Raw genomic sequence first — 57,671 nt, 5'->3', positions numbered from 1 at the left:
CATGGTGCGCCTGCCCATCGAGGCATTGTCCAAAGAGACGGCTAAAGCAGTGACCGTACCTTACCTGTTGGATATCAGCGCCACAAATACCCATTGGATCATCACCTGGAGCCTGGAAGAATCTGAAAACTACGACCACTTTGGCATGGAGGACGGCCGTAACTGGATGGCACGTTTGGCCCCTGTGCGGGATGAACTGCTGCGTGGGGATTTGCGCAGCCTGTATATCGGTTGGCTTGCGGTCATAGGCGGTGAGATGGTGGATGATGAAGAGACGGAGCCGCTGCTCGTGAGTGGATTGGGAGACCTGACAGCAGCTCAGCTGGCACTGGCCGAGTTTTTGGAGGTGGACCCGGATCTTCTGGCCGGTGCAGGTATGGGCAGCCCGGCTACGCAAGAGACGGAAGTTTTACGACGGGAAACGGAAAAGTGGATCGATGCCCTGCCAAGAGAAGAAGTCAATTCGCTCCTGAAACAATTGCTGGAGGGCAAGGGGCAGCAGGCCGAACGCTCTGTCAGGAACCGGTTTGCATCATGGCGACGCGGCTTCCAGGATAGCGATAGCAGCGCACCCCGACGTACAGTGGGTGAATTGCGGCAGAAGGCCGAAAAGGCATGTTTAATCCGGCTGGAAAAACAAAAACGGGACCGAAAGCAACGGGAGATTGAGCGGCGTGAGCAACGTAAGGCGCATCTGGAGAATCTTTCAAATGATTTTCCTAAGGCCTGGGTGTCGGTTAAAGAGCCCGTCGAGCGCGGATCGGGACGGGGGTATGATGAGGCTTGCCGCAAACTCGTCGACCTTGCCGAAGCCTATGACCTGTTTGCGACCAAAAAGCAATTCCAAAACGAATTGGAACAATTCATGGCTGGGCACACGCGACGCAAAGCATTGATTCAACGCCTGGTAAAGGCCGGTATTTGGGAGGATATATAAAAGATGAGTGCGCGAAGCCCGAAAGAGGGGAAGGAAATTGATGGTTTGGGCAGACTCATTGAGGAAATCACCGTCGATGCATACGGCGATGATGAACAGCTCTGGGCCTTTGGGCAGGCCTTTGAGGATAACGTTGCCCTGCCGACCGACGGCTTCGTCATCGGGGAACCGGTTTCGGTGGTTGCAATAGACTATGACGGTAACAAGCGGCGCGGTTTGACGGCAAAGTGCAGCCGAGAGGACGGGGCCGAATATGTGGTGGCGCTCCCTGAGGTCGTTTTACCGCAGAAAGCGGAGGGGGCCCGCTACATCGCAGCATATCGCAGGTTGCTCGGGCTCGATCCGTACCCCGCTGATGCCAAGAATTCCTCCCGACGTTTGCAGCAGCACAAAGCAGCAGACGATGACATCGACCTGAGCAACCCAGTTGAATTGGTCGCTCTATCGGTCAAGGAGCGTGCCGCCCGCTGCCGTTTGCTGGGAAGCGACCGGATCATTACCCTTCGAGCGAACCCTCTTTGGGAGGTGGTGCCTGGAGTAATCGTCTTGGTAACACCCCGAAAGCAGTGGCGTTACGGGGGGCATCCTTATCTCTCCGGGGAAATTCAATCGATCCGGATTGACGTGGAGGCTCTCGATTTTGTACCACTGGGGCTTGAAGAGATGGGCATGTGGGACCCCAAGGAAGAGTATTGGGGGGAAGAAGGTGAACCCATCGAGGATTGGGCCAAGCCGATCATTGCTCACGGCCCCCGGCCCATGTTCGAAATGGAGCAGGTGCTGCCCGGCGAGGACCCTGATGACCCTTTCAGTGATCCCATCACCCGCTCCAACGATCTTAATGATGCCGGCGAGCAGGCAGAGGCGATTAAGATTCTGATGGAGCTGTGCCTGGCGGACCTGCGTTGCCTCGATGCCCATTCGCATCTGGGCAATTTTCTCTTTGATCGCCGGCCGCAAGATGCTATCCGGCATTACGAGGTCGGCCTGCGCATCGGCGAGTTGTCTTTGGGTGGCGACTTTACCGGCGTGCTGTCATGGGGACTTATCGACAACCGCCCGTTTCTGCGTTGTATGCACGGCTATGGATTGTGTCTCTGGCGACTTGAGCGCTTTGACGAGGCGGAGCAACTATTTCAACAGATGTTCTGGCTGAACCCGTCCGACAACCAAGGCATACGGTTTCTTATAGGTGAGGTGCAGGCAAAAACAGCCTGGAAAGATCGAGAATTCGAGTGACAAGTAAAGGAATACCATGAGCCCCACCAAGCGAAAACAGATCGATCCGATGGAAACGGCAATCGAAGCAGCGCTGTCTCCCGGCCGTTTCATTTCCTATAATGCAGCCTGGTCGTTTGTGGAGGATGTAGAGGGTGTTGCCGATGATATCAGTAAAATCATCAGGGAAGAGCCGGAACGGGCAGCACGGCTATACGAGCTCTTTATTGCCGCTTGCCATGAAAAAGCCGATGAGATCGACGACTCGAGCGGTAATTTCGGCATGCTGGTTGAGGAGCTGTTTCAAGGTTGGACCAAAGCACGTCAGGGTGCAAATTTTGATGCGGACGAGACTGCAATATCTTTGCTTTCCTGGATGGAGGACGACCCCTACGGATTTTGTCATGACCTTGATCGTGAGGTTGGCAAAGTGCTCGACAAAAAGGGGCTGGAGGCCTTCATCCGGCAGATTCGGGCCAAGCTCGAACCGGCTCCAATCCAGGATGACGAGGAAAAGCGTTTTTCCGATTACAAAAGCCGACGGTGGGGCGGCGTACTGAAGACGCTGCTGGCAGCCCAGCGTAATGTTGACGCTTATATCGCGCTCTGTGATGAGATCGGGCTTGAAGCCAAGGACTGTTTGACTCTCGCAAAAATTTACAAAAGCCGGAGGCGTCCTGAAGATGCGCTTGTCTGGGTCGAAAGGGGGGTAAAGATCGCACGGGCGGACAGCCGAACATCTTATCAAGAACACGAATTGAGTGAGCTGAAACGGGTGCTGCTGGCTAAGATCGGGCAGGTGGAAGACGCTCTTCAATCCGCCTGGTCCGAGTTTGAGGCGCATCCCTCCACGTTCACTTATAAGGAATTGATGCGCTATGTGTCGCCCAAAGAGAAAACGGATTGGCATCAAAAGGCCATGGCTGCATCGGAAAAAGGCGATTTGTCCTCTCAGATTGAACTCTGGCTTAAGCATAAAGAGTACGAGCGCCTTGTATCGCTTCTGAACCGGACCACAGGTGACGAATTGGAAGATCTCAGCCACTACAGTACTGAGCCGCTGGCGCGGAAACTGGAACGCGCTCATCCTGAAATATCAGCCAGAATATACCGTGCACTCTGCATGCGGATCGTCAATGCCGGAAAGAGCAAATATTATGACGCCGCGCTCGGCCATATCGAGTATGCCAAGAAATGTTATTTAAAAGCCGGTCTTGATGCCGACTGGCAAACGGTGGTTGCCGATGTGCGCAAAAAGCACTTTCGCAAAAAGGGTTTTATGGCCGGATTCGAGAATATCGTCGCCGACGCACCTAGGCACGTTGAACCTCCTTTTCTGGAACGTGCAAAGGCACGGTGGCCAAGAAAGTCGAAGAGGAGCTGAACCTGTTTTGAAAGAACAGGTTTGGGAAACAAGCCGGAACAATAGAGAACTTAGGGTCAGGTCTTTGCTTGGCTCTTCTCGGCCTGTGGCTGAGTGGAAAAGGGGACAGCAACCTTTTTCGTAAAACCTGAGAACATTGATGGACAGGTGAAAAAAGGCCAACTTATTATGTTGCATGGAAAAGGAGAACCACTCTCGAAAATGGCGGAACTGCTTGAAATTAAAGAGAATAAGATGGCAACAGGTGCTTGTGCAGAAATTGCTATTATTTCAACACATTAGGTCAACTCACAACATAACTTTGGTAGTCAATATAATTATTGATAATAGTTATTTGCAAGTAGTGTTTATACTGTTCGTACTAATTACTTTACACTACACCTTCCTCTTTGTAGCTCAACAAGCTCATTAAGTGCTTCAGTAACAGATTCTTCTAACTTTGTGATTATAAGCTGTACATCTTGGTGTAGTGCATAAAATTCACCATAATTAGGCTGAGTAATCTCTTCTAACTGTACAGCTAGTGAAGCTAGATAGGCTAAGTTTTCAGGAAACTGGTCAATTTCCCTTATTGCCTTATTTGTAATCTCTTTATGCGCTTCAATCTGCTCTTCTAAGGATTTGCTATAATCGTTAACCTGCTTTAGCTGTTGCTCAAGTGCTTCTATCTGGCTTTTTAATTCAGTTATTTCCTGATCTGTTGTCATAGCTCTATGTAATTTTATGAGTAATCAGCTAGTGAATAATACCTTCTATTATATTTGGTGAATTGAGGAAAGAACTGGGGTCAGGTATTTGCTTGACTCTTCTCGTCAAATTTATTGGAAAAAAACAAGTTAAGTGTAAAGCTCGATTGTCAGTATTAAATACCGATACTCCCTTATAGGTCGTTTGCCACATGTTTGCCACCTTTCTCTCAAACGCTGGAATACTGGATGGGGCAAGGGTTCGACTCCCTCCCCCCCCCTCCATTAGCATAACAGGAAACGGCAAGTGAGCATTTTTATCTTGTCGTCTTTGTTTGCTCTCCTGCCGGGCGGGGAATCATCAATACTCTTTTGGGTAGAAATTGCCAAGGGTTGGATTTAACTCACAGATCACGTAAGCAGCTGATAGATACCATAAGCAACGACCATCATAAGGATGAGTGTGGCCGCCCATATCGGTTTATCGTGACCAAGGTCGTCGACCCCGGCTTGTTTTGCCTGTGCTAAATCTTGCGGGTGATACATGCCTTTTCTGCAAAATAGAATTGTGGCAAAGAACATCCCTGATACAGCCAAAAAGATATGCAGTATATAGGTAAATGCGGTAAGTGCATTTACATTATCAATCTGGGTAGAGCTTACTCCTAAGATTGCAGCACAAGTCATCATTGCCAGTGAAAATACATTGATAGGGGTTCGGGACTTTGTCACTGCAGTCCAGGCAGCATTTCCCTGGTCTTGTTGATTGGTGCTGTGATTCATCGGGTGGCCGCATTTTACGCACATGATTGCCAGGTTTGAAATTTCCTGCTCACATTCTGGACATTTGGTTAAGCTCATCTTTAATCTCCTGCCAAAAAGGGTATAACGCTCGTTAGTGAGCTATTCGTTAGGTTCTAGTTGATGTAAGGTTTTTTTCTCCGTTTGAAAAAGATTCTCATACGTCGTGCCGCCCTACCCAACGTTATCGCCTAGCCAATAAAGGCAAGATGTGGCTGCAATTGCGGGAAGATGGGTAACAGTTCAAAACTTTAGAACAATATGGGACAAGGTTAAGCTGCTTTGGCTATTTATTAATTTATCCGGCATAAAGAACTTTTCCAAATCAAGCGTCCTTCACGTGGACAAATATACCGGACCACCCATTCATATGCGTTGTCCGACAGGTTGCGTCCAAACCGGCTTCAGCCAGAAATGCTTCCGTTCCGCCTGGCTTCATATACTCCTTAAAATAGGCATAATGCTGTTTACCTGCAATACGCTCCACACATTGAACCGCCAAACCTGTAAAAAATGAGCTGTGGTCAACTGGAAGATGATAATCAGCAACAATAACAAGCCCACCTTTTCGGACCAGCCTGAGAGCTTCTCGAATAATAGCAAAAGCCACATTACGAGGTTTTTCGTGCAAGGCAAAACTGACAGTAACTGCATCAAATGAGCCCTCCTCCATAGGCAGATCAGATGCATCATTTTCTAAAAAATTAATTTCAGGATGGTTGCTTCGGGCAATATCCAGCATAGCGGGTGACAAGTCTGTACCAATCGGCTTTAGGCCCGCTGCCACAGCTTTGCCGACAAGAAGTCCTGTTCCGCAGCAGATATCAAGAAGTGATGAGCAACCGTGTACTTTTACAATGTCTACTATATCCCTGTGCGTCGAATGCAAAAAAGGCCCTACCAACAGGTCATATAAACTGGCGTGATTTCGATATTCATCCATTGGTATATTATTTGTTTGGTTGTGATTTGGTCACGGCCTATTGGTAACTTCAGCAATACAACAGGCGGGGGCTGGGAGCCTGCCGGAGAAAGCTCTTTTGCCCCATTTCTGTGTTATTGGCGAAAAAATAATGCTCGCAATATTAACTATATGGCTCTGCTTATTTTCCCGCCAATGCCTTGAACTGAACCAAAATAGCAATTCTCCGACACACTCCTAGCCTCTCTTTGAAAAGTAACTTGCTTAAACGTATTTTAAAAACCTTAACTAACCACATAAGGCCATTCGGGGCAGGCCACGATACAAGTAAACAAAATGAAGTTGCCATAATTTTTTTTAATTGTTTGCCACTCTAGTCGCAATCCCTGGTATAAATTATTTGGAGAAGAATTCGCCCTCAGCCATCTCCAGCCAAGGACAATGCGTGGGTTACAGATCGACCTGCCGATCAATAGCTGGTTGGTCGAATAACGGAGAATACTCGTTTCTTCTTCTCCGACCGATAAAAATGGGAAAATCAATCATATTCAGTTAAGAATCCCAACAGCCTGAAGGCAATTGGATCAATAATGTTACAGCCGGAAAGAGCAACAAACAAATCAGAGTTGCTTGGATTCAAGGAAGCCAAGCAGCTATGTAAAACCAGTATTATACCATTGCCAGCAGAAAAACTTCCTCTGCTCGGAGCAGCCGGCCGAATCCTTGCCCATGATATTTTCGCATTGGTAGACTCCCCTTCAGTTGATGGGTCATTAAAAGACGGGTACGCAGTTCTTTCCAAGGATATCGAAACAGCCTCCGAAAATAACCCAGTCACCCTGCAACTCGCGGGCACCCTTTATGCCGGTGGCACGGAATCGTTGTCCATAACTCCTGGTACCGCTATTAGAATATTAACCGGGGCAGAAATTCCGGAGGGAGCTGACAGCGTTGTCGCTGAAGAGTTCACCCACCAGGCAGGGGAGAAGCTTACGGTCATGAATACCGCTGAACCCGGCAGAAATATTCTTTTTCGTGGAACGGATGTCAAACAGGGGGAAGTCATTGGTGCAAAGGGCAGTTATATTACTCCCGGCATCCTTGGGCTTGCTGCGGCTGCCGGTCACAGCCGTTTATCGGTGGTCAGGCGTCCAAAGGTCGCTCTCATCGCCACCGGTGATGAAGTTGTTGCCCCCGGTCAACCACTTGACAGGGGGAAACTGTATGCCAGCAATATTACCACACTTGCAGGATGGTGCCGTAAGTACGGTTTGGATGTGCATTTAGAAATTGTACAAGACACCCCTGAGGCAATTGAAAAGTGCTTTACTCAAATGCACACCACCTGTGACGCAATGATAACCAGCGGTGGTGCCTGGACCGGAGATCATGACCTTGTCGCAAAGGTTCTCTCCCACATGGGTGGAGATATCGTTTTTCATCGTTTGCGGATTGGACCCGGCAAAGCCACCGGGTTAGCGATGCTCTCCGGCAAGCCTGTGTTCATACTTCCCGGCGGTCCACCTTCAAATCTTATGGGGTTTCTTCAAGTCGCACTTCCCGGTATTATGCAGCTTGGCGGATGCTCCGAGCCGCCGTTATCATGCTGTCGTGTCTGTTGTAGTGAAGAACTGCGGACAAATTATCCGGATTGGGTGCAATTTATCTTTGGTCGGTTACAGGCAAAAGCCGACGGCGAGCCCCCGCTTTTTATCCCACTCCTGAAAAAAAGCAGGCTTCGTTCCATGGCAGAAGCTGATGCTGTTATCTCAATTAATGAAGGCAAAACAGCTATTGCTGAACATGCGATAATCACAGCTCAACTGTTACGGTAAGGACTCTTCGTTTCAAGGTAACTCCCAGGCACTCCAGGGGGTATTGCGCTGGTCGCTTACCTCTTCGGACAAACACGTTTTGAACCTGGCACCGCCTGAATTGATGAGAAATTACGGTTAGAGGGCAACCCTCTGATTATGCCGGCTGAAAGTTGTCCCTTCCATATGAGAGTGGATCTGAATTTCATGTTTAGGAGTGCATTATTCTCAATTGATATTTTGGACTTCAAAAGGATTGTCACGTATCAAGCAGGAGCAATTCATGTGCTTAATATTCACGAGCTGGTAGCAGACTCGCCCCTCTTCATTCGTATCAAGTCGGCGATGGCACCATTTAGTCTTGCCTGGAGTTATTCCATGTCATTTTGTGTGAGATTGTTTGAAATACATATCGATGGTCAAAAAGCTGACATGAAAGAGCGCCGGAAGGGGGGCAATAGGTCGTAAGAATTATTAGCTGGAATTTTAATATGAAAGTAATTGCAGAAGAACTCTGTGAATATGGGTGAAGCTGGGTGTCTCTGAGGTGGATGAAAGAAAAGCGAGAGTCACTGGTGGTGTTCCGTGGCTCTCGCTGTTGGCTTATATTGTGAAACTGTGGCTAACCGGCAACAGCTGATTGGGAAGAGAAGGCTTGCGTCTGCCACCTTTCTGGCGTAGCACTAAGTGTCTGATGGTTGATCGTAACCATAAGAGATGCTATTTTTTCAGCTAACAAATAATTGATATTATAAAGAATTTTTCCATTCATGAACATCCGTAAGCATTCAAAAAATACCCTCGGATCATAAGCGCTGCAGGCATTATTATTCTTATGTAAACCACAATACAGGTACAAGTGACGTTATAAAAAATATTCTGATTACCCATGAAACTCAGCTTTTTTTTTTGAGGACTCGGGAGACAGATCGAAGTCTTCGATCTGTCTCCCGGGTTTAAAAGAGAAATAAAATCATTCCCCTGTCTGTTTCGGTAGATAATTGGCTGAGTTTTGTACGTAATCAGAAAAAATATAATTAGTGGTGCCTCACCCTTTGCCATACGCTTATTTTTTGGCTCGCCTTACGCCATCCTCGCCTGAGTAACAGGTACGGCCAGAGAAGACTGATCAGGCAAATACCAGGCAGGATAAATTTATCTGAGCTATTTTCTTTCTCAACCATTATCTTTCCGGCTTTTTGTTTCAGGTCAGTTTGCGATAAGTATAATGCGTAAGTAGCCGTTATTAATACATATAGTATGATTGTTTTCATTCTCTAACTCTATTTGGGGTAAGTGTGTTTAACATATCGAAGCAAAAGGCATGTCATCCGTCATAGCAATTAGCCCCTGACTGTCTCCATACGGTGCATTTATTATTTAATGGGTAACTGTTTCAGTAGCGTAACGCCAGTTACCGCTTTGGTATTTCCGCTTACTCATTTGTAATTGAATAGATGCAGGCATAACAATCTATAAAGAGGTATTCTCCGAAGATTTCAGTGAGGCTTCCCACCTTACGGCCATTTACCTTTCAGTCGCTGCCTTCATCGGCTATCTTGTCCCAATTAGTGTTCTGTTTTTATAGCTTTTGTTATGCAGATATCTTGCCGCTTTAAAGGCAGAAATGATTTTTGGTTCTGCACAGTTAGTATGGGACAACTTTTGCCTCTTCATGTCGCTAACCTCGGGAGTGTTTACAGCCGCTTTCAATTCTAACTGCTACACCTTCTCGTACTGTTCGGATTAGGCTCTGGCGGCTTTGGCGGAAGAATGAAGTCTGGGAACTGTCGAGACCGGCTCTTGTTGCCATTGGCCTTGTCTCTCTGGAAAGAGACGATTTTCAGATAGCCTGCTTGGTTCGCAAAATACCGAGGGGAAAATTTATCAGGGACGCGAATGGCAACAAGTATTGTTGGAAATTTACAACCTTCAGTGTGATAATGAAATACTGACCGACATGCTGTATCAGGGGGGAACCCTTTTCCTCCACCCCGTTGCCCTAGATGAGCTTTTTGATGTTATCGGAAGCCAAGCTGGCTAAGGCCTATATTATGAGTGAATTGGATAAAGACCGAATCGTTGGGGAATCGCTTACGTGACAATGGCTTTGGAAGGGTTCTCAACCATTTTGAATAATATGTGAAAGGGAAGAGGTTCTGGACAATAAAGGCCTTGTAACATCAGAACGAGCAACGTTGCAGTTCATCTACGCACTTCGAAGTTGAACTCGCGATAAACTCAGTGCGTATCTATCTGGATCTCTCTCTGTTTCATGTTTGTTTGTGGGAACCTGGCCAGCATCAAAAGCGTGCTGCCAGGTTTTGAAATACTATTACTATTTTAGAAAACTTGACGTTTAAAGACGTGACAGCATCGTTGTTTTTTACCCATAATTACTCAATCTTCGTCCTCTATATCCAGCATTCCTTTGGGCTTTTTGGTTCGGTAGCCAGGTTTGACCAGAATTTCTAAATAAAAAGAATCGAGCTGTTTTGCTTCAGCCTCTGAGATATGCCTATTAATGGTGGATAGATGAATAACTTCACTTGTTGCCTCATCAACCCCGAACCGGCAGTCAAAATCCCAAAAATCGACACCTGCGGGCAGCTTTTTTCTCCGTTCTCTTCGTATATATTTTTTTATTTCATACTTGATCGCTTCAACAAGCCTTGGGAGTTTGAGCTTTGGGTGGCTTAATTTAAACGTTTTTTTCATAGTGATTCCATAATGTGTTTGGTCGTATTTATTCTTTGCGAGAGCTGTACGCTCCCATCCATTCCATGTGCATCTGCAAAGCTTGTTTCAAGGTCTGTTCCATACCCTCCCTGTGGGATCCTGGCCAGTAAATTTTTTTGCAGGTACTGCAGTGGGAAAAATCCTCATAGTATTTTTTGGTTAATGGTTCCAGATCGTTCATGATTTCTTGTTTGGCAACCGGCTGCAGCAGGTTGTTGCAATGAATACAGCGGCTGAAAGGGTTGATTTTGTTCTGTAGACCGTAATAGCTGAGCACTTCCGCCAGTTGCTCGGTCGGATTCTGGGAGCGGATCAGGTGACCGTGCTCTATAATCTTACGCCGCAGCAGGCCGCGATCTCTGCTGAGCACTATACACTGCTTCTGCGCAGCTAGCCGGGCAAGTTCGCTGTCTGTGAGGTCTGCTTCGTACAGCGTGTCCATGCCGATCATGCGAAGATAGGTTCGTAGTTTTGCCACATTAACATCAACCAGAAAACGCAGATGCGGAAGTGGAGTAGGCCTGAGAAGCGACTCGCCGCACGGGTCCACGGGAATAGCAAGTGGCGAGACCTGTATACGGTCACCAGGGCAGAGTAAGTAAGAAAAGTCCACTGCATTCCTGTTGACCAGGATGGAGCCGATTTCTGTATGGGGAATATCAAAGGACTCTATTGCATCCTTGATGGACGTTCGCCTGCCGAGAGTGTGGATAATGGTATTTTGGTGTCGAAAAGATGTGGCGAGTAGAGGACGCAGCATTTCGTGAAAAGAGATAGTTATCTCCATGGTGCTTTTCACTGTGCTTGATCTCTTCCCAGTTGTCATCGTTCGTTTTTTTCGCTAACTCGCTGTATAGCAAACCATTTGTTTATTAATGTATTTTGTAATGGATTAGGTGAAAAAACATGTATCCAGGATGGTCTATAGCTATTGAGCTATTATACTATAGTTATTGATGGATTTTTTACGAGTTTATCATGGTTGTACTTTTACAGCATTGGATCATCGCCATTCGAACGGGTAAGATACTCAAGGCGAGGAAGAGGTAACGCCATAGCAGAGGAGCGTGACGAAAATGATTGAAAAAGTCATCATCATGGGAGCGGCTGGTCGCGATTTTCATAATTTCAATGTCTATTTTAAGGACAATCCCCGCTACAAGGTCATTGCCTTAACCGCAACCCAGATCCCGGATATTGCAGGACGTGTGTACCCTTCCTTGTTGGCTGGTGATCTCTATCCCCAGGGAATTCCCATTTATCATGAAAAGGAACTGTGCCGACTGATCCGTAAGCACGCTGTAGATCTGGTGGCATTTTCATACAGCGATATAGCCCATACCGATATCATGCATATCGCTTCCTCTGTGATGGCTGCGGGTGCGGACTTTACCTTAATCGGTGCGACCTATACCATGCTCCGTTCGCGCAAATCCGTGGTTGCAATCTGTGCTGTTCGAACCGGTTGCGGCAAGTCGCAAACTACACGCCATGTCTGCTCCATTTTGCAGGATATGGGGAAAAAAGTGGTCGCTGTCCGTCACCCTATGCCGTACGGGGATTTGACCAGACAGGTTGTACAGCGGTTTGCGTCCTATGAAGATTTTGAGACCCATAAATGCACCATTGAAGAGCGGGAAGAGTATGAGCCGCTGGTGGATCAGGGGCTTATTGTGTATGCAGGGGTGGACTATAAAAAAATTCTTGCCGCTGCCGAAACAGAGGCGGACGTGGTGGTGTGGGATGGTGGAAATAATGATACGCCCTTTTTCTATCCTGACGTGCATATCACTCTTTTTGATCCTCATCGACCAGGTCATGAGCGTCTGTATTATCCCGGCGAAACAAATATGCTCATGGCGGATATCGCCGTTATAAACAAGGTGGACAGTGCTCCTGGTGATCAAGTCGGTAAGGTGAGGGCTACTATAGAAAAATTCGCTCCCCTGGCAGATATTGTACTGGCCGAGTCAGCCCTGAAGATTGAAACGCCGGAACTTATCCAGGGGAAGCGGGTACTGGTTGTGGAAGACGGCCCCACCTTGACCCATGGCGGAATGGAGTTTGGGGCGGGGGTGTTGGCTGCAGAACGTTTTCAGGCTCGAGAATTGGTCAACCCCAGACAGTATGCAGTTGGCAGTATCTGCACAACCTATGAACAGTATCCACACCTGCAAAGGGTGCTTCCAGCCATGGGATATGGCGGCAAGCAAATGAAAGAGCTGGCGGCAACCATTAACCAGACACCGTGTGACCTTGTTCTTTTTGCCACTCCCATTGATTTGCCGCATCTGTTTACCATCAACAAGCCAACCTTGCGCGTCAAATATGCATACAAAGACCATGGAGAGCCAACCTTGAAAACCGTTCTCGAGCAACGGATGCGGCAACTGGCAGGGTAATTGGCCTATGGTATGGTGCTTTGTGCATATATGGTGTGTTTCTTTTGGTGATTTATCAATGTTGATGGTAGGTTATGCTGTACTTTGTTTCGTGGGACAGGGCTGAAATGTGGAAGGGGAAGGGGTATGAGGCGTGCCGGTGACTGATGGATGATGCGAGCAGGGAGTTTCTGCAAAGGGGACTTCTTTTTGACATTGAGATAAATGAAAAGAACGTTATTTATTCCATTGGTGCTGTTTTGGGAGAGGCCACCTTCCAGTCTCAGCCAGGCAAAGCAGTGGACGCAAAGACGTTGGCAGCCTTCAATGCCTTTGGTGAAAATGCGGAATATATCCTCGGCCATAATATCATTGAACATGATATCCTCCAGCTTAGACAGGTGTGTCCAACACTTACAGTTTTAGACAAGCCTGCAGTCGATACTCTCTATCTGTCCCCCCTTGCTTATCCGGCAAATCCATATCATCGATTGGTAAAAGACTATAAAATTGTACGGGATAGTATCAACGATCCGGTACAGGATGCAAAACTGGCAGGTTTGGTTTTTACCGAACAGTGGGAAGCTTTCCAGCACCAGCTGGCAAGAGGGGCGGAAACACCATTGTTTTATCGGAGTTTTCTGCATGATGATGAAAAACTTGCCGGAACTGCAAATGCCCTGTCTGCGATGGGTATCCCTCTGCTTACCGGCGATGACTTGTATGAGTCGTTTGCTTGGTTTGCAGGCAAGCTAGCTTGTGCTACTGCCGTTGCGCAGCTGCTGGATCAGCTTTATGAAAAAGCAATTTCCCTGCCGGTACTCGCCTATGTCACGGCCTGGTTGTCTGTTGCGGGAGGGAATTCTGTGTTGCCACCCTGGGTACGGCACCATTTTTCGCAAATTTCGCCAATACTGCACAGGTTGAGGGAAAATAATTGTGGGCAACCCTCTTGCACGTACTGTGCAACCCATCACAATCCTCATCATTTCCTTAAAAATTATTTCGGATTTGCATCCTTTCGTCCCTTGCCGGCAACCAATGAAGGCAAAAGTCTCCAGGAAGAGGTGGTAAAAGCAGGGGCTGCAAACAGTTCTCTTTTTGCCGTTTTACCCACTGGTGGTGGTAAATCGTTATGCTATTTATTACCGGGCATTATGCGCTATCAACGGCGCAACATGCTGACCATTGTTATTTCTCCATTGCAGGCCTTGATGAAGGATCAGGTCGATAATTTCAGCAAGCAGACAGGAACCAAGATAGCAGTGGCACTCTACGGCATGCTGACCATGGTTGAACGTGGTGAAGTGCTGGATTTGATCCGTCTTGGTGATGCCGGCATCCTTTACGTTTCTCCTGAACAGCTGCGCAACCGTTCGCTTATCGAGACTATTAAGCAGCGGGAGATCGGAGCGTGGGTTTTTGATGAGGCCCATTGTCTTTCAAAGTGGGGGCACGATTTCAGACCGGACTATTTTTATGCGATTCGTTTTATCAGGGAGTTTGCCGTCAAGGGAAAAACCCGGATTCCTCCAGTGCAATGCTTTACGGCAACTGCCAAACAAGATGTAAAATCGGAAATCATCGACACTGTCCAGCGTGAGCTGGGTCTGCGGATGAATCAGTTTGCAGGCGGGCATGAACGAACAAACCTGCAGTATGAAGTGTATCCGGTTGATACGTATGGCAAGCAGCAGGTTGTTTTGGAGCTGTTGCAGACCCGTTACACCGGCAGCGGGAGTGTGGTCATTTATTGTGCCACCAGGAAAAATACGGAAAAACTGGCGGAATTTCTGCAAAACAATGGCTTTACAGTTGAGGCATTTCACGCTGGATTGGATAATTCACTGAAAAAGCGACTCCAGGAGAGCTTTATTGAAGGAGAACTTCCGATAATCTGCGCGACCAATGCCTTTGGCATGGGGATAGACAAGGACGATGTTCGTCTGGTTATTCACGCCGATATTCCAGGCTCGTTGGAGAATTATTTGCAAGAGGCAGGCCGGGCGGGCCGCGACCGCCTGGAGGCCGAATGTATACTGGTTTTTGATGAACAGGATATTGAAAAGCAGTTTCAATTGGGGAGCATGTCGAGGCTGACCCGGCGCGAAATATGCCAGATGTTGCGTGGGATTCGTGCTGCTGCTAAGGGTGGGGTGGAGGTTGTTCTTACTGCTGGAGAGCTGTTGCGGCAGGAGGTTGTGGATATAGACCCGGACGAAGTTCCAGATCCCGACACCCGGGTGCGTACAGGGGTCGCATGGCTGGAGCGTGCTGGATTTCTTGAGCGCAATGAAAATAATACCAAGGTATTCCAGGGGAAACCCCGTGTTCGTAACCTGCATGAGGCTAGAGAGAAAATTGCTCAGCTGGATTTATCTGCCAGGCAGCAGGAACGGTGGCTGGCTATTGTAGGTGCGCTGATGGAGGACCAGCGAACAGATGGGTTTAGTGCCGACGAGCTGGCAAGATTGTCTCCTTTTGCAGCCGACCAACGCGACAGCAAAGATGAGACCGAGACGCAGCGTGTTATCAAAACCCTTCAGGCAATGGAAGAACACGAACTGCTCTCAAAAGAAACGATGCTCAGCGCGTATGTGCGGTACAAGGTTTCCAACAGCGCCAATGTTCATTTGCACCGGGTGTGCAAGCTTGAGCAGGATTTTTTGAATGTCCTGGAAGAACAGGCGCCCGATGTGGAACCGGGTGTTGCCCTGGTGTTAGATCTGCGTCAAGTAAATCAACAGCTGTTGGACAAGGGGTATGAGTACAGTAATCCAGAGGTGCTGCAGCGAATTCTTCATGGTCTATGCCGGGATGGAAAAGGGCTGGCTTGCGATAAAGGGAGCGTTAAAGTCAACCCTACCGGCGGGCTACGTTTTAATGTGCTTTTAAACAGGGACTGGCAATCGCTCAAGGCAACGGTGAAACTTCGGCAGCAGGCTGCACATGCTTCACTGGAACAGATTCTTGCAACAATAAACCCCTCGGAAAAAGCAAATGCCAGCCTATTGGTCGAGTTTAGTTTAGAGCAGATTATAGATAGATTGAAAAATGATCTGTTACTGCGGCCTTCGCTTAAAAATCCACTGGCAGCAGCAGAACGAGCGGTGTTGTTTATGAATGAACTGGGCGTTCTGGACCTGCAAAAGGGCCTTGCCGTCTTCAGCCAGGCAATGACTTTGCGGTTATATGCCGAGGCAAAAGGCAAGCGGTATTCAGTTGCTGATTTTGCCCCCCTGGAGACACATTACACGGAGCGTAATTTTCAGGTGCATGTGATGAATGAATATGCACGGCAGGCAATAGATAAAATCAGTACCGCCATGCGATTGGTTGCTTCTTATTTTAACGATGAAAAAGAAGAGTTTGTTAATCGGTATTTTCCTGGCAGGAAGAAGTTGCTTGAGCGGGCAACCAGTGAGCAGTCGTATCAGCGCATAGTAGATGATTTACAGAATAAGCAACAGGCAGCCATTGTGTCCGCGCCTACTGAAAGGAATATGCTGGTTTTGGCCGGGCCGGGAGCAGGGAAAACCAGAGTGGTTGTGCACCGGGTTGCCTTTTTGTTGCGGGTGAAACGAGTACAACCTCAGGCCGTTTTGGTGCTCTGTTTTAACCGCAGTGCAGTCATGAGTTTGCGTAGGAGATTGCGTGATTTGGTTGGTAATGAAATGGCCAGGGTTACAACCCTTACCTTCCATGGTCTGGCGCTTCGTTTAACCGGCAGGTCTCCTGCTGTGGCAGCAAAAGAAAACGGTGATGATGGTGCTGGTTTTTCTGAGATGATTCGGGAGGCGATCCAGCTGCTTCGAGACGAAACCGATGTGCTGGGCTTTGTAGACGGATCGCCGTGGGATACTCTTGTCGGCAAGTTCAGTCACATTCTGGTGGATGAATACCAGGATATTGATGAGGAGCAATATGAGCTTGTGTCGCTACTGACCGGGAAGATGGCCAAGGAGCATGACCGGCAAATGACCATTATGGCTGTCGGCGACGATGACCAGAATATTTATCGTTTTCGAGGCGCGAATGTGGGATTTATCCGGAGATTCCGCAAGGATTATACGGCGGAGATCCATTATCTTGTTGAAAATTACCGATCCACTGCCAATATCATTGCTGCTTCCAATTGTCTGATTGAGCGGAATGATGACCGGATGAAAACCGAGCACCCAATCAAGGTTAATCAGGCAAGAGCAAGTCTGCCTCCAGGCGGTAATGTAGGCGTAAATGACCCTGTTGGTATGGGAAAAGTGCAAGTTTTGGAGGTCGCCGATCAAAGAGCGCAGGGGTATGGTTTGCTGGAGGAGATCAAACGTCTGCAAAGTGTTGAAAGTGATTTTGATTTGGCCGGCTGTGCAATTCTGGCGCGTGAGTGGAAAGAGCTGGATGGTGTTCGTTCCATTTTTGAAGCAGAAAACCTGGATATTAATCTGTATTGGGGACGAACTGAAGGCTTTCCAACACTGACCAGGATTCGCGAGCATGCAGAGATGCTGGATTTTTTACGATGTCGTCGTCTCCAATCGTTAAAGGGGAGTGCCCTGCTTTGCTTGCTGCCGGAGACAACTGCGGACGATAATCTCTGGCATCAAAACCTAAGGGAGCTGATCAATGAGTGGATTAATGAAACTAGTGATAATGAACAGCCCGTTGCAGACATAGAAGAGTATCTGTATGAGTGCTTTGCTGATCAGAGACGTTCCAGAAACCTTGGCAACGGCATATTCTTATCGACAGTTCACTCGGTAAAAGGGTTGGAGTTCGATCATGTGTTTATGCTTGGCGAAAACTGGCAGCAAAAGCAGGGAGAGGAAATGGAGGAAGAGCGCAGGCTATATTATGTCGGCATGTCCAGGGCACGTTTTACGCTCCATCTCTTTGCAGTGCAAGGTGTTTTCAATCCCCATGTTGCGGTGCTGGAGGGACATTTTTTATTGCGGAGAAAATTGTTTCCGACTTTGCGGGACAAGTCTACTGAGAAACGATATGTGGTGCTGGGGATGAAAGATGTCTTTATCGATTTTGCCGGAGTGAAACAGGAAAATCACCCGTCCAGAAGGGCTGTGGAGAAGTTGGAAGTGGGGGCACGGTTGCAACCGGTTTTACAGGATATGCAGATAGAGCTGCTGGATAAAGACAATATACCTGTTGCTCGTCTCGCTCAATCTGCGCGAGATAAGTGGTGTGAGCGTTTGCACCAGGTTCAGGAGGTGAGAGTGGTTGCTGTTGTTAAGCGTTATAGAGAGGAGATCGCTGATCCTGCATTTAAGGCGAGGTGCAAGGGCGAAACCTGGGAAGTTCCGGTGGTTGAATTCTGCTATGTAGGAAACCGACAAATGTGTTGGTGAACTTGCAGGGAAGCTACATCCAGGCATGAAAAGAGAGGCGTGTACAATTTTTAACCCTGATTTTTCATCAGAAATTCAGGTTGGGCAGCTTGTTTGTTATTGTCTTAGGGCCGCTTTTTTTCAGCTGCTCTTTGTTGAAGCTCAAGAATAAAGAGGCGGCCGTAGTCACAAGCTGCCACAAAACTGAGCAGGGTGGCAGCCCAAAGTATTGGTGCCATACCCTCGGTTGTAAGTGACAGGGTGAGCAGTACTGTAAACTGAGCGGCTGTTGCCGTTTTTCCAGACCATCGTGCTTCCATTTTTTGAAAAGATTTCCACGATCTGATACAGGCGGCATACAGCGCTGTAAACGCGACTAGGATATCGCGCATCACAAGCAGAGGCACCCACCAGAAGGAAAACCTGCCACTACCGGCGAGGGTGAGCAGGGCAATGAGGACGAACAGCTTGTCGGCAACGGCGTCCATAATTCCACCCAGCCAGCTCTGCACTTGCCAGCGTCTGGCAAGCCACCCATCAAGGATATCGCTACCTCCGCCTATGAGGATCAGCCAAAACCAATATGCTGCCGGAAAAAAAAGGAAAAAAGCAGCAAGGGCAAGCCGGAGCGATGAAAGCAAGTTAGGGATAAAACGTATGTATCTGTTTGTCATAGAACCACTCCATGGCATGTCTGCAATTAACACTGCGATAATGAAGGAATCGCCTGTGGTGCTGGGGCGGAACATACAGGTATCGTTTTTTTACTTGCAGGGCACCACAGCTGGCTGTTGACCTATAATGGCAATTTTGTCATCTTGTTAATTGATATTCTTAGCTTTTTTTCGTCATTTGTGCAAGTGACACTATTTGCGCGATTATTTTACAGCAGATCCCGTCGGATGAAGAACAAGGGGAAACGCAAAGGAGGATGTGAGTGAGGCGCAGGGGGGGCACGTTACCAGAGTTGCCAGCTGCCGGTAAGAGCAATATATGCTGCAAGGGAAAGGTTGGTAGTTCCATGGGCAACAATGCAGGCAATCAAGTCTTTTTGTTTGATCAGTAAAAAAGACATTAACAAGCCATAAGCGATCGCTGCCGGCCACTCAGGTATCCCGTGTCCGATCATGAAGACCAGGGTGGAGATGATAACCGCCATCCATGACCACTCTCCAGGTTTAAGGTCGTTGATGGAACGTTCGTGGAGAGCTGTGTAGAGGGGATCATCAATTTTCTCCCTGCGGCATTGGTCCCACTGAAGGGCCAGACGAAACGCAAAACCACGAATCATAAGCTCTTCAAACACAGGAACAAGCAAGCCCGCAGAGACTACACGTAAGGCAAAACCGCCGGCTGACCAGGGGGTTGCTTCTGCAGCTTCAGTAAAAGGAAGAAGGAGGAGAATCCACGCGGCGCAACCTACTATGCCGAAAACTCCTCCTTGCAGCATTGATGATAAAAAGGACTTGCTTCCGCCAAGCGGGATGTACCAGCGCCAGCCCCAGATAAGCAGGCCTGTTGCAGCTATAATACGAAGAATATAATTTATCTCATCGGAAACAACATCGCCGAGCAGTGAAGCAATGATCACATACGCAAAATAGGGTGCTGCGTACGGAAGCAGTAGACTGCGGTTTTCAATCATTGTTGATCAGGTGTGTCTTCGGGAGCATCATCAGCGCTGTTACGTACCTTTTTTTTTTCTTTTTCAGCATAAAGTTTTTCCCGTTTACGGGTACGGATAAAATCAATCACAGCCCAAGGGAGCAGGATCCCACCTGCAATTCTGTTGAACAAGAGATGTTCCTGCATGTTTGGGTCAGTCGACAACCAGCCGTCATAGAGGCACCATAGTCCAAAAAATGCTAGAATAGCGGGGAATACAAATGGGCCAATCTCAGGTGGTTTTACTTTAGGAGCCATATTTTGCCCTTGGTGAATTTAAACGGGATTATTGTATGGGGAAATTATGCAATAATTGTACTGGTTTTATAGCATGTGTCTGTTTTGTGCCACAATCCACTCTGTGGGAGAGAGACAGGGTGTTCTTGGGAGGTCTTAAAGACGTTTTCGTCATTTTTTCACATAAAATCGGAAAATATTTTCCGGTTTTTCGCTTTAAAATAAAGAGGATAGTTAGCATTAGTCTTATTTCATACATTGTTGCTATTCAGCAGCACTTCAACTCTCCACTCTCTGCCCGACCAGCATATCGATGGGTCGAAGTCGGAGTTTATCAGCTATTGGGTCAACCTGTGGCCATTTGGAGCACTGCTGAAAAATTACAGCTCGGGGGAGATTGACAGTTTTTCGATATTCGCTGAATGGTTACTGTACATTTATGCTACTGTAAGACAAGAAAGTCTGCAACCACCCCTGGTATGATATTTTATGAGTTTATCCATTTTCAGGTGAACAACTCCATGAAATCAAAAAAAACGCACATCCATTTACCACTGCATATTGTTATTGCTGCATTTTTCACCACGCTGATCATCATCTTTGGCTCCATCCTGGGGTGGTACAACTATAAAGAAACAGCAGAGCTGTTACTCGACGCTTCTCAAGAGGTATTCAATCAGGTGAATAAGGAGTTAAGCCTGGATTACATTGGAACATATAAGCCTGTTGCAACTGCAGTTCTCATCATCAGCAACACCGATTTAGTTGAGGCTGAAACCCTTGATGAACGCTTACTTTATCTGCCTATGTTACAAGCAACGCTGCAGGAAGCACCACATCTATCAGGGCTTGAGGTTGGATACCCCAATGGAGACTATTTTATTGTTCGTCCTTTGAACTTTGAATATATGCGTACCCGTTTTCATGCACCTGACATGGCCGCACTGGTGGTAGATAATGTACATACAGCAACTGACGGTGTCAGATATCAACAACGGTTCTGGTACAATCAATCATTGCAGGAACTGCAGCGAACCGGTTTGGAGAAAACCGCCTATGATCCACGCGTTCGTCCCTGGTATACCATTGCTCGTGATGATAAAAAGGTGCACAGTACAGATCCTTATTTGTTTCATTTTATAGATCAGGTCGGATTTACAATCTCTTATAAATCCCTACCCTCAGGCGCTGTCGTAGCCGGGGATGTGACCCTGATTCAGCTTTCTGAAACCTTGGCCGGCCACAAAATGACAGAACATTCGGAGATCGTGATTTTATCAGAAGACGGTTTTGTGGTTGCCTACCAAGATTCTCAAATGCTGCAAAAAAAATCCAATGACAAAGAGCATGCGTTGCCCAGGGTAGAAGAACTACAGAGCGATGTGTTGTCCTATGCCAAGCAGACAGTTAATTTTGACGACCAGGTTGTGGACTTTGCTTTTCAGGGTGAACGTTGGTTGGGAGGAATCCGCGAGCTGGATAACCTACTCGAGAGTTCCGGGTATTATCTGGCTATGCTCTCCCCTGAAAAAGAGTTAATGGCCGAGGCGATACGTATTCAAATGAGAGGAGCCTTGATCATTCTGGTTCTTATTATTATCACCGGTCCGATTTCGCTGGTAATGGCAAGATTGATTGCAACTCCACTACGTAGGCTTGCCGTCCGAGCGAAAAGAATCAGTAATTTTGATTTTTCTCTGCAGGATGCCGAAGGTTCCACTGTGATAGAGGTTGATGAGCTTTCCAAAGTAATGAGTTTGATGCAGACAACTATCAGCCAGTTTACTCTGCTGATCAACTCTTTGGCCAGCGAACAAGATTTTGACGCTCTGTTGGCAATTATTACCAGTGAAAGCCTTCATATATGTAAGGCGGATGCTGCTGTCACTTATCTTGTCAATGAAGCCGGTAATCAATTGGTGCCAGGAACGATTTATGATCGACAAGGGAGTTGTCAGGAGTGTGAAGGGGTAAAAGGTATTTCTCTCTCCAAGCAATCAGCCATGGCAAAAGTGCTGCGCACAGGCAATTTGGAAATCCGAACTGTGGATGCTGATGAAAGCGGAGAATTTGCGCCGGTTTTTTCGAATATTTCAGCTCCGTCAATGGATGTATTCATGCTTCCTCTTCGCAACAGGCAAAAAGAAGGCGTAGGCGTGTTGTGTATCTGTTACGGAAGGACAGACGAGCAGAACGTTTCTATTGAAAAAGATCAAGTAGCCTTTGCTGAAGCAATTTCAGGATTTGCAGCAGTGACATTGGAGAGCCGCAAGATGTTGAAAATGCAAAAGCAACTACTCGATTCATTTATTGTGCTTCTTGCCGGTGCTATTGATGCCAAGTCTCCCTATACAGGGGGGCATTGTCAGAGGGTGCCGGTGTTGACCAAACTGCTGGCACAAAAAGCCTGTGAATGCAGCGTTGGTACTTTTGCCGATTTCACTATGGACGCCGAACAGTGGGAGGCATTGCATATAGCCACCTGGCTTCATGATTGCGGCAAGGTAACCACGCCTGAGTATGTTGTCGATAAGGCAACAAAACTTGAAACCATTTACGATAGAATTCATGAAATACGGATGCGATTTGAAGTGTTGAAAAGGGATGCTCATATAGAGTATTGGGAGCAAGTTCACGCTGGGGGGAATAAGGAGCTTCTTTATCAGAATTTAGAGGAGCAGTGGCAGGTTCTTGATAAAGAATTTGCTTTTGTTGCCGGATGCAATCTCGGCGGTGAATTTTTTGCAAACGAGGATAAAGAGCGGTTGCAGAAAATAGCAGGCCGTAAGTGGCAGCGCACCATAGATGACCGAATTGGTATCAGCTGGGAAGAACTACAGCGTAAGGAACGGACCAGAGCTTCACTTTTACCGGTAACTGAATACCTGCTTGCAGACAAGGAAGAGCATATTGTTGAGCGAACCAAAAACCAGAAAATATGCAAGGAGGATGATTGTGGTTTTGTGGTGAAAACTCCGAAGTACCTTTATAATAGAGGTGAACTCTATAACCTTTCGGTGAAACGAGGAACGCTGACCAACGAGGAACGCTACAAGATTAATGATCATATCGTGCAGACCATTATCATGTTGAAAAAACTTCCTTATCCAAAACACCTGCAGGATGTCCCCGATATAGCTGGTGGACACCATGAAAAGATGGATGGCACAGGTTACCCTCGTCAGTTGGACTCGAGCCAATTGTCTGTTCCTGCAAAAATGATGGCTATCGCAGATATTTTTGAGGCGCTTACAGCATCGGATCGGCCATATAAAAAAGCAAAAAAATTAAGTGAAGTAATACAGATAATGAGCACCATGGAACAGGAAAAACATATTGATTCGAATTTGTTCAAACTGTTTCTTGCCAGTGGCGCTTATAAGGAATATGCAGATAAGTATCTCCTGCCTGAACAGATTGATTCTGTGGACCTGCAGAAATATGTAAAAACTGGGAATGCGTAAATGCAAACGCCCGGCTTTTGCCGGGCGTTTGTATGAGGATTGCTCGCTGTTATTTCATAACAGGTATCGGTCTTTTTTCTTTGTTGATGTATTTAACAAATACCGGGAAGGCGACAAAAAAGGATACACAGATCAGGTATTCAATGCCTTTGATATGGGTGTAATAATCAACCAGAGTGTGCAATGGCTTCATCATGCCTGTTGCCAGCATGTATTGCCGCATTAGCTCGCTGACCTGCCAGTTAACTTGATTCAAGGCTCCTATAAAGGCTGCAGAGACCCAAAGCATAAGTAAAGCGCTGGAAGCAAGTATTATACCTGTGGTTAATTTTCTTGTTTTAGCTGTTGTTGCCATTTTTCGTTTCTCCTGTGAACTATTGTTGAGTCAAGATAGATTGTTGAGTCAAGGTCGATGTATTATCCAAAGATTGCAGTTATGTAACCCCTGATCAGGTTACCGGTTCCACTGCTTGCCAATCCGCCAACAAGACAGGCAAGTGCCCAGATTCCAACCAAGCCTGCCATGGTCATCACAGTGATCAGTGAGAATTTTGAGGTTTCTTGAGTAACGTTTACCTTGGTTTCATGGTTTTTCAGAACTTGCGTTGTCATGATTTTTTCCTCAATGTTTATGGGCTATTATATGGCCTTTCTTGTTTTCTTTACTTTTTATTTTGCATATGTGGTGCCAATGTTAGAAACGCACTAGTAAAAAGGCAAGTTTCTGTTCAATATGTTGAAAATATTGCAATAATTTTCTCTTGTGGTTTTAAGTGAAGGGGTGAGCAGTATGCTTCGATAGTGTTGCATGCTACAGTTTGAACGACAGCTGTGTTGCAGCAATGTGTGGTATTTTAGTATGTGTTGCACAAGTGTGGCGAAAGCCCACGCTGCCTCTTGTTGTCCTCTATTTGTCAGAAAAGAGAGGAGAAATATTTTTTTAAAGGAAATGCTATGCGCTGTCGTGGAGAAAAACCACTTGTTTGGTTACAGTTACCGATCGATAGGCAAGTTGGCAACTTTCTTGTGTCAAACTTAAACGTATGAACCTGAATTTAGGTTTAGAATAGTGTTTTTTTGAGGGGGGAATTAATTTCAGGCTCATACAGTTATAGATCATGAGATACAATATTTAACAAAATGTTCACCGAAGGTTAGTACATGCGTCACCATCTTTTTCGGCATTTAGTATTTCTGCAGTAAATGGTAATCGAAGAATCCGGTAGTCTGCTGTGATTCACTACCAAAAAATTGGAACCCGGCACCACCTGACCTGATGAGACATCAGGGGGAGGCGGGCAAAATGTCAGAGAGTGGCATGAAAGTGATGGGGTGAAAAATAGAAAAGCGGAGTGCATAAAACATAAATACCCGGCCGAAGCCGGGTATTTATAAGAGAAGGTGTTCCTTTTACTTCATAACTGAACAGGAACAGGTCTTTTTTCTTTGTTGATGTATTTGACGAATACCGGGAAGGCAACGAAAAAGGATACACAGATCAGGTATTCAATGCCTTTGATATGGGTATAATAATCGACCAGAGTATGTAAAGGTTTCATCGTGCCTGTTGCCAGCATGTATTGCCGCATAAGCTCGCCAACTTGCCAGTTAACTTGATTCAAGGCTCCTATAAAGGCTGCTGAGACCCAAAGCATAAGTAAAGCGCTGGAAGCAAGCATTATACCTGTGGTCATTTTTCTTGTTTTACTTGTTGTAGCCATTTTTCGTTTCTCCTGTGAACTATTGTTGAATCAAGATAGATTGTTGAGTCAAAATCGATGTGTTATCCAAAGATTGCTGTGATGTAACCTTTGATCAGATTACCGGTACCACTGCTTGCCAATCCGCCAACAAGACAGGCAAGTGCCCAGATTCCAACCAAGCTTGCCATGGTCATCACAGTGATCAGTGAGAATTTTGAGGTTTCCTGAGTAATGTTTACTTTGGTTTCATGTTTTCTGAGAACTTGAGTTGTCATGGCTTTTTCCTCTATGTTTATGGGCTCTTATCTGGTTTTTTGTTTTCTTTACCCTTGACTTTGCATCTGTGATGCCAAAATGAAATAGACGGCCGGGTAAAAGTAAATATTCGTGTAATATGCTGAAAATATAAGAATAATTTTTGTGGATGGGCTTGGGCGAAAGGGGTGAGTCTATGCTGCGCTAGTGTTGCATGCTACAGTTTGGACAACAACTATGTTGCAATAAAGTGTTGCTCTATAGAGCGTGCCGCACAAATGTAGTGAAGGGGTGGAAACCTTTCTTGTCCTGTAACTGTCAGTAAAGATGAGGGAAAATGTTTTTGGTGGAAAGGTTAAATTCTTTTGTAACTTGTAGTTAGCGAAGATCTACAAACCGTCAATCTATTCCGAACTGTAATTGCCCTAGAGTCGTCCACTTCGGAGGATGGTGTTACAGTGCATCTTTCCTCCAAGCAGGCTGGGTACATGTAGAGTGTCTTGAAAGCGTAGAAAACTCGTTCAGATTCGAGAGGAGTCAGGAATTTTACAACAGGCGTGCCGCTACTGTCGTGCTCTACGCTTATCTGTTTTGCTACCAGAAACTTTGAACCAGGCACTACCAGACCTGATAAGACATCAGGGGGAGTCGAGCCAAATATCAGAGAGTGGTATGAAAGTGATGGGTTGAAAAATGGAAAAAGTGGAGGGGGTAAAACAAAAATACCCGGCCGAAGCCGGGTATTTGCAAGGGAAGGTGCTGCTTTTACTTCATAACAGGAACAGGTCTTTTTTCTTTGTTGATGTATTTGACGAATACCGGAAAGGCAACGAAAAAGGATACACAGATCAGGTATTCAATGCCTTTGATATGGGTGTAATAATCGACCAGAGTGTGTAACGGTTTCATCATGCCTGTTGCCAGCATGTATTGCCGCATAAGCTCACTGACTTGCCAATTAACCTGATTCAAGGCTCCTATAAAAGCTGCTGCGACCCAAAGCATGAGTAAAGCACTGGAAGCAAGCATGATACCGGCTGTCATTTTTTTTGTTGTAGCCATTTTTCGTTTCTCCTGTGAACTATTGTTGAATCAAGATAGATTGTTGGGTCAAAATCGATGTATTATCCAAAAATTGCTGTGATGTAACCCCTGATCAGATTACCGGTACCGCTGCTTATCAATCCACCAACAAGACAGGCAAGTGCCCAGATTCCAACCAAGCTTGCCATCGTCATCACTGCGATGAGTGAAAATTTTGAGGTTTCCTGAGTAACGTTTACTTTGGTTTCATGTTTTTTGAGCACTTGAGTTGTCATGGCTTGTTCCTCTATCTTTATGGGCTGTTAGATGCTAATCGTTTTCTTTACCTATGATTTTGCATCTGAGGTGCCAAAATAGAAAAAAGAGAGAAAAAAGGGCTGTTAACCTGTAACATGCTGGAAATTTGAATTAAATTTCTCTTTTAGGCTGAGGATGGTAGGGGGCGCGCCTACAACATTTATGAGGTACACTACAGGTCGCGCAGCAACAGTGTTGCAATAAAGTGTGGCAACAGCTGCTGCTGTAAGCTGTCTGTCCTGTAACTGTCAGTAAGGAAGGGATAAACTCAAGGTATGGGGAAGAAGTTCTTTTTTACCGTGAAGAGTAAGGTCACCATGGTTTTGTTGCATTAATTGTGTGCAGTAGTCAAGAGATGGCCAAATTGGGTGATTTTGAAGGGTTGCGATATCCCATGATTTGGCGGAGTTAGTGTACTGGATAGAGAGTTGTTGCTTCTCTGGATCTTGGGAACAGGCGATTGAGATCGATTTCTTGTTCGCGGAGGCATCCTGTAGCAGAGACGTTCTTCCGAGTTGGAGAATGGTAAGTGTTATCAGCCAAAGGGTATTAATCGGTGTTTTAATGGTACAGTCGTTTGGACAATCGATAAGTAATTCAATGGACTCGCTCTGTAGAGGTTTTGTAAAAACTGCTGAAATTCCCTTTATAAATGTATTGAGCGTAGTGCCTGTTCCTGTGCTTTGATATTTACCTCCTGCGAGCAGCATGTTTGCCGCAAGTCTGGCTATTTTTTTCTCCTCCACCAGCATGTTGTCGAGAATTTTTATAGCTTCTGGTCGAGTCTTGACCTGTTCTGAGAGGTCGATTAATTGCTGCGTATAGTTGATTGTTCCATTTATAAGGTTGGTAATGCTGCTGGCGAACTCGTTGCAGACAGCTCCGGAAGCGGTATAGCAGTAACGTTGAAAGTGTTGTGGGGCCGTTATGGCTTCCGGCTGTGTCAGTAATTCCTGTTGTCGATTGGCAAAAGAAAAAGTGTGATTGAGCATGGTGGACAGGAACTCAAGATACTCAGGCGGAAAGGTATCCGTTAAAGGACTATAAATGGCGATGACAATTTTGGGGGTACCATTGTTCAGTAATGGAAAGGATATGCTGGTACCGACTTGGTGGTATTGATCGTCAAAGTCCCCAAGTTCAACAGGGAAAGAGGAAATGTTAAACTGCTGCTCAACAAGGTGTTCTTTTTGTAAACTCTGCCAGACCGGCTGAAAGATATGACCATCTTTCTCGCAATGTACAAGGCTTTCTTTAAGCGCTTGGAGGCATACTTTTCGGGAGACACTACTCTCACTGCAGCATAGGGGGAGCAGGATATTTTTTTCGTCATGAACACCTATCCAGACAAAGGTGAAATCAGGGTTGGTGATCAATGCATCACATATTTTTTGCTGTAACTGGGTCGTTGTTACTTGGGCACCAATGGAAACCGCCAACGGCTTGAGAGAAAGGACGACGTTTGATAAACGTTCCTGGGTGGTCATAACATTGGAAACTTTGCAAGTAAGGTCATCCAGGGTGTATTTGGCTTTTTCTTTGTGTAATGATTCCTGCTGGTCTTGGTTAAAGGAAACATTGACGAGACGGACCAGCGAAGGGCCGATATAACGGCTCAGGGTGTAAAGTAAGGTGCAGCTGAGAACGAAAAAGAGACCAAGAATACCGATAATGATATTGTGCAGTCCCTGGAGAATAGCCTGGGTATAATCACTAAGCGATATGCGAAAGCTTTGCAGCCGGTTGTTGATGGTATTGAGTTGCTGAATGAGGGAAATCTTTTTTTCTCTTAGTACGGCAGGGTTATCCTGCATCATTTGTAAGTCGGCAACAAGAGCGACATAATCTTCTCTGGAAGCGAGACCATTTTTAAGGGAATCGGCAACCAGGGTATTTGTTTTCAACTCGCCGGTCATGGCATTAAGTTGTTCAAATTTCTCGCTAACTCTCGAAACATTGACTTGATTAGTGCCGCCAACCAGTGATTCGCTTAAATATTTCTGGAGTGCGGTGAATTCGAACAATAATTTATCACTGGTAGCTACGGCATTGGTGCATTGACTATAGAGTATATATTGACGGGAACCCAGAACAAGTACTCCCAGCAGAAGTATAAGGATGCAGCCGGTGAGAATAGGGAAAATCCTTTTTATCGGTAATGAGGAAAAAAAAGAATAAAACATGCTTGAAGTGTTTCCAGCGCTTCCGCGTAGTTTGAGTTAAAGGCAATCTTGAAAGCTTTTTTTCGATCTTTGTTCAGCGTTTTTACGTACAGCGGCACCTATGCGTAGACTTGAGCATAATTCATATGCCTGTAGTCAAAAAATGTCTAGGTTTTGATTAAAAAAAGACTCAAGATATCCAAAAGAATAAGCCCGGAACAGTGATTGTCTGTTCCGGGCTCTAGTATTTACTTCGATGATTCGTACATTATTTGTCGCCCTTCCATTCATACAGAATTGGAAGCCGGTACAGGATAAAGCGATAGACCATGAAGTATATAGCAAAGATCGTACATGTTACCCACACTTCTTGCCAGCGAGGTACTTCCTGGTATAATTGCCAGTTAAAGCCGATAAGAGCGGTATTGAGACGGTTCCAAATAATCCCAAGTACGCTTATAAAGGCTGCCAGGCGAACCAGGTTAGGCAAATAGTTTTTGACGCCGATGGTAAACAGGAAAAACGGCAAAATGACGCCAACAGCTATTTCCAGCATAAAGTAATTGCCCCAACCGGTCAAAAGGTAGGCCCATTCATTGTCATGGGCGATTCCAACCACCTTGATCACCAGATAGGTGATGATGGCATAAGAGCACCCCTTGCCAAGTTTTACCGTCAAGTCATCTATATTGTTGAGGAATCGTTCGTCACATCTCCAGGTCATGAATCGTTTACACAGCGTGCTGACAACTATAACCATTGAGAGGCCTGCAAAAATTGCTGAACAGAAGAAATGTATCCAGATAAAGTTAGTTGAGAGCCACAGGGGGTGAACTTTCGTCGGCGCATAGGTGAACAAGGCTCCTAGCGCACCCTGATGCAAGGTGGAGAGAATAATACCGGCAATGGTCAACCCTATAGTAATGGACTTGATAAATCGTTTTCCTTTGAGCCAGCCTATCCATTCGAAATAGGCGGGCAGGATTTCCGCTATCTGTACCGAGAGATAAGTAGCAACATGCCACGCAACTAAAAAGAGGACGGCTGCGGGCCCCAGAGAGACAAACATTGGATAGGGCAAGCGCCAGGGCATGCCAAGGTCAACTTCCAGATAGACAACAGCAAAAAAATAGCCAAGCAGGCCGTTGAGCAACGCAAGTCTTTCGATGGGTACAAAGTCCTTACGGCCAAATATTTCAACGGTGGTGCCCAGTAAAAAACCGGAAGCGGAAAGAGGGACCATGCCAAACAGGCCGAAACCAAGGAAAAGGCCCCAAGGATAATCATTTGAGCTATGGGTGACGGTATCCAGTCCAAAAAGGTAACGGATTATAATTAATGGAATGCCGACCCCGAGCAGGACAAACAGAAACCAGTTAACCGGGTTTCTTTTCAGCATTGTTTTATATTCTTCAGGGCTTAATCCCAGGAGAATTTTTTCTTTAATTAACCATAAGGTACCATCATTGCGGTTATGGTCCACAATAGGTATCTCTTGGGATGTTTGGGCCATTTTTTTCATTTTTCTGTCTCCCCCTCTGTCTGCTGCTGTTTTTTAATGCCATCTTTCCGTGTTGCCAGGAGATGTATTCCTGCAAACAGGGCGGGCCAAATTGTTAACACCATGGGTACAATAGCAAGGAAATCCTTTACAAAATTAAGGATAGGTTCCTTGGGAACTGAAGTGTCAAAGCCTACTTTTTCAAAATCAACTGGAGAGAGATACATCCATGCCGTTCCTCCTGCCTCGTGTTCACCGTAAATATGGTCAACATACTGATCCTTGTTTTCGCGGATACGTTGGTGGCCGATTCGGATGAGTTCTTTACGGTGGCCGAATGTAAGGGCTTCCTGAGGACAGGCCTCTACACATGCAGGAGGCTGACCGTTTTTGAGGCGTGTATCGTAACAAAAGATACATTTCATGATACGGGGGTTAAAAGCGCTGGAATACCTGAAGGCAGGAATGTAAAATGGACAGGCCACCATGCAGGTTCTGCAGCCTACGCATACTGATGCGTCATAAATTACAGCTCCTTCAGGTGTTTTGGTATACGCATTAACAAAACAAGAAGTCAGGCAAGCAGGCTCCTGACAATGGTTACATTGAATTTTCCGAAACAGGGGATGGTCTATTTCCGGGACATCGTATCTGTTGACCACTGTATACCGCGTTTCATCGGTTCGCCGTTTTTGGCCGTGGTGCATTTCGTCAAAGACCGAAAAGTCGTTGAAGGGTTTCTCAGGTGCGGGAAGATTTTGTTCTTCATTACATGCAGCCTCGCAGCTTCTGCAGCCGACACATCGTGACAGGTCGACCAGGACACCCATGGATTCGGGATAACCTTCAAAATCCTTGGCCATAGCCTTTTGGGAGCGACCTACGGATACGGCAGCTGCAGATCCAGCCAGACTTCCTTTGAGAAAGGTTCTGCGATTAAGTAACTTTTTCATTGTTCATTACCACTGGTTGTATTTTCAGGACATCGCCTGCTCATTATTCATGTGCGTCTTTTTTTGAGCCTGCCTTAGGCGGGACAATTGATACCTGAAACTGTTTTTTGCCTTTTTCCGTCATGGCATGGCAGTCCTGGCATCCTGTTGGTCCATCTACTTCTTCATGACAGCCAACGCAGTTGAGGTGATAGGCACCCTTTAACCCAGGTTTGTCTATGTGGTAAAGATCGGGATTGCTTCTTTCCTTAAGGTCTTGAGGAGAAAACCTTTCAGCGCTGTGGCATTCACCGCAGGATATGCTGTCTGTTTCTTCAGACGTGGCATGGCAGCGCAGGCAGTTGGGATCTACAGGCTGCTGACCGGTTGTATGATGATGGCATTCAACACATTCCGCTGCATCTACGTGCATCGCATGATCAAAGGTGACAGGCTCGTAGAGGTCTGAGAGCGCATCCAGTTCTACAACCTCTGGAGCATCTTCGGCGTCTAAGGCAAATGATTGGTTGGGGTACAGGGCACCAATAGCCATCATTATCATGATGGATAGTGTTGCCATGAGTGTACTGCGCATTGTGGTTCCTCCTGCTTTTTTTGATAAATATACAATCAAGAAGTTGACGATTAACTCCTCTTTCCTGACAGCTCTAGTTCAACCTTCCTCTCTCTTACGTAACTGCGAAAGACAATATCCACCTCTTCCGCATCCATGGTTTCATTGATGAGAAGAGCTTCTGCAAATTTATGGAGAAATTTATTGTGCTTGCGGAGAATTTTTTCTGCTTCTTCGTAGCACTCAGAAATAACGGAAGTTATTTCATTATCAATTTTTTCGGCAGTCACTTCGCTGTAAGGTTTACTGCTGCCGGCATGGCTGAGAAAACTTTCGTTTTCCATACGATATGAGATTGGGCCAATGGAGGAGCTCATGCCCCATTCGCAAACCAGCCGGGTGGCAATTTCGGTTGCCATGGTAATATCGTTACTCGCGCCGGTTGTCAGCCGATTGAAAACAAGCGTTTCTGCGACTCTGCCACCGAGAAGGGTTTTTATTCGGTTAACCAGATATTCTCGTGAGTAGGTGTGTTGATCGTCAAGGGGGAGATGTTGAGTGAGCCCCATGGCTCTTCCGCGAGGAATGATGGTAATTTTGTGAAGGGGGTCGGTTTCCTCAAGCATCATGCCGACAATCGCATGACCGGCTTCGTGGTAAGCAGTAACACGACGGTTTTGTTCAGAGACAACAATACTTTTTTGTTCAAGGCCCATAATGATTTTGTCTTTTGCTTCTTCAAAATCAATTAATTCAACCTTCTTTTTGTTTTTTCTTCCGGCCATGAGTGCAGCCTCATTGACCAGATTGGCAATTTCCGCCCCACTAAACCCTGGAACTGAACGAGCAATGGCGGCCAGGTCAATGCTCTTGTCCATGGCAATTTGTTGTGCGTGTACACCAAGAATTTTGGTTCGCCCTTTTACATCGGGCAGAGCAATGGTGATCTGCCTATCAAATCTTCCCGGCCTCATTAAGGCAGGGTCGAGGATGTCTGGTCGATTGGTTGCTGCAACAACAATGACAGCTTTGTCCGAGCTGAATCCGTCCATCTCAACCAGGAGTGCATTGAGGGTCTGTTCGCGTTCGTCATTGGCTCCGGTGGCTGTATTGCCGGATCTTTTACCGCCGATGGCGTCTATTTCATCGATGAATATGATGCAAGGAGCACTTCTTTTTGCCTCGGCGAAAAGGTCACGTACCCTTGATGCGCCAACACCGACAAACATTTCAACAAAATCAGATCCTCCTAAAGAGAAAAAAGATACCGATGCTTCTCCGGCAATTGCTTTGGCAAGCAAGGTCTTTCCTGTACCCGGAGCGCCTTGAAGTAAAACCCCCTTAGGGATTTTGGCGCCTAGTCGGCTATATTTTTCGGGTTGTTTGAGGAATTCGACTATTTCAAGAAGTTCCACTTTGGCCTCGGAAATCCCGGCAACATCGCGAAAAGTGACTCGATCGCTTTTTACTGGAGTAAAACGGGAATGCCGGCCAAGATTAAATGCAGAAGAGCTGCCCGAGGATTTCCTTTTAAATACAAGCCAGGCACCGTAAAGCATACTCATGGGAAGAAGGAACTTGAAAAAAGTGACAATTCCTTTTTCTGCTTCAGGCTCAGCGGATATATGAATATTTTTTTCGAGAAGTTGAGGCAGGAGTGAGGCGACGTCCGGTGCGTAGGAACTGAATTTTTTTCCTGAAGCATACTCTCCGGTTACTTGAGAACCACGCAGATGAACGTTGATGATTTCGCCTTGCTGCAGGGAGGTAATAAATTCAGTGTAGGTTTGCTCTGGAGGCGTTATTTCGCGAAGGTAGACGTTGTATCCAAGAAGAATAACGCATGCGATGGTAAAGATGAGGAGGCCAAGCTGTATTTGGTTTTTCATCAAGATTGTCTGCCTTCATACCCTCCCTGTTTGTATATATACAAGGAACAGGGATCGATGGTTATTTTCTTCACACGGTAGTTTTGATGCCTGACCGCGAAACATTTTTATGCTTGAAGTAGAATGGCGGTCGTATGGCTGAACGTTAGAACTTGGACAACTGTTGCACAGGCAATGCCACAGCGTGGAAAACTGTGGTTTTTTTTGTTAACTATATTAAAACATTGAATATTTTTTTTAGCTGGCAAGGCGGCAGCTTCCACTGCACTGTAGTTTAGTTGTCTTTTTATCTTGCTGAAATTAGGTCTTTATACCTGATGTGGTTTTGTGTTGAAGAAGCTTAAGAGAGTGAGAGCGGTGATGCGGAATGAAGAGGAGAGAGTATGCACTGCTGCAACATAAGTGTTGTTTTTACAACACTTATGTTGCAGCACATGTGTGGCATCTCTACATGTCCAGTCGGGAAAGGTCCAGGTTGAATTCTTTGATTTTGCGATACAACGTGGTGCGATCAATCTGGAGCAGCCGTGCTGCTTTAGCCTTGTTGCCGCCGGTTTTCTTTAAAGCAAGCATGATTCGATCTGCTGCTGAGAGGTCTGAGTCTGGAAAAGCCGGTTGAATATTTTGCGGCGCAGGTTCCTGCTCAGGCAGTGTAGGTTCATGAGCTATAGTTGCCTGGTCTGAGTAATCAACAATTTCCGGAGGTAACTCAGTGGTCGAGATAGATGGCCCTTCACAGAGAACACATGCTCTTTCAATTACATTTTTGAGTTCTCGTACGTTGCCTGGCCAGGGGTAATTATATAGTTTTTCCAGAGCCTGGTCGGAAATGCCGTTGATGGATTTAGAAATTTTGGGAGCAATTTTTTCGATAAAATAATTAGCCAGCAGGGTAATGTCGTTCCCTCGTTCCCTGAGGGCAGGGAGCATGACATCTATCACGCGCAGCCTGAAATAGAGGTCCTCCCGAAACTCGCCTTTATTCACTTTTTCCTTAAGATCCACGTTAGTAGCGGTAATGACCCGTACGTCTACTGTTATGGGGGTGTCTTGGCCGACAGGATAAAATGTGCTTTCCTGGAGAAAACGGAGCAGTCGAAGTTGCATCATGTGTGAGATGTCGCCGATTTCGTCGAGAAACAGTGTGCCGCCGTCAGCCTGAAGGATTCTGCCCATCCGGTCACGATCAGCTCCGGTAAAAGACCCTTTTCGATGGCCAAAAAGTTCGCTTTCGAGCAGATTCTCGGGAATTGCAGTGCAGTCAACTTTAATAAGAGGCCTGTTTTTGCGATGGCTTTCTTGATGGAGTGCTTCTGCTGCAAGTTCTTTTCCTGTCCCTGATTCGCCGGTAATAAGGGCGGTAAGGTCAACCCTTCCCACATTCTCAATCATTGTGTATGCAGCCTGCATTACATCGCTTTCGCCAATAAAGCGGTGGAAGGAGCTCCTTCTTGCGCTCGCTATCGACTCCGGATTGGACATGTCCCGAATAACAACCACTATTCCGTCTGGGCTTCCGGCAGCTCCCTGCAGGGGTGCTGTACACACACTCAGTACTTTCACCTGGTTGCTTGTGGTGTGACACTCTTGCCGGTGCTGGGTAATTTCCACACCGCTTTTCAAGACCTTGAGCAAGTCATTTTTGAACGGTTCGTATTCTTTTTTTGCACACAGGGCGGCAATGGTTGAATTGTCAACCGGGCCTGTATGCAGCTCGTTAAAAAGGAGTCGTGCTGCCGGATTCATGTCCATAATCCGAAGATTTGCATCAACTGTAATAATGCAGTCAGTCACACTTTTAAAAACAGTTTCGAGAAAGACTCGGTACCTTTCTTTTTCCTGCTCTACCGCTTTTTTTTCCTGCTCAAGTTGTTGTTGTTTAAGGGCCAGGCGAGCAATTTTAAGGAGCGTGTCCTTTTCGACCGGTTTGGGGATATAGTCAAAGGCTCCGAGTCGAACAGCCTCGGCAGCTGTTTCTACGTTGGGGTACCCTGTAATCATAACAACCGGGCAATCAATATTTTTCTCTCTGATGGAACGTAAAAAGTCGATTCCGGAATGACTGCCAAGCACTATGTCGCTGATAATAAGATCAAAATTGTATTTGTCTAGTTCACTGATTGCTTCATCGTATGACTGGGCGGTAACAACAGGTGCATACCCTTGGTTTCGTAGGAAAAATTGAAAAGTGTCGCGCAGGCTTTCTTCGTCATCGACCACCAGAATGGCTGTCTGCTGTTGTGTTTGCTTCTCAAGCATTGAGTGTTCTCCTTGGATGCCTGTAACTGGAATTAACGAAAGGTTGTCAGGTCTCTGAAGACTACAACTGCTCCGGTGATGAGTTTGTTTTCTACGATCGGTGTACTCGTGTATTCAACAGGGAAGGCTTTTCCCTCTTTTGTCCAGAAAAGTTCGTCTGAACCGAAGTGAACCTTTCCGTCCCTGTAAGCTTTGTGAATAGGACATTCTTCAACAGGATAGCTCTGCCCGTCTTTGTAGCTGTGGTGTACCAGATCATGGTGGGATTTGCCGATCAGCTCTTCGGGTGACCAGTCTAACATAATCGAAGCTGCCTTGTTGACAAAGGTAACATTCCCCTGGTTATCGAGGCCGAAAATACCTTCGCCGGCCGATTCTAAAATAAGCTCCATCTGCCTTTTTATTTTTTTTGTTTCGGTCTCTGCCTGGATACGCTCGGCAATTTCTCTGTTAAGTGAAGCGTTTGCAACTGATATCTCGAAGGTTCGTTTTTCTACCCGTTCCTCGAGATCCTGGGTAGTAGATTTCAGGCCTTCGCTGACATCATTAAGCTGGTTCTGGTAATCCCTTATTTTTTCGTAGAGAGTGTCTGTGGTTTTTTTGGTAGCAAAGATGACGGTGATACATAACAGCGTCATCACCATGATGGAAAAGAGAGGAAACGGGAGGAGTTGGCTTGAATTGTCAGCATTGAGCAGGCGTATATCCATTAAAAAAAGGACAAAGGCAGCAGCGGAGAACAGGACACTTATTTTAAGAAATAATTTTTGATTATCCGACATGGCTTTGGCCCCTTTGGTCAATGGTTGGCAGGTCAATTAATAACGTGGTGTAATTGCCGAGTTCGCTGTGGATACGAAAAAGGCCATGGTTGTCTTGAACTAAACTATGACTAATGCTAAGGCCTAGGCCCGTTCCTTCGCCACTGGTTTTAGTGGAGAAAAACGGATCCATTACCCGATCGATAATTTCGTGTTCAATCCCGGTTCCATTATCGGTTATGGCAAGCTCAACATAGTTTTTTCCGTCGATACGGGTGGCATGGGTATGGATCTGCAGCAATTTGGCTTTTTGGTCGCCTTTAGCTTGGCGTTGGTTGAGTGCGTAGCGTGCATTGCTGAAAATATTCAGAAATACCTGCTGTATCTGTTGAGGATTGCAGATAATATTTGGCAGGTCGTTGGGGTGCTGCTGTTCAATGGTGATGCCGTCTATGGTGAATTGGTGCTGCACAAGTTCAATGCAGTGTTTAATCAAGTTTATGACGTTAACCGGTTCAGGCTCTTCCTCTCTTTTGCGTGAGAAATCAAGCAGGTTTTTAGTAATACCGGCAATACGTTTTCCTTCTTTAATAATGCGGTCCAGAAAGCGCTTTGCTTCTTCCTCTTGAAGGGATGAATCTTTGAGGATTTGGGCATAGTTTATGATTCCGTTAATGGGATTGTTGATCTCATGAGCGACACCGGCTGCAAGTTCCCCTACTGAAGCGAGTTGCGCTGAACGTAAGGCCTCGGCTTTCATTAACTGTTCCTCAGTGAGATCCCTTGCCAAAAGCAAGGCGACCCCGGTTTTACCTGCAAATTCTTTTAAGGGGCTGATAGTCATCATGTAATTGCCCTGGAGGCCCCTGAGTTCGGTTTCAAAAACCCTGTTTTTTTTGTCAAGGAGGATAGCTTCCAGTGGGCAGATGGCGCCCGGAGATCTCCCGCCATGGAGGATCTCGCATACCCCCTTGCCAACAATGTCTTTTCTTTTTCTTTTGGCCGCAAATTCGGTGGCAGGGTTTATATCAAGTATAACGCCGTCTTCGGACACGACAAGGGCTGGGTCCTGCATCGCACTAAAAATATTGTTCCATTGGGCAAGGGCGTTTTCTCGCTCTCTTTCAGCTGCCATTTCACTGGTGACATCAATGCCGAAAAGGACAAGGCCAACTGTGCCTTGCTCTATGTTGGGTTGAAAGGAGCCGTGCCAGCTTATTGTGCATCTTTCACCATTACGTGTCTCGAGTTCTGTCTGAAAATTAATATCTGAGCCATTTTGTTGAAGTAACCCTGAGAACTCTTTTTGGCTTTTAATCCGAAGCTCTGGCGAGATAAGCACGTCTACCCAGTATTTCCCTTTAACTTCGTGCTCGCTGAATCCAGTAACTTCCTGTGCTTTCTGGTTAAATGATAGAATATTGCCACAGGGCGACAGCGAAATGAGAAGGGCTTGAACTGTGTCGACGATTTCAGCGTTAAAATCCCTTTCTTTGCGCAGTCGTTTTGCTGTTTCGTCAACGTAGAGAGCCAGCGAAATGTCAGCCATGACATTGGCTATAAAGTCCAGTTCAGAGCCTGTAAAACCATCTGGGTTTGTGGAATGAATGGTAAGAACACCATACTCGTGGTTGTTGGAAATAAGGGGCCACGATATGTAGCTCTGGGTACCGGTTGCTTTTATGATGGTGTCAAGCGGTTGCTGTCCGGTATGAGGGGTGATTTTATTTGCCCGGATTGGCTCGCCTTTTTCCAGTGCCTGCACGACGGGGTTATCTTCAGGGTTATCCTCTAAAAATCGGCTGACAAGGGCAAGGCTTTTTTCGGATGAAAGAGATGTCGAGCCGGCAGCAAAGAGTGGTTCGACCGGATTGGTACCGTTGCCTCTTTTGGCAGCCCATATAAAACAGTATTCCTGATCGTTGAGTAAGCGGGTACCACGCTGTTTGAGGATAAACGGCTCCTCTTGATCGGACGCGTGCCCAACTTTGAATTCACAAATTGAGCGAAGCAATCTGCAGCGTTGCTCGAGAAGTTGAATGCGTTGCGTAATGTTGTGCATAAGGTACCGGGTGGGTTATGGACATTGGTTGCATATGTGTTGCGCACAATGTGGCAAACAACACTTTTTGCAACACTAGTGTTGCAAAATAGCACATAATATTGCATATGGGGATTTTTATGCAGTGAATGGGCCAGCTTTAAATGCGATTTTTTTTCGGCCGAATATATGTGAGGTTACCATCAAAAAGAAAAATCTTCGATGAACGGCAGCGCTCGTGACGGATTGTAAGCGTCAAGGGCTTTTATCGGTCAAGCCCGAATTCGGGCTGGTCGATTGCCGGTGGCAATTACCTGCTGGTGAAATTTAATGTGATCGTAGGACGGTGGGGCAGAGTAATGTGACAGAAGAGATGAAAACGAAAAAGAGAACAGGAGAGACGATCAGGAGAAAATTTCATCCAGGGCTTCTTTTATGGCTTCTGGTGGACCGAGTTTATCTAAAATGGCAAAAGGATTGGTTGCGGCAGCACGTTCGAGTAACTGGGTATCCTGGTAGCCGGTGAAAAACAGGATTGGGATGTCCTTTTTTTGTTTGATGCGTTTTGCCGTCTCGATGCCGTCCATGTTTCCGGAAAGACTTATATCCATTAAAATGGCATCCGGTAATTCAGTTTTTACCGCTTCCAGGGCCTCCTCTGCACTGGTAGCAACTTCGCAGGGGATAAAGCCGAAATCCTTAATGTTTTCGGTCAGCATCATCCCTATGAGTATCTCATCTTCGACAATAAGAATTTTTTTTTTCATGATATGAGTATGCGTTGAATCCGCTCCGGCTCTGTGAAACGAATCTCGGTTTCCGTGCCGTTGTCTTGGCGCATGGTGATCGTCCCATGTAGTTGTTTGCGAATGAGATTTTTTGTAATTTGCAGGCCAAAGGAGCTGTTTTTTTCAAAATCAAAGGATGCCGAAATGCCTATACCCGTATCCTTTACGCGTAACTGTATCACATTCTCTGCTGACTGGCAAAGGTGGAGAATGATGGAGCCTGATCGGTTGTCGGGAAAACCGTGTTTGAGGGAATTGGTAACGATTTCATTGACAGCAAGGCCAAGCGGCACAGCATGGTCAATGGAAATGGGGACCGGTTCGGTTTCTGCTTCGATGGTTATGTGCTGTTTTATCACCATGGATTTGACCAACGCTGAAATAAGTTCCGTGAGATAGCCGCCCAGGTCAATATCAACCAGGCTATCTGAGCGGTACAGGTTTTCATGGACCATGGCCATGGCTCTGATCCGGTTTTCTGTTTCCTGGAATATGGAAAGAGTGGTTGGGTCCGATATTTCACCAAGCTGCAGTTTAAGCATGGAGATAATGACCAGCATATTGTTTTTTGTACGATGATAGATTTCACGCAGCAAAATTTCTTTTTCTTTCAGAGATTGCTGAAGCTGCTGCTCATTTTTTTCCAGTTTGCTGACCATGTTTAACTGGACCCTGCTCACAGCTTCGGCGGCCTTACGGTTTTGTTCTTCCTGCTCCCGCAGTTTTCTCTCCTCAATATTAACAATACGTCCTTCGTAGGCAATAATTCCTCCTTGAGTATTTTTGACATAATGGAGAGATACCGCAGCCGGAAAAACGGAGCCATCTTTACGGCGAAACATGATTTCGCGATCAACAATTTTTTTCTCCCTGAGAAGGGTTTCAAAAATAGCTTCTCTATCACCGTGCTTAGCATAAAATTGGCTGCCTATATCGGTAATGCTTTGCATCATTTCTTCTGGTGAATCATAGCCGCTCATGGCAGCTAATGCAGGATTGATGACTTCAAATCGTCCTGCTTCGGTGGTCCTGAAGATACCTTCCACTGCAGAACTGAAAAGTTCACGATAACGTTCCTCAGCCTGGGCGATCTCCTCAAAGGCGCTGATGCGACGGATTGCATTTTTGAAAAGGCGGGAAAGGTGATCCAGGTAGACAGGGTTGCTCGTTTCTTCGATTACGCCCCCGTCTTTACGGAAGAATTTTGCCCATAAAAATTCATTTTTTTTATGGGGATTAGGAAGCGACAGGAAAAGTGCGCGTTTATCATCACTGCAGGTAAGGGTGCCTATGTCTGGGTACTGGTGATAAAAACTTTCAATTTCACCCTCGATTAGCTGGTCTAGTTCCCCTTGCTGTACATTAAAAAATCGGCAAACAATGGCTGTGGACATGGCGTAGAGCATTTTTTTGTCAACAGTGTTTGCGATTTGCTCACCGGCAATGAAAAGTTTTTTAAGTGCTTTATTATTACTGGTGATATTAGACAAAATGGAATTGATCCGGCGGATAAAGAGGCCTATTTGGTCAGGAGGGCCGGGGGGAATCTCTTGATGCACAAAAAGTTGATCCCGTTCGATACGGGACAGACTCGCAAAGCTGGACTCCATTCGTGGAACAATAAGGTGATAAATAAATATTGCCTCAGCAATCACAGTCAAGAGAAGGGTTGTTATGCTGCCTATGAGGAAGAGGTAAAGAATATTTTGTTTTTTTTGTTCAATATGTTTCGCTGAGATACGAATGAAAAGGTTACCGAAAAAAAGGTCATCTACTGTCAGGGGTGCCAGGCTGGAAACAAAGGCATTGTCATTCACGTCGCGGTAGCTGACGGTGTTAAACTGTTGAAAAGCCTGAAAGGGAAGAGCCATTTCTTTTTCATGTAAATAATTTCGGTAAGGTTTTCCTTTTTTATCGGCATCTGCAGAAAAAAGGATTGTGCCGTCAGGGTTGATCACCAGGCACTCTATAACTTCTTCTTGAATGAGTTGTCCTATCAGCTTCTGGTTGGTCGCTTTCAGGAAGTGCAACGCCTGCTGGGACATCAGGATCCCTGGTTGGGCAAGTTTGTTTTGAGTGATTTTATCAATCTCAAGAGTGTACGATTCTATAAAATAAAATCCGAGAAAGAAGAGGAAAATACCTTCGATTAGAAGGATGGAAGCACATATCTTCAGCGGTACACTACGAAAAGAGAGAAAGCCTATCTTGCTATCTGAACGCATGAAGTTTGCAGGGTGTCCTTTGCTGATAATTCGTAAGTGCTGGTCTATCGGCCGTGCTCACCATGTACCTGGGCGTGGAAGATGATCTTTTTACCGCAGTCGATTGAAGAATGTAATTACACTATACCCATCAATATTATGCATGTGCCCTAAGAGGGCGCTTGAGTCAAGTATGTAAGCACCTATGGTATCAATTACGATGGAGCTGAAAGTCAACTGTTTGCAATTTGTCTTCGTCAAAGACCGTGGTTTCTTTTGGAGTCGTCTGGGCAATAATTTTTCCGTTGCGGATAACAAATAAACGTGCCGGCCGTAGTCGAATGGCATCCAAGATACTCTGTGCCTGGAGAATAACAAAATCAGCCTTGCAACCAGGTGCTATTCCGTAGTTGTTAAGGTGCAAAATGTTGGCTGCTCTGGTTGTGACCATTTCAAAAAGAGTTGTAAGTTGGGAGGTGCCCATCATTTGTAGACAGTGGGCCCCCATATGGGCGACATCAAGCATGTCGTGGCTGCCCATGGGGTACCAGGGGTCCATAATATCGTCGTGACCAAAGGCCACGTTCACTCCGGCCTGAAGCAATTCAGGTACTCTGGTCAGTCCTCTGCGTTTGGGATACGTATCGTGTCTCCCCTGGAGGTGAATGTTGACCAATGGATTGCAAACCACATGCATCCCGGATTCTGCCATTAAAGGGAGGAGTTTGCTGACATAGTAGTTGTCCATGGAGTGCATGCTGGTCAGGTGTGAGCCGGTAACTCTTCCTCCAAGTCCAAGTCGATGGGTTTCAAATGCGAGACTTTCAACATGTCTGGAGAGAGGATCATCACTCTCGTCACAATGCATGTCCACCATAAGCCCCTTTTCAGCAGCGACCTCGCAGAGCCAGCGAACGGATTCTCTGCCCTGTGCCATGGTGCGCTCAAAGTGGGGGATGCCACCAACAACATCAACGCCAAGATCCAGAGCTTTCAGGAGTAATGCTTTGCCCTGGGAAGTGCGGAGTATACCGTCCTGAGGAAAGGCAACAAGTTGTAGGTCAACCCAGGGACGCATTTCTTTGCGCAGTTCCAGTAGCACCTGTGCTGCCATAAGGGTGGGGTCGGTGACGTCCACATGGGTACGGATAGCAAGCGTACCCTGTGCTATGGACCAGGAGAGCAGTTGTTTGGCCCTGGCTTTGATTGCCTCTGGTGTTAGAGAAGGTTTGAGCTCACCCCACACCTGTATCCCTTCCAGCAGGGTGCCGCTCTCATTCATCCTTGGCAGGCCCATGGAAAGGGTGGCATCCATGTGGAAGTGGCTGTCAACAAACGGTGGGCTTACCAATTGGCCGCCTGCGTTTATGTGCTGCGAAGCCTGGTGGGACAGTGATGGACCGATATCAAGAATAAAGCCCTCGTTAACGGCAATGTCAACTGGTTCGGAGAAGTTTGCCACAACCGCATTGGTGATGAGCAGGTCGATCATGTGTATGTACCTCTAACCCGAAGGGGGAACTTTTTGAATGAAAACGAAAAACAGACTGTTAATTGTACAATTACTCTTTAAACAATAATATCAATTAATTGAGTTTAAAAACAAAAAGTTCATGAGAAATCCGGGCTAACGTTCGCCTTTTCTAAATGGAATCAGCAGGGCTTTTGGGTAGGCAGCCCGCCTCGACATTATAACCATGGCAAGTATAGAAAAAATATAGGGTAGCATCAGGTAAAATTGGTAGGGGATGACCATGGCCGACTGTTGTTGAACCCGCATCTGCATGGCATCGAAAGCTGCGAACAGCATGGTACCAAGCAGTGCTTTCCAAGGTTTCCACGAAGAAAATACCACCAGAGCGATGCAGATCCAGCCGCGGCCGTTTACCATGCCTATGTAAAACGCATCAAAGGCGGATAGGGTGAGAAAGGCTCCGCCGACTGCCATGAAGCTGCTTCCAACAACCACGGCTCCTGTTCTGATGGTGTATACGGACAATCCTTGTGCTTCTACAGCAAGGGGATTTTCCCCGCACATTCGTAATGAGAGGCCAACCGGTGTTTTATATAGCAGGTAGGAGACAAGGACAACCAAGAAAAAGGCCAGCAAGGTGAGTGGCGATTGGTGGGTCAGGATCGGACCAAGGAAAGGGATATCAGCCAGCCAGGGAAGATCAAGGTTGGCAAAAGGGATGATTTTGGGTGGCGTGGTTGCCTTGGGCAAAAGCATCTTAAAGACAAAGGAAGAAAGTGCCGCTGCCAGCATGGTGATTCCCAGTCCTGTGACGTGCTGAGAAAGGCCGAGGTGGACGGTAAAGAGCGAATGGAGTAAGCCGAACAGGGCACCGATAAAGGCGGCAAACAAAACGCCGCCCCATAAATCTCCGCCAAAATACACCCATGTCCATCCCGCCATGCAACCGGCAGCCATGATGCCTTCGATGCCGAGATTGAGTACTCCGGCACGCTCACAGATTAATTCACCCAGGGTGCCGAATATAAGGGGCGTTGCCATCCTGATGGTCGCAATCCAAAAACCGGTTTCCATAAAAAAAAGCAGGATATCCATCTCTACCTCCAACGCAATCGAAAACGGGCCAACAGCATTGCTGCCAGCACGCTTAACAGAGAAACTGCAGTGGCTACATCGGCAATATAGTTGGAGATGTTAAGGCTGCGACTCATTGAGTCTGCGCCGATGGATATTGCGGCAATAAACAGTGCAGCAAGGACGACTCCCAGGGGATGTAGCGCAGCCAGCATGGCCACCACAATACCTGAGTAGCCAAACCCGGGGGAAAGGTCAAGCGTCAGGTAGCCTTTAAGACCGCATACCTCTGAGACCCCCGCAAATCCAGCCAGACCACCTGAAAAAAAAGCGGTAAAGAGGATGGTCTTCCGGACCGGAATACCTGCAAAACGGCTGGCATGCTTGTTATGTCCCACAGCTCTGATTTCAAACCCGAGGCGAGAAAAACGGAGTGTCACCCATGTGATCATTGCGCTTGCAAGGGCAATGATAAAGCCTACGTGCAACCTTGTTTTGGGCAACAGAATAGGTAAAACCGCACTGTCTATCACCGGAGCAGCCTGGGGCCAACCCATGGCCATGGGGTCTTTCCATGGGCCGAATACCAGCCAATTTACAAAGAGCAGGGTAATGAAATTAAGCAGCAAGGTTGTTACCACTTCATCCACTGAAAACCAAGTTTTGAGCAGAGTGGGACCAAGGAGTAAAAGCCCACCTGCTATTGCACCGGCCAGAAAGAGGAAGGGGATCATGAACCAGCCCGGTAGGGGGAGCATACCTGTGCCGAGCAGGGTTGCCATGCAGGCGCCGGCATAAAGCTGGCCTTCGGCCCCTATGTTCCAGAGCTGTGCCCGAAAAGCAACCGCTGCGGCAAGCCCTGTGAAAATGAGCGGAGTAGCACGGGTGAGGGTTTCGGTTATCGCAAATTTAGATCCAAGGCTACCTTTGAGCAGAAACAAAAAAGCAGTCAGCGGTGAGTGGCCTGACCATAGAATGAGCACACTGCAGAAGCCCAAGGCGACCAGTACCGCCAGCAGCGGAGCTGCAATGCGCAGGTAAGGGGAAATGTTTTCGCGTTGTTCGAGTCGCATATCTTTTTTTAGGGCGCTGGTTGGCCTATTTGTTGAGAAAATTCTTCCAAATGGCCGCTCATGGCAAGGCCAAGAGTAGCTGCATTCACTTGGTCCGGTGATACCGGTGCTGATATTTTTCCTTTGTACAGAACCTGAATACGGTCTGAAAGCTGCAACAATTCATCTAGATCTTCAGAAATGAGCAGGATGCCGGATCCTTCCAGCTTTGCTTGGAGAAGTTGTTCGTGGACAAAGGCTGTTGCACCGACATCCAATCCCCATGTAGGCTGGCTGGCAACAAGGACAATGGGCTTTCGAGAAAGAACTCTGGCAAGAATGAGCTTTTGAATGTTTCCTCCGGAAAGGTTTCGTACCGGTGTTTCAGTTGAGGGACAGCGGATATCAAACTTTTTTATCAGATCCTTTGCGTATGCTTCAATACTTCCGAACTTAAGCAGACCAAAGCGTGACAAGCCCGGCTCCTGATAATGTTCCAAGGCAATATTTTCCCGTACCGGCATGTCGCCTATGATGCCGGTGGAGGTGCGATCTTCCGGGATTCGACCGATTCCTGCTGACATCATTTCTCGGGGCGTATGGTGAGTGATACGCTCACCTTCCAGTTGTATCTCTCCGCTGTCTGGAGCCTGCATACCGCTTAGCATATCGGCCAGCTGCATCTGTCCGTTGCCGGAAACGCCGGCAATCCCTAGGATTTCGCCTTTGAAAAGATGCAGATTTATTCCGTCCAGAAGAGGTTGGTGCTGGCTGCCGAAAATTGAAATGTTGCTGCATGAAAGCAGTTGTTGCGAAGAGGTTGTAGATTTTTTTTTCTTAATTTCCGGCAAGGCGCCGCCAACCATTGCCTTGGCGAGTGTGCTCGCCTTTATGCCTTTGGTGGCCGTTTCATAGACTACACGGCCATGGCGCAGCACTACGCACCGATCGCTACCGGAGAGCGCCTCTTTGAGTTTGTGGGTTATAAAAATAACTGACAGCCCTTTGCCGGTGAGCAGGCGAAGGGTTGTGAAAAGTTTGTCGCTTTCCTGTGGGGTAAGGACAGCTGTCGGTTCATCTAAAATTAAAATTTTTACATCACGATAGAGTGCCTTCAGGATTTCCACTCTTTGGCGTTGGCCGATGGAAAGGTCTTTAACAAGCGTATTCCAGTCCACGTGGAGGGCAAACTGCATGGAGAGCTTGAGCAGCTTTGCTCTGGCCGTACTGAGATGATGCCGCAAACGAAAAATAGGTTCTGTGCCGAGTATGATATTTTCGAGAACAGTCATGTTTTCAGCAAGGGTGAAGTGCTGATGCACCATTCCTATTCCTGTTGCCAGTGCTGCTTTGGGTGATCCTTTGACAAGCGGTTTGCCGTATATTTCAATATGGCCTTGTGTGGCTACATAATGGCCAAAAAGGATATTCATCAAAGTCGTCTTGCCTGCACCATTTTCACCAAGCAAGGCGAGCATCTCACCTTGTCTCAGGGTGAGGGAGATGTTGTCATTGGCAACAAGAGAACCAAAGGTTTTGGTGATGTTGTGAAGCTGTAGGACAGGAGAGGCTACTGAACTCATAGGGCGTAATCGGGTTCAGGCCATGGAGTAAAAAAACGCCATGGCCTGAAACGGTAGAATCAGAAGGTTGACTTCGGTTCTTTGTCATTGATGGTAATAGTCAGTTGCCCTGTTTTTATCGCGGCTGCATTTTGCTCAACCTCTTTCAGAACGTCTGCATCAATTTTCGATTCAAACTCATAGAAAGGAGCAAGAGAGGCGCCGCCTTTGGCCATCATGGTCCATTCTCGATAATCTTCAGCAGTAAAAGTACCCGCTTTTACCCTCTCAATGGCATGGGCAATAGCCGGTTCCATATTCCAAAGAGCAGAGGTAACGACCACATCGGTTCCGTTTTCCTCTTTGTTCATGTCGTTGACATTGCCAAAAGCGATAATGTTCTTTTCACGTGCTGCATCAACCACACCGGCGCGTTCTGCGTAGAGGATATCTACTCCGGATTCTATCTGCGCATAGGCAAATTCTTTAGCCTTGGGGGGATCGTACCAGGCGCCGATGAAAGAGACTTTGAATTGTGCTGCCGGATTTACTGCTTTGGCACCTTCCATAAAAGCGTTGAACAGCCGGTTAACCTCACCGATGGGATAGCCGCCTACCATACCGATTTTGTTGGTTTTCGTCATCTTGCCGGCAATCATACCCATCAGGTAGCAAGGTTCGTGAATATAGTTGTCAAAGACGGCCATGTTGCTTCCGTAGGGACCAAAGGAGTCTCCCATGAGGTAGGCAATCTTGGGATAATCGTCCGCAACTTTCCGAACATCCCTGGAAATACCAAAAGCCTCGCCAATGATGAGATCTACCCCGGATTCTGAATATTCTCGCAGAACCCTGATGTAATCGGTGTTGGCTACTTTTTCAGAATAAACATATTCAATAGTACCACCCTCGGCGATCTTGGTCAGTGCCTTGTGCAGACAGGCATCCCATTTTTGCTGGATAGGTTGGGTGTAGATACCGGCAACCTTAATTTTTTTTGCCATGGCCGGCCACGGTACCATAATTAGTGTGCAGAAGAGAGCGATAAGGACAGTCCTCAAAAAAGGGGGGTGTTTCATGATGGGGCTCCTTGATTGTATTTTTAGATTGAAGTTGGGATTGTAGCAAATTTTTCATTTTTAGGGGCGCGCTTAATGAAAAAAGATGCACTCCCGTTAATTATTTCATGTTGCTGAAGTGAAATATACTTTGTGGTATCGACAAAAGATTGAGTAAAAGTCGGTTGCGGAGCGAATTTTCCAAAAACATTTTGTCTCACATTGTGCCGATTTCTCCAGGGAGAACGTCTGGAGTGAAGGTGCTCTCCATTACACTTGACAGGTGTTGAGAGAAACGTATTGTTTTTATCAGCATCTAGGAAATTTCTATTTCATAGCGGAGAAATGTATGAAAAATACCTCACGACAGTTTGGGTTTAATACCCGTCAGCTTCATGCAGGACAGGTGGCCGATGAGGCGACCGGAAGCAGAGCCGTCCCTCTTTACCAGACGACCTCTTATACCTTTAAAAATACCCAACACGCTGCAAATCTTTTTGCGCTTAAGGAGTTCGGCAACATATATACACGGATCATGAACCCTACCACTGACGTGCTGGAGCAGCGTCTCGCTGATCTTGAGGGAGGCGTCGGCGCGTTGGCGGCAAGCAGTGGGCATGGAGCGCAGACCATGTTGTTTTTGACTCTCTGTAGCAGTGGTGATCATATTGTCAGCAGCAGTAGTCTTTACGGCGGTACTTACAACCAGTTGCATTACACTCTGCCTCGTCTGGGAATAGAAGTCAGCTTTGCAGATCCTGAAGATCCCGATGCATTTGCCAAAGCTATCCAGCCCAATACTAAATTAATATATGGCGAAACGCTGGGAAATCCAGGTTTGACCGTGTTTCCGTTTGTAGAGGTAGCGAAAATCGCTGCTGCTGCCAATGTTCCACTTGCGATCGATAACACGCTGGCAACACCCTACTTGTGCCGACCATTAGAGTGGGGAGCAAATATTGTAACGCACAGTACCACCAAGTTTTTAAACGGACATGGGACAAGCATCGGGGGAATGCTGGTTGATGGCGGTAATTTTGATTGGACCAGCGGTAGGTTTGCTAATTTCACTGAACCAGACCCGTCATATCATGGGCTTGTCTATTCCGATTTGGGGTCAGCAGCTTTTATATTAAAAGCCAGAGTACAGATATTGCGAGATATTGGTGCGTCCCAGGCACCTTTTAACAGCTGGTTGACTACCCAGGGGGTAGAGACGTTGAGTTTGCGCATGGAAAAACATGTGGCTAATACTCTCAAGACTGCAAAATATCTCGAGCAGCATGAAAAGGTTGCCTGGGTTTCGTACCCCGGGCTCACCTCTCATCCAAGCCATGAGCGGGTGCAAAAGTATCTACCCCAAGGAGCTGGGGCTATCCTGACCTTTGGCATTAAAGGCGGTGCGGAAGCAGGCCAGAAATTTATTGATAATCTTTGTTTGTTTAGCCACGTTGCCAATGTGGGGGATGCAAAAAGTCTTGCCATTCATCCTGCAAGCACAACCCATTCCCAGCTTGAGGCTGAAGAGTTAATCCAGGCAGGTGTACAGCCTGATATGGTTCGACTCAGCATTGGCCTGGAGGATATCGAAGACATTTTTTGGGATCTAGACCAAGCGCTGCAGGCCGTGTAATCATTTCCTGCTGTTTCTTCACGGGACAGATAATGACGGAATAAGATCTGTCCCGTCTTCACAATTTTCTTCCACCGAGCAACCGTCACTGCTCATATTCAGTCCTGCATCTTGGGAACTGGTTTGTGATAGATTTTGCTCTTCCTTGCTCTCTTCCTTTCCCTGGGGCATGGTCAGTTTATTGATTTGTTGTTGAATTATACGCTCACCCTGATAAACGGAATATTGCTCATTTTCTTGCAGCAGCAAAACCGGTACTTCATTGATGCCAAGTGATGCCAGAAAATTTCGATTGGCAGCAGTGGAATAGGTCGCTGATTGTTTGATCCCCGGCATGTCGATGGCCTCAACCGCATCTATGGGATGCAGGGCCACTGTCAGATTTTCTTGGGGAGCAAGCAGCTGGATAATATTTTCGCAGTGGCTGCAGGTTGAGGAAAAGAAAAGATGGAGTTGAGGTTCGGCCTGGGTTCCTTGCCGTGTTGCTATAATACCATCCTGGTAAGAAAGATTTTGCTCTGCTGGTGCACGGAAGTCGAGGCTGAAAAAAGCGGCAGCCACAGCGCAAAAGACAACCAGACCGCGTAAAGCTTGTCGCCATCCGGCAAGTATATTCAGCAGGAAGATACAGGCGCAGATGAAGAGGCAATAAGAGCAAAATGTGCAGGCTATAAGGTATTGGAAACCTACAAGTACGGCCTCTGCACCCATTCCTGCGGTGAGCAGCACAAGTACCAGCGCACGTGCAGAGGAGGACCCCCTGTTAGTCATCCGTACTCCCCAGTAAATAATCAGGAAAAATACAAAACCGGCGAGATTAAAAAACAGCGGCGGAACCTTGTTCAATTGCTCTACGATTTCGCATCCTTGATTTAAGCAAAGTGGGTCACCCTGGGTAAGGATAATGCAAATTTGCACCAGGACTATAATGCTTGCAAAAAGGGCGAGGAATCCGAGTTTTTTTAAAAATGGTTTGGGTCGGGAATAGTACATGGCAATCTATAGGGAACAGGGGTAAGTGTTACTTTTGATTAAAAAAAAGCTCAATTCTGGTATTGGAAACGGTGTGCCAAGCTCCCAGGCAAATTGCCGGTACAGAGCTGCCAACCGATTGGGTGCCTCTCTTTGAGAGGCTTGGAAAAGGTGGTAGTTGGCGAACCCTTTGGCTGGCTGCATGAAAAGGGAAATATCTGTAGCTGAAAAGCTTGTATCTGCCCTGGAAGATATGGGCAGTATAATGACGAAAAAAATGGCAAAAATGCACACGTTCGGAATTTCATCATTGAGTTGAGAGAGATATTGATCGTATCAGTGCATAACTTATTGTGGTTATTTTACAAGCAGCTCGCATAGAATAACCAACCTTTAGGATAATCGTACTATATTATTGTAATTTGTACAGGTTGTCACTGGATTCCTGCATCTGACATCAGCTTGATCAGGTTGGTTTGTCGTGCTATTTGTGATGTTTTTTCTTCTTTGGTGGTCGATTTTTCAATTGCTTCAATTGATGCATATTTTTATTAAATAAAGTCAATATGTTGTGCTTCTATAGACTGTTCGTCGCAAAGTTCGCTTGTAGCTTTGCAACAGGTTTTGATTCTGGTATATCTACCGCCCTCGGTAGATCTATTTCAACAGCTGATGTCGATAAAGGTCTTTGTGCTACATTCTTTCTCTCTTTTCATGATGTAAGGGTAAGTGTAGGTATCAGATGTGTAGTTGAGAAACCTAAAGGCAATTCAGGTTGTGAGTTTCCTGTACGTGGAATGGGCTAGCTTCAGCAATTATCAAAAGTCGGAGCCTATTTTTTCATAACCGCAGTAACCTGATTGCCCTCATCATTATATGTGAGCCGGTCAAAGGCGATAATTTTGGCCATCGCAATGCCACGCCCATGGTTGTGCGAAGCACGTGAGGCGTCAAATCCCATAAAGTCTTTCCAGTTAAATCCCTTACCTTGATCAGTAACTTGCAAATAATAGGTGGTTTCCCGTTTTTCAAAAAACACCGTTATTGTTTTTTCAGCATATTCCGGTAGGTCAAGGCGGCGTTCAACCTCCTCTCTCCAGATGTTTTTATTTATAAGATCTGTTTTTTCTTCATAACTGATGCCAAGATTGCCATGTTCAACAGCATTGAAGAGGAGTTCTGAAATACCGGTAAGAGCACGTTCAGCATCGGGAAAGCAGTTAGCAAGAAAGGAAGACATGCTTTCCGCTTCATCAAGAGTACGGCAGCGACCTCTAAGGACGTCCACCAGGCCGAAGCTTATTTTGTGGCGGCGCATTTCCGCTTCAAGTACCTTGCGTTGTCGTGTTTCTTTTATTGCAGAAGCAATGATGGACAACAGCATGTTCCGTTCTATGGGTTTGGTCAAATAATAAAAAACGCCCGCCTTGATGCCTTCAATGATCTCTTCCGGCTTATCAGCTGCTGTTTGCATGATAATAGGAATATATTTCAGGGTTGGACTTTTCAATACCTGTTTGGTGACCTCCATGCCATCCATATTCGGCATCATACGATCGAGGAGGATGGTATCTATATTCTGGCCGTGTTGTTGCAAAGCCTCCATGGCCTCGATACCGTCAGTGGCTGTGAGCACATGGTACTGTTCACTTTTAAGAATAGAAGCCAGCATGTGCAGTGTGGAGGGGTTGTCATCCACTGCAAGGATGGTAGATGGCGACATGTTTTTCCACTTGGGTGGCGTCGTAGGTGTTTGCATATTGAAAATATATAAATAACGTAGTGTTGCCAATATTGGAATAATTATAGGCTACAGAGGAGGGGATGCAAGGTGCAATTGTAAATTTGCCTTGTGAAGCAATAAAAAAGAAAGAAAATGTCATCGTCGCTTGATTTTAACTTATTTCTTGTGCGATAATGCACAAGTGGAATGAAAGCGAGCTCCATGTATATGTGGGGCCGTGTTGTTTTCTTAATAAAAAGGCAAGATTATGCGTTGTTCAAAATGCGGCTATATTTCTTTTGATCACTTGGAAACATGTAAGAAATGTCATAAGTCGGTCAATCAGGCTGAAAGTGGGCTCAATGGCACCGTGTTCGATACGGCTGTTCCTAGCTTTTTACGTTTTGAGGCCCCTGTAGAACCAGATGTGCCTGAGACGGAGGTGATCGATCAAGCGGATGAATACAACGATGACTTCGATTTTCCTCCCATGGAAGCAGTTGATGATACTGTAGCGGCGGGGAGTGATACGTCACAGGATGACGAAGAGTTGGTACTTAATCTTGACGATATTGTCCTTGATAGCAATGAACCTGAAATCGATGAGAATGATGAAATAATCTTGGATTTGGATGATCTAGAGGAGGCTGCACCTCTGGAAGAATTTTCTTTAGGGGAGAAAGAACAGGATAAACCGGAAGAGATGGCAGCGCCAACTATCGATTTCGGTGATTTGGATATCTCGGATCTAGGACCGCCCAGTGGAGAAACTTCTGTTACGCAGTCCGATCTCGAGCCTGCGCCTGCTGCTCTGGAAGGCTTGGAGGAGCTGGCTGTCGATAAGGTAGAACCAGATACCGGGATAGGCCAAGAAAAAGAAGCGTTCGGGTTGGAGGATCTGCTTTTAGATGAACTGGACCTGGATAAAATTGATACGGCCAAGATCAGTAAAACTTCAACTAAGTCCCTGAAAACAGGTACTGCTCTCGATAACTTCGATGTTGACCTCGGAGAATTGTTTACCGAAGATGAACAATAGATCAAAAAAACAGTTGACAGGGGCCTGCTATTTCTGATAAATAAGTGGCCTCAACATTGCGGTGCCGGGATAGCTCAGTCGGTAGAGCAACGGACTGAAAATCCGTGTGTCCCTGGTTCAAATCCTGGTCCCGGCACCAGTTATATCAAGCACTTAGCCCTTTTGGGGTTAGGTGCTTTTTTATTTGGTTACATGCCGGTTACATGTGGATAGTCAAGAATTATCAATTTGTATCGAACTAGACTTTTTTTGAAGCTTGTCTTGATATGTTGAGCAACCAAGAGAAAGACGTCTGGTTTCCGGCCAAGAAGTACGGTGTTGAGGTGGGATTACCAACCACATGGCAAGGGTGGACGGTTTTCATTGCTTACCTTCTGTTTATCACTCTCCCTGGCGTTATACATCCCTTATTCAATCATCCAGCCCCGGATATTCATTTTTATCTGCAAAAAAAGTGAGAAGGGTGAATGGAGATGGGGTGATAAGTCGAAGTAGGTTTTAAAGAGGATTATCCTCCCCTTATAGCTTGCTCACCCATTTTGGGGAGCAAAGACCGTTAGGGATTCTTCTGCATCGCTCCCGCGGGAACATCCTCCCCACCGATTACCCTCAGACAGGGTAATACCGTTACGGGGCATCCTGTTTTTGCATCAAGGCCTACACCCTCAGCAATAGCCGACAGCCCTTCCTGTCAAGGCAATGGCAGGAGACTGCAGAAAAACGAAAGAGCGATAAGGGCGAACCACAAAGAGGGTAATATCTTCCCTGTCTCATCTCATGGTTGAAACCTGTGCTTGATTTGGTTAATTGTCCGTTGTGCTTTTTCGTCAACACTGATCCGTCGCACTGGTGTGGTTAATATCGATGTAAGATTTCTCAACTCCTGCAGGATCGCCTCATTGATCCCCTGCAGCTTTTGCATTTCTTTTAGTAGTACCTCTTCCATGGTTGGCCTCTTAAGCTCTGGTTTCACGTGTTCACCTATAGCTACGCCACTCTGACTCGATATCACCTTAACGTACTCCCTAACCCTTATGGACTTGGTGCTTGCTTCTATTTGTTTCTGTTTTGCTGTATTGTCAGTCTGGAGCTGTTTGATCCGTTGAGCTAAACCGATAACAAGGTCGGGGTTAAGGATAAGCTCCTCTGCTTTTTCAGCAGTCATGTACGCACCACCTGCTTCACGGATTGCAGGAAGGACTTCTTTAAAAATCCATGCTTCGAATTTTTGAGCCGTTGGAAGTTTAGAGCGAGAGATTAATTGGTAGAGGTCTGGTTCGTTGATAATTATGGTTTGCGAGTCAAGAGTGGACGAATCGTTCAGCCCTACCGGTTGCGGTTTTTGGCAATGGTCACGCACTGCTTTGCTTGGGTTTGTGTACCCTAGGGCGACTGCGATATCTTTCGCCACGAACCATGGGTCGTTGTCGATAGTGATTGTCCTTATTTTCTGTTGTTCGAAGTCGAAAAGAGTAATTTCTTTCACGCTTCACCTCTCTGGATATAGATTTCTTATGCGCTTGCAGTTGTAATGCTTACATCAGGCCTGGTTAACGGTCTGGCTATTCACGTTACCATGACATGATAAGGACCGGCTACGCTGTCAGCCTTTGGATTTGATTTACTGGGTCCCAGTTTGGGCTTAGCTACAAGAGGCAAACCACCATGTACTTATTCTTACACTAATAGCCACACAAAGAGTTTGTGATTTATTTAGGAGGATTTCAGGTCGAGATTCACCTTTAGCGTCGGTATATTTAACCAAGGAAAATTTTCCTTGGTTATCAGTGTATGAGGCCGTGGAAAAAATTTCCCTGGGCCCCAAATGCTTGGAGGAAAACAATTGCGGAGCCGGGACAGCAACGGTTACAAAAGCATTGGCGCAGAGGGTTAATGAAGGGGCGGCTCCTGGTGATGTGGTGAGTGGAGAAGCCTTGAGACAAAGGTCGCTTGATATCTCTGGAGAGAAAAAACGTATTTGTTCCAATGGAACAAATAACCCAACCCAACCCGAACCAAAAAACCAAGAGGAAGAACAGGAAAGCATTGTGGAAAAATCCCACAGCGAAGCTACCCCGGTTAAACAGCCGAAGTCACAGCCAAGGCCAGTGCTAGAATGGTGCAAAACATTATTACTTTCACACCAACGGTGGAAAAGTCCACTATGATTATTTTCTTGGCTATGCAGGGTAATGGTGTGGCTGTCAGGATATCCCCAGGCAACAACATCGTTGCCCGGGGAAGGTGTGGGTATATTACAGGTTAGGGTGTATGGTTACGCTCTTCATTTAGCCAATAAAAATAGTCTTGAGTATATTCGCATACTGTGGCCATCTTATCCAGGCTCTGGTTGATATCAGCTACCAAGTAACTTAAATCAAAAAGCACTTCTGCATTTACTTCACTATCCCGGCCGTGAATCATTAGGTGTTGCAGTATCGAGACCTTTGAACTTATTTCCCCATGCATCTCGTAAAAGTCTACAGAATCAAATTGTTTTTGAATCTTGCGTGCCATTCCTGATGAACTTGACATATTACTTCCTCCAAATAAAAAAATGCATCGAGTGATCCTAAAGCCAAGCATGGCTTCCGGGGCCTCACGGCTACCCGACACTCGATGCAAATTGTATTTGAAACAAAAATAGACCTGGTTTTAGGTGCCGGTCTATTGCACCATGCTTGTTTTAGGATCTTCAGGTTTACATTATCAGCAAGGGTTCGTCAAGATAGTTTATTGTGGAATGGTGGCAGGGTATCAGGTGATAGTGGATCCAGTTTTGGATTGGCTGAGTACGTGGATATCATATCCGTTATTGATTCCTTTGCCCGGGTGGCAGTGCACTAAACGCAGATATGCGCCCAGTAAATGGCCCCATCTTTGGGGGCAACTGCAATGATGCAATGGTGTATAAGAGATAGGCGCAAGTCTGCGTTCATCTGTATCGGTGGATCTGCTACCAGTCAACCATTCCACAAGGTATCAATGGTTGTTACACCAACGGTGGATGAACAAAAAGACACCATTCCACAGGGTAGCATGGTCAAGCATTAATGGCTGTGGTGGTTTGCTTTCGGGAGCATTAACGCTATAGAGGCGCATTTTGACCTTCTCACTACCTCTCTGTACTTTGATCGTGTCACCATCGGATACCCCGATAACCTTGCACGTCCAGGCAATGGCGCTTGACTGGAGGAAAAAACGAAAATGCGATAATGGCGAACCACTAGGGGAGTGATGTTTTCTTCATTTATGTAGTGATTTGATTAATTTGTAGAGAAATATTGAAGGGTGTGTGCGCTGTGGACATTTCAACCATTGGTGTAAATGTAACAACAGGTCAATGCTTAACCCGGTGGGTGAAGTAATTATTGATAACATTTGTAACACTTTCAGCAATAACCAGTAGGAAGTAAATGGCCTGTTTTTTCGATTCATTGAGTCGATATAAGAGATAAGCTCAACCTTGAGTGCATCTGACGCCCCCCTGTTCTTTTCCTCTCCCTAAATGGAGCAAGAATACAGGTGCCTATGCGTCTCATTGTAGTACACTACTTTGTAGTTCCGTATTTTTACATATATCCTCGTGGGTATTTTTGATAATTGCTGGGGCATAAATGTAGTGGTAAGAGGTAGAGAGTTATTTAATATAAGGCCTTGAGGGTTGGCTGCTGATTTAAATAAGGAGTAGCTCTGGTACTGTTTCCGTCAATATGCGCTTGCATAGGGAAATCTGGATCGTGTTGAAGATAAATCGTTACTGGCGATACTCGTTGCGACTTAGGCTGTCTCGAGATAGGGAGAAGCAAAAAAATATTCCACAAAGATAGATATCACTAGCCACGGCCATAAAAAACTGAAAAAAATTACAAAATTATCATTTTGCCGAGGTGAAGGCTTACCTATGTAAGTTAATTTTCAACGTTGTTAAACAGCAGGCACAGAGTATGGAGAAGGGATAGCTGCGTATTCCACTGAATCCGGCCACCCATTCCAGTCGAAACCGGCCAGTCAGTCCACGTGATTCCGGCCACCTATTCCAGTGAAACTGGCCAGGTGGTCGGAGCGAAGCGACGCTGTTATTTTTTCA

46 protein-coding genes and 1 tRNA gene (1 of these 47 running past the window's edge) are annotated in these 57,671 nt (G+C 46.3%); 14 read left to right on the top strand and 33 right to left on the bottom strand.

All coding sequences use genetic code 11. From position 1 onward, the window contains the following. From JWH17_RS08195 to JWH17_RS08180, 4 genes are all read left to right on the top strand, one after another. Positions 1–937, top strand: the 3' portion of a protein-coding gene (locus tag JWH17_RS08195; protein WP_205222112.1) for a hypothetical protein. It extends 218 nt beyond the left edge of the window; the window shows 937 of its 1,155 coding nt (coding positions 219–1,155); its start codon lies off the left edge, out of view; its stop codon occupies positions 935–937. A 3-nt stretch (positions 938–940) separates the two neighbouring features. Beyond that, positions 941–2,176: a tetratricopeptide repeat protein gene (locus JWH17_RS08190; RefSeq protein WP_205222111.1), complete on the top strand. Its 1,236-nt coding sequence runs from the start codon at positions 941–943 to the stop codon at positions 2,174–2,176. A gap of 16 nt (positions 2,177–2,192) precedes the next feature. After that, positions 2,193–3,539 (top strand): DUF6880 family protein, encoded by a 1,347-nt coding sequence (locus JWH17_RS08185; protein ID WP_205222110.1) that lies wholly within the window; start codon positions 2,193–2,195, stop codon positions 3,537–3,539. A gap of 93 nt (positions 3,540–3,632) precedes the next feature. Further along, positions 3,633–3,821, top strand: a complete 189-nt coding sequence (locus tag JWH17_RS08180) for a hypothetical protein (protein WP_205222109.1) — start codon at positions 3,633–3,635, stop codon at positions 3,819–3,821. An 83-nt stretch (positions 3,822–3,904) separates the two neighbouring features. Here JWH17_RS08180 and JWH17_RS08175 read toward each other — a convergent pair whose 3' ends face one another. From JWH17_RS08175 to JWH17_RS08165, 3 genes are all read right to left on the bottom strand, one after another. After that, complete coding sequence (locus JWH17_RS08175; protein WP_205222108.1) at positions 3,905–4,246, bottom strand: hypothetical protein; 342 nt, start codon at positions 4,244–4,246, stop codon at positions 3,905–3,907. A 390-nt stretch (positions 4,247–4,636) separates the two neighbouring features. Continuing rightward, complete coding sequence (locus JWH17_RS08170; protein WP_205222107.1) at positions 4,637–5,086, bottom strand: hypothetical protein; 450 nt, start codon at positions 5,084–5,086, stop codon at positions 4,637–4,639. Positions 5,087–5,351: 265 nt separating this feature from the next. Continuing rightward, positions 5,352–5,969 carry a class I SAM-dependent methyltransferase gene (locus JWH17_RS08165; RefSeq protein WP_205222106.1) on the bottom strand — a complete coding sequence of 206 codons (618 nt, stop codon included), beginning with the start codon at positions 5,967–5,969 and terminating at the stop codon, positions 5,352–5,354. Between the two features lie 569 nt (positions 5,970–6,538). Between JWH17_RS08165 and JWH17_RS08160 the strand changes: the two genes are divergently transcribed. Then, positions 6,539–7,783 (top strand): molybdopterin molybdotransferase MoeA, encoded by a 1,245-nt coding sequence (locus tag JWH17_RS08160; RefSeq protein WP_205222105.1) that lies wholly within the window; start codon positions 6,539–6,541, stop codon positions 7,781–7,783. Between the two features lie 264 nt (positions 7,784–8,047). Next, positions 8,048–8,230, top strand: a complete 183-nt coding sequence (locus JWH17_RS08155; RefSeq protein ID WP_205222104.1) for a hypothetical protein — start codon at positions 8,048–8,050, stop codon at positions 8,228–8,230. A 1,932-nt stretch (positions 8,231–10,162) separates the two neighbouring features. On the opposite strand, the gene JWH17_RS08150 is transcribed toward JWH17_RS08155, so the two are convergent. After that, positions 10,163–10,480, bottom strand: a complete 318-nt coding sequence (locus tag JWH17_RS08150) for a DUF6172 family protein (protein WP_205222103.1) — start codon at positions 10,478–10,480, stop codon at positions 10,163–10,165. A 28-nt stretch (positions 10,481–10,508) separates the two neighbouring features. Next, positions 10,509–11,300, bottom strand: coding sequence for a Mut7-C RNAse domain-containing protein (locus JWH17_RS08145; protein WP_205222102.1), 792 nt, complete (start codon positions 11,298–11,300; stop codon positions 10,509–10,511). Between the two features lie 277 nt (positions 11,301–11,577). On the opposite strand from JWH17_RS08145, the gene JWH17_RS08140 reads away from it, so the two are divergent. Both JWH17_RS08140 and JWH17_RS08135 read left to right on the top strand, forming a co-directional pair. Next, positions 11,578–12,903, top strand: coding sequence for a cyclic 2,3-diphosphoglycerate synthase (locus JWH17_RS08140; protein ID WP_205222101.1), 1,326 nt, complete (start codon positions 11,578–11,580; stop codon positions 12,901–12,903). Positions 12,904–13,049: 146 nt separating this feature from the next. Continuing rightward, complete coding sequence (locus JWH17_RS08135; RefSeq protein WP_205222100.1) at positions 13,050–18,239, top strand: RecQ family ATP-dependent DNA helicase; 5,190 nt, start codon at positions 13,050–13,052, stop codon at positions 18,237–18,239. A 104-nt stretch (positions 18,240–18,343) separates the two neighbouring features. Here the strand turns inward: JWH17_RS08135 and JWH17_RS08130 are convergent, their stop codons facing one another. The 3 genes from JWH17_RS08130 to JWH17_RS08120 all read right to left on the bottom strand — a co-directional run bounded on the left by JWH17_RS08130 (position 18,344) and on the right by JWH17_RS08120 (position 20,141). Beyond that, positions 18,344–18,892 (bottom strand): CDP-alcohol phosphatidyltransferase family protein, encoded by a 549-nt coding sequence (locus JWH17_RS08130; protein WP_205222099.1) that lies wholly within the window; start codon positions 18,890–18,892, stop codon positions 18,344–18,346. Between the two features lie 284 nt (positions 18,893–19,176). After that, positions 19,177–19,863 (bottom strand): CPBP family glutamic-type intramembrane protease, encoded by a 687-nt coding sequence (locus tag JWH17_RS08125; RefSeq protein ID WP_205222098.1) that lies wholly within the window; start codon positions 19,861–19,863, stop codon positions 19,177–19,179. Continuing rightward, the gene (locus JWH17_RS08120; RefSeq protein ID WP_205222097.1) at positions 19,860–20,141 is read right to left on the bottom strand and encodes a hypothetical protein; all 282 of its coding nucleotides are present in this window, start codon (positions 20,139–20,141) and stop codon (positions 19,860–19,862) included. The genes JWH17_RS08125 and JWH17_RS08120 overlap by 4 nt, the downstream gene beginning before the upstream one ends. A gap of 500 nt (positions 20,142–20,641) precedes the next feature. Between JWH17_RS08120 and JWH17_RS23705 the strand changes: the two genes are divergently transcribed. Next, positions 20,642–23,584 carry an HD domain-containing phosphohydrolase gene (locus JWH17_RS23705; protein WP_232370980.1) on the top strand — a complete coding sequence of 981 codons (2,943 nt, stop codon included), beginning with the start codon at positions 20,642–20,644 and terminating at the stop codon, positions 23,582–23,584. 49 nt (positions 23,585–23,633) lie between these two features. Here the strand turns inward: JWH17_RS23705 and JWH17_RS08110 are convergent, their stop codons facing one another. The 21 genes from JWH17_RS08110 to JWH17_RS08010 form a co-directional block, all read right to left on the bottom strand. Then, positions 23,634–23,939, bottom strand: a complete 306-nt coding sequence (locus JWH17_RS08110; protein WP_205222096.1) for a hypothetical protein — start codon at positions 23,937–23,939, stop codon at positions 23,634–23,636. 62 nt (positions 23,940–24,001) lie between these two features. Next, entirely contained in the window at positions 24,002–24,196 is a 195-nt protein-coding gene (locus tag JWH17_RS08105; RefSeq protein WP_205222095.1) for a hypothetical protein, read from the bottom strand. Positions 24,197–24,999: 803 nt separating this feature from the next. After that, positions 25,000–25,305 (bottom strand): hypothetical protein, encoded by a 306-nt coding sequence (locus tag JWH17_RS08100; RefSeq protein ID WP_205222094.1) that lies wholly within the window; start codon positions 25,303–25,305, stop codon positions 25,000–25,002. 62 nt (positions 25,306–25,367) lie between these two features. After that, entirely contained in the window at positions 25,368–25,562 is a 195-nt protein-coding gene (locus tag JWH17_RS08095; RefSeq protein WP_205222093.1) for a hypothetical protein, read from the bottom strand. 745 nt (positions 25,563–26,307) lie between these two features. Further along, positions 26,308–26,604: a hypothetical protein gene (locus JWH17_RS08090; protein ID WP_205222092.1), complete on the bottom strand. Its 297-nt coding sequence runs from the start codon at positions 26,602–26,604 to the stop codon at positions 26,308–26,310. A 62-nt stretch (positions 26,605–26,666) separates the two neighbouring features. Then, positions 26,667–26,861 carry a hypothetical protein gene (locus JWH17_RS08085; RefSeq protein ID WP_205222091.1) on the bottom strand — a complete coding sequence of 65 codons (195 nt, stop codon included), beginning with the start codon at positions 26,859–26,861 and terminating at the stop codon, positions 26,667–26,669. A gap of 270 nt (positions 26,862–27,131) precedes the next feature. Continuing rightward, positions 27,132–29,066, bottom strand: a complete 1,935-nt coding sequence (locus JWH17_RS08080; protein WP_205222090.1) for a GAF domain-containing protein — start codon at positions 29,064–29,066, stop codon at positions 27,132–27,134. A 247-nt stretch (positions 29,067–29,313) separates the two neighbouring features. After that, positions 29,314–30,567, bottom strand: coding sequence for a polysulfide reductase NrfD family protein (locus JWH17_RS08075; RefSeq protein ID WP_205222089.1), 1,254 nt, complete (start codon positions 30,565–30,567; stop codon positions 29,314–29,316). Then, positions 30,564–31,499 carry a 4Fe-4S dicluster domain-containing protein gene (locus JWH17_RS08070; protein ID WP_205222088.1) on the bottom strand — a complete coding sequence of 312 codons (936 nt, stop codon included), beginning with the start codon at positions 31,497–31,499 and terminating at the stop codon, positions 30,564–30,566. Before JWH17_RS08070 ends, JWH17_RS08075 begins: the two co-directional genes overlap by 4 nt. 43 nt (positions 31,500–31,542) lie before the next feature. Continuing rightward, complete coding sequence (locus tag JWH17_RS08065) at positions 31,543–32,073, bottom strand: cytochrome c3 family protein (protein WP_205222087.1); 531 nt, start codon at positions 32,071–32,073, stop codon at positions 31,543–31,545. 50 nt (positions 32,074–32,123) lie between these two features. Further along, entirely contained in the window at positions 32,124–33,941 is a 1,818-nt protein-coding gene (gene ftsH, locus JWH17_RS08060) for an ATP-dependent zinc metalloprotease FtsH (protein ID WP_205222086.1), read from the bottom strand. Between the two features lie 447 nt (positions 33,942–34,388). Further along, positions 34,389–36,200 carry a sigma-54 dependent transcriptional regulator gene (locus JWH17_RS08055; protein ID WP_205222085.1) on the bottom strand — a complete coding sequence of 604 codons (1,812 nt, stop codon included), beginning with the start codon at positions 36,198–36,200 and terminating at the stop codon, positions 34,389–34,391. A gap of 32 nt (positions 36,201–36,232) precedes the next feature. Continuing rightward, positions 36,233–36,982 (bottom strand): PAS domain-containing protein, encoded by a 750-nt coding sequence (locus JWH17_RS08050; protein ID WP_205222084.1) that lies wholly within the window; start codon positions 36,980–36,982, stop codon positions 36,233–36,235. Next, entirely contained in the window at positions 36,972–39,023 is a 2,052-nt protein-coding gene (locus tag JWH17_RS08045; RefSeq protein WP_205222083.1) for a PAS domain S-box protein, read from the bottom strand. The genes JWH17_RS08050 and JWH17_RS08045 overlap by 11 nt, the downstream gene beginning before the upstream one ends. A gap of 383 nt (positions 39,024–39,406) precedes the next feature. Further along, positions 39,407–39,769, bottom strand: coding sequence for a response regulator (locus tag JWH17_RS08040; RefSeq protein WP_205222082.1), 363 nt, complete (start codon positions 39,767–39,769; stop codon positions 39,407–39,409). Then, positions 39,766–42,015 (bottom strand): sensor histidine kinase, encoded by a 2,250-nt coding sequence (locus JWH17_RS08035; RefSeq protein ID WP_205222081.1) that lies wholly within the window; start codon positions 42,013–42,015, stop codon positions 39,766–39,768. Before JWH17_RS08035 ends, JWH17_RS08040 begins: the two co-directional genes overlap by 4 nt. Positions 42,016–42,205: 190 nt before the next feature. Next, positions 42,206–43,486: a cytosine deaminase gene (locus tag JWH17_RS08030; protein ID WP_205222080.1), complete on the bottom strand. Its 1,281-nt coding sequence runs from the start codon at positions 43,484–43,486 to the stop codon at positions 42,206–42,208. A gap of 135 nt (positions 43,487–43,621) precedes the next feature. Beyond that, positions 43,622–44,563 carry an ABC transporter permease gene (locus JWH17_RS08025; RefSeq protein ID WP_205222079.1) on the bottom strand — a complete coding sequence of 314 codons (942 nt, stop codon included), beginning with the start codon at positions 44,561–44,563 and terminating at the stop codon, positions 43,622–43,624. Positions 44,564–44,565: 2 nt separating this feature from the next. Then, positions 44,566–45,615: an ABC transporter permease gene (locus JWH17_RS08020; RefSeq protein ID WP_205222078.1), complete on the bottom strand. Its 1,050-nt coding sequence runs from the start codon at positions 45,613–45,615 to the stop codon at positions 44,566–44,568. An 8-nt stretch (positions 45,616–45,623) separates the two neighbouring features. Continuing rightward, positions 45,624–47,177, bottom strand: a complete 1,554-nt coding sequence (locus JWH17_RS08015) for an ABC transporter ATP-binding protein (protein WP_205222077.1) — start codon at positions 47,175–47,177, stop codon at positions 45,624–45,626. A gap of 59 nt (positions 47,178–47,236) precedes the next feature. Next, positions 47,237–48,235, bottom strand: coding sequence for a BMP family protein (locus JWH17_RS08010; protein WP_232370979.1), 999 nt, complete (start codon positions 48,233–48,235; stop codon positions 47,237–47,239). 328 nt (positions 48,236–48,563) lie between these two features. On the opposite strand from JWH17_RS08010, the gene JWH17_RS08005 reads away from it, so the two are divergent. Then, a complete protein-coding gene (locus JWH17_RS08005) occupies positions 48,564–49,847 on the top strand; it encodes an O-acetylhomoserine aminocarboxypropyltransferase/cysteine synthase family protein (RefSeq protein WP_205222076.1) in 1,284 nt (427 codons plus the stop codon). An 18-nt stretch (positions 49,848–49,865) separates the two neighbouring features. On the opposite strand, the gene JWH17_RS08000 is transcribed toward JWH17_RS08005, so the two are convergent. Beyond that, positions 49,866–50,840, bottom strand: coding sequence for a vitamin K epoxide reductase family protein (locus tag JWH17_RS08000; protein WP_205222075.1), 975 nt, complete (start codon positions 50,838–50,840; stop codon positions 49,866–49,868). Positions 50,841–51,651: 811 nt separating this feature from the next. Next, the gene (locus JWH17_RS07995) at positions 51,652–52,542 is read right to left on the bottom strand and encodes a response regulator (protein ID WP_205222074.1); all 891 of its coding nucleotides are present in this window, start codon (positions 52,540–52,542) and stop codon (positions 51,652–51,654) included. A gap of 268 nt (positions 52,543–52,810) precedes the next feature. Here JWH17_RS07995 and JWH17_RS07990 point away from each other — a divergent pair, with 268 nt between their 5' ends. Then, on the top strand, positions 52,811–53,581 hold the full coding sequence (locus JWH17_RS07990; protein WP_205222073.1) for a hypothetical protein: 771 nt from the start codon (positions 52,811–52,813) through the stop codon (positions 53,579–53,581). 63 nt (positions 53,582–53,644) lie between these two features. Beyond that, positions 53,645–53,720 (top strand) — tRNA-Phe (locus JWH17_RS07985). A gap of 636 nt (positions 53,721–54,356) precedes the next feature. Here JWH17_RS07985 and JWH17_RS07980 read toward each other — a convergent pair. After that, positions 54,357–55,067: a BRO-N domain-containing protein gene (locus tag JWH17_RS07980; protein ID WP_205222072.1), complete on the bottom strand. Its 711-nt coding sequence runs from the start codon at positions 55,065–55,067 to the stop codon at positions 54,357–54,359. A gap of 313 nt (positions 55,068–55,380) precedes the next feature. Between JWH17_RS07980 and JWH17_RS07975 the strand changes: the two genes are divergently transcribed. Then, complete coding sequence (locus JWH17_RS07975; RefSeq protein WP_205222071.1) at positions 55,381–55,749, top strand: hypothetical protein; 369 nt, start codon at positions 55,381–55,383, stop codon at positions 55,747–55,749. A 94-nt stretch (positions 55,750–55,843) separates the two neighbouring features. Here JWH17_RS07975 and JWH17_RS07970 read toward each other — a convergent pair whose 3' ends face one another. Then, positions 55,844–56,116 carry a hypothetical protein gene (locus JWH17_RS07970; RefSeq protein ID WP_205222070.1) on the bottom strand — a complete coding sequence of 91 codons (273 nt, stop codon included), beginning with the start codon at positions 56,114–56,116 and terminating at the stop codon, positions 55,844–55,846. 360 nt (positions 56,117–56,476) lie between these two features. Here JWH17_RS07970 and JWH17_RS07965 point away from each other — a divergent pair, with 360 nt between their 5' ends. Continuing rightward, a complete protein-coding gene (locus tag JWH17_RS07965) occupies positions 56,477–56,635 on the top strand; it encodes a hypothetical protein (protein ID WP_205222069.1) in 159 nt (52 codons plus the stop codon). Positions 56,636–57,671 lie beyond the last annotated feature (1,036 nt).

The sequence above is a fragment of the Desulfogranum marinum genome, from assembly GCF_016918565.1.
GTDB lineage: Bacteria > Desulfobacterota > Desulfobulbia > Desulfobulbales > Desulfobulbaceae > Desulfogranum > Desulfogranum marinum.
This window is presented reverse-complemented; position numbering and strand designations above follow the sequence as displayed.

Coding starts and splice junctions, on each gene's coding strand:
- JWH17_RS07965 (WP_205222069.1), top strand. CDS start 56,477: ATGATGCAATGGTGTATAAGAGATAGGCGCAAGTCTGCGTTCATCTGT.
- JWH17_RS08160 (WP_205222105.1), top strand. CDS start 6,539: ATGTTACAGCCGGAAAGAGCAACAAACAAATCAGAGTTGCTTGGATTC.
- JWH17_RS08065 (WP_205222087.1), bottom strand. CDS start 32,073: ATGCGCAGTACACTCATGGCAACACTATCCATCATGATAATGATGGCT.
- JWH17_RS08185 (WP_205222110.1), top strand. CDS start 2,193: ATGAGCCCCACCAAGCGAAAACAGATCGATCCGATGGAAACGGCAATC.
- JWH17_RS08100 (WP_205222094.1), bottom strand. CDS start 25,305: ATGGCTACAACAAGTAAAACAAGAAAAATGACCACAGGTATAATGCTT.
- JWH17_RS08040 (WP_205222082.1), bottom strand. CDS start 39,769: ATGAAAAAAAAAATTCTTATTGTCGAAGATGAGATACTCATAGGGATG.
- JWH17_RS08150 (WP_205222103.1), bottom strand. CDS start 10,480: ATGAAAAAAACGTTTAAATTAAGCCACCCAAAGCTCAAACTCCCAAGG.
- JWH17_RS23705 (WP_232370980.1), top strand. CDS start 20,642: ATGAAATCAAAAAAAACGCACATCCATTTACCACTGCATATTGTTATT.
- JWH17_RS08010 (WP_232370979.1), bottom strand. CDS start 48,235: ATGAAACACCCCCCTTTTTTGAGGACTGTCCTTATCGCTCTCTTCTGC.
- JWH17_RS08075 (WP_205222089.1), bottom strand. CDS start 30,567: ATGAAAAAAATGGCCCAAACATCCCAAGAGATACCTATTGTGGACCAT.
- JWH17_RS08130 (WP_205222099.1), bottom strand. CDS start 18,892: ATGACAAACAGATACATACGTTTTATCCCTAACTTGCTTTCATCGCTC.
- JWH17_RS08000 (WP_205222075.1), bottom strand. CDS start 50,840: ATGTACTATTCCCGACCCAAACCATTTTTAAAAAAACTCGGATTCCTC.
- JWH17_RS08055 (WP_205222085.1), bottom strand. CDS start 36,200: ATGCTTGAGAAGCAAACACAACAGCAGACAGCCATTCTGGTGGTCGAT.
- JWH17_RS08105 (WP_205222095.1), bottom strand. CDS start 24,196: ATGACAACGCAAGTTCTGAAAAACCATGAAACCAAGGTAAACGTTACT.
- JWH17_RS08050 (WP_205222084.1), bottom strand. CDS start 36,982: ATGTCGGATAATCAAAAATTATTTCTTAAAATAAGTGTCCTGTTCTCC.
- JWH17_RS08080 (WP_205222090.1), bottom strand. CDS start 29,066: ATGTTTTATTCTTTTTTTTCCTCATTACCGATAAAAAGGATTTTCCCT.
- JWH17_RS08165 (WP_205222106.1), bottom strand. CDS start 5,969: ATGGATGAATATCGAAATCACGCCAGTTTATATGACCTGTTGGTAGGG.
- ftsH (WP_205222086.1), bottom strand. CDS start 33,941: ATGAAAAACCAAATACAGCTTGGCCTCCTCATCTTTACCATCGCATGC.
- JWH17_RS08025 (WP_205222079.1), bottom strand. CDS start 44,563: ATGGATATCCTGCTTTTTTTTATGGAAACCGGTTTTTGGATTGCGACC.
- JWH17_RS08110 (WP_205222096.1), bottom strand. CDS start 23,939: ATGGCAACAACAGCTAAAACAAGAAAATTAACCACAGGTATAATACTT.
- JWH17_RS07990 (WP_205222073.1), top strand. CDS start 52,811: ATGCGTTGTTCAAAATGCGGCTATATTTCTTTTGATCACTTGGAAACA.
- JWH17_RS07995 (WP_205222074.1), bottom strand. CDS start 52,542: ATGTCGCCATCTACCATCCTTGCAGTGGATGACAACCCCTCCACACTG.
- JWH17_RS08090 (WP_205222092.1), bottom strand. CDS start 26,604: ATGGCTACAACAAAAAAAATGACAGCCGGTATCATGCTTGCTTCCAGT.
- JWH17_RS08020 (WP_205222078.1), bottom strand. CDS start 45,615: ATGCGACTCGAACAACGCGAAAACATTTCCCCTTACCTGCGCATTGCA.
- JWH17_RS08015 (WP_205222077.1), bottom strand. CDS start 47,177: ATGAGTTCAGTAGCCTCTCCTGTCCTACAGCTTCACAACATCACCAAA.
- JWH17_RS08125 (WP_205222098.1), bottom strand. CDS start 19,863: ATGATTGAAAACCGCAGTCTACTGCTTCCGTACGCAGCACCCTATTTT.
- JWH17_RS08190 (WP_205222111.1), top strand. CDS start 941: ATGAGTGCGCGAAGCCCGAAAGAGGGGAAGGAAATTGATGGTTTGGGC.
- JWH17_RS08170 (WP_205222107.1), bottom strand. CDS start 5,086: ATGAGCTTAACCAAATGTCCAGAATGTGAGCAGGAAATTTCAAACCTG.
- JWH17_RS08035 (WP_205222081.1), bottom strand. CDS start 42,015: ATGCGTTCAGATAGCAAGATAGGCTTTCTCTCTTTTCGTAGTGTACCG.
- JWH17_RS08045 (WP_205222083.1), bottom strand. CDS start 39,023: ATGCACAACATTACGCAACGCATTCAACTTCTCGAGCAACGCTGCAGA.
- JWH17_RS08085 (WP_205222091.1), bottom strand. CDS start 26,861: ATGACAACTCAAGTGCTCAAAAAACATGAAACCAAAGTAAACGTTACT.
- JWH17_RS08120 (WP_205222097.1), bottom strand. CDS start 20,141: ATGGCTCCTAAAGTAAAACCACCTGAGATTGGCCCATTTGTATTCCCC.
- JWH17_RS07970 (WP_205222070.1), bottom strand. CDS start 56,116: ATGTCAAGTTCATCAGGAATGGCACGCAAGATTCAAAAACAATTTGAT.
- JWH17_RS08140 (WP_205222101.1), top strand. CDS start 11,578: ATGATTGAAAAAGTCATCATCATGGGAGCGGCTGGTCGCGATTTTCAT.
- JWH17_RS08070 (WP_205222088.1), bottom strand. CDS start 31,499: ATGAAAAAGTTACTTAATCGCAGAACCTTTCTCAAAGGAAGTCTGGCT.
- JWH17_RS08135 (WP_205222100.1), top strand. CDS start 13,050: ATGGATGATGCGAGCAGGGAGTTTCTGCAAAGGGGACTTCTTTTTGAC.
- JWH17_RS08005 (WP_205222076.1), top strand. CDS start 48,564: ATGAAAAATACCTCACGACAGTTTGGGTTTAATACCCGTCAGCTTCAT.
- JWH17_RS08030 (WP_205222080.1), bottom strand. CDS start 43,486: ATGATCGACCTGCTCATCACCAATGCGGTTGTGGCAAACTTCTCCGAA.
- JWH17_RS08175 (WP_205222108.1), bottom strand. CDS start 4,246: ATGACAACAGATCAGGAAATAACTGAATTAAAAAGCCAGATAGAAGCA.
- JWH17_RS08095 (WP_205222093.1), bottom strand. CDS start 25,562: ATGACAACTCAAGTTCTCAGAAAACATGAAACCAAAGTAAACATTACT.